Raw genomic sequence first — 57,671 nt, forward strand, 5'->3', positions numbered from 1 at the left:
CGCCGATACCCAACAGCGTGATGTTGGCCGCAGCGGCCAGAAAGGTGATCAGCGAGGCTTCACGGGTTTTGGCATCGGCCATCGCGCTGGCAAGACTGCTGCCGATGGTGCCCAAAAGGGCAAGCCCCGCCAGTGTGGTGATGAAAGTCGCGGGAAAGGCCATGAACACGGCGGCCAACGTCACCCCGAATACACCGATCAGGATGTAGAACACACCTGCGGCGACACCGGCGATCCAGCGCTTGGACGGCGCTTCGTGCGCCTCCCGGCCAGTGCAGATGGCGGCGGTAATGGCGGCGAGGTTAAAGGCGTGCGAGCCGAATGGCGCCATTAGCAACGAGCCCAGGCCGGTGAGGGTCACGATGGGATTGGCGCTGGTCTTGAACCCGTCATTGCGCAGCACCAGCATGCCGGGCATGTATTGGCCGGTCAGCGTAATCAGGAACAACGGCAGCGCCACGCTCAGCAGGGCGTTGACGGAAAAAACGGGCATGGTGAAGACCGGCTCGGCCAGTGTCAAAGTCAGTCCCGACAGATCGACGCGATCCTGAATCAACAGGAAGGCCAGCCCCAGCACGAGGATGCCCACCACGGCGTAACGGGCGGAGAACCGCTTAAGGACCACATAGGCCGCGATCAGCAGCCCGGCGAGCAGCGGGTCGATGCTCATGCCACCGAACGCCTTGATGCCGAACTGCAGCAGGATGCCCGCGAGTAACCCGGCCGCCACGCCCGGCGGGATCAGACGAATCACGCGCTCGAACCAGCCCGACAGTCCCAGTATCACAAAGGCGAGCGCCGATATCAGGTAGGCGCCGATGGCCTCGGCATACGACGTGGTTGCCAGCGCGGAGACCAGAAACGCGGCCGCCGGTGTGGACCAGGCGGTAATGATGGGCTCGCGGAACATCCAGCTCAGGATGAGCCCTGTCACGCCTACGCCAATGGAAATCGACCACACCCACGAAGCCGTCAGCGCCGGGCTGAGGCCCGCCACCTTGGCGGCCTGAAAGACAAGGATGAACGTGCCACCGTAATTGACGATGACCGAGATCAGACCGGCCACGACCGGATGAGCGAGATCGGTCCAATGAACCGACGAACGTGAAGAGACGGATGCCATGGCCTGACGGCGACTCCTGAAAGAGGGGTGAATGCGTTCTGAACCGTATTTATAGTTTTAAAATGGCTGGATGTTCCCCTCCATTTTCATGATGAGATACAGGCCAATTGTTCAAACACGCCCAACTTGAGTCCGTCAAAGCCTGGATAGGTGATCCGGCCCATGGCGCCCTGCCCCTGTACGCGCGTGTGCAAAGGGCCATTCGCCAGTTGATCCTCGACGGCGCGCTCGATACGGGCAAGCCACTGCCCGCGTCGCGCGCCCTTGCCAGTTCATTGGGGGTGTCCCGCGATACGGTCGAGTCGGCCTACAGCCAGTTGCATGCGGAGGGATTCATCGAGCGGCATGTTGGGCGTGGCAGCTTCGTGTCGGCGCGAGCGCAACGTCTGTCGGGGCGCGGCACGGCTCGTCATGCAGTCGCTCGGCAGAACACACTGCGCCTGAGCCAGCGCGGCAGTGCCATGTACCGGGACGGCGGCGTACGCGACTTCCTGACACCGCGCCCATTCGCGCCCGGCGTGCCGGAAACACGCAGCTTTGCGCTCCAGACCTGGGAACGACTGGAACGGCAAGTGTTGAAGGAATACGGAACACAGGCGCTGCTGCACAGCCCGCCACAGGGCATGGAACCGTTGCGGCGCGCCATCGCGGACTACGTCAATCTCGAACGCGGCGCCCGCGCCACACCGGAACGTGTGCTGGTGCTCACCAGTTCTCAGCAAGCCCTGACCCTGTGCGCCACCATGCTGCTGGACGTCGGCGAGCGGATTTTCATCGAAGATCCCGTGTACCACGGAGCACGCAAGGCATTTGATGCGGCCGGCCTGGAGTGCTTGCCCGTGCCGCTGGATGCCGACGGTATGCAGGTCGATCGTCTGCACAACGCGACGCAGACCGGTAGTGCCGTGTTTTTAACGCCGTCGCATCAATTCCCGACTGGGGCAACACTGGCGTTGGATAGGCGGCTGGCCGTCATTGCGTGGGCACACCAGCAACGGGCCTGGATCATCGAGGACGACTACGACAGCGAGTTCCACTACGCCGGCAAGCCCACCGCCTGTGTGCAGGGGCTCGATCCGCACGAGCGGACGATCTATATCGGCACCTTCACCAAATCGCTGTTCCCCGGACTGCGCATCGGCTACATGGTTTTGCCCTCGCCGCTTGTCGCGCCGATGACGGTGGCACGCACCCTGCTGGATGGACACAGCGCGCCAATTCCGCAACTGACGTTGGCACGTTTCATCGAAGGCGGTCATTTCGGTGCGCACGTGCGCACCATGCGGGCTGTCTACGCGGAGCGACGCGATGTGTTGGCACGACTGGTGCGCGAGCATCTGTCCGATTTCGTGGAACCACGCGTACCGGCCGGAGGGATGCAGATGCCATGCGTTTTCGTTCGCGACATTCCCGAGCGGGAAGCCGTTGATGCGGCGCGCCGGGCCGGCATCGATCTGCTTGGCCTGACTGCGCTGCATGCCTCAGGCAAGCCCAAGGCCGGTTTCCTCATGGGCTTCGCTGCCCACGCCCCCGGCGAGTTGGAAATCGCTGTCAAGAAACTTGCCAGTGTCCTCTCTGCCTTGACGTTGCGCAGATAAAGGAAAGCCAAGGCCCCGGTTGCCAGACCGTCCCCAAACCGGCGCGTGCCATGCCTGTCCCGCGACGCGGGCCGGCTCAACGGCCGGTTCACCGAACTGACGACATCGTGAGACAAAAAAACCCGGCGCTCGGCCGGGTTTCTCTGACGTCGACGCGCGACGCCGCAGGCGAAAATCGCTTACTTCTTGGCGTTGGCCACGCCTTCGGTGATTTCCTTGTGGGCGGCTTCGATGCCTTCCCAGCCTTCGATCTTGACCCACTTGCCCTTCTCGAGCGCCTTGTAGTTCTCGAAGAAGTGCTTGATCTGGTCCTTCAGGTAACCCGGCACGTCGTCGAGCGACTTCATATGCGCCGTCATCGGGCAAATCTTGTCGACCGGCACGACCACCAGCTTGGCGTCCACGCCCGACTCGTCGGTCATGTTGAGCATGCCCAGTGCGCGGCAGCGAACCACCGAGCCGGCCAGCAGCGGGAACGGCGTGACGACCAGCGCGTCGACGGGATCGCCGTCGCCAGCCAGCGTTTGCGGAATAAAGCCGTAGTTGGCCGGGTAGCGCATGCCCGTGCCGATGAAGCGGTCAACGACCAGCAGACCCAGATCCTTGTCGGCCTCGTACTTCACCGGGTCGCTCTGCGCCGGGATCTCGATGATGACGTTGAAATCGTTGGGGATGTCCTTGCCGGCAGGCACGTGGTTGAAGCTCATGATGGCATTCCTGTGTATGAAAAAGGGCATTGCCGCCGCACGGCGCGCACGCCCGCCAACCTGCCGGATGCCACGCCGCCCGACGGCAATCGGGCGCGGAACATTATAGCGGGTTTGCCTGATTTGCCTGTATAGCCGGCAGACGGGCAAGCCGCTGCGGGGTGAGGTCGTCCACTTGCGTGCAGCCCAGCAGTTGCATCGTTGTGCGCAACTCACCAAGCAGCAACGCAAGCACATCGGCAGCGCCCTCCGCGCCACGCGCCGCCACGCCGTACAGCGGCGCCCGGCCAAGCAACACGCCCCTGGCCCCCAGCGCGACCGCCTTGGCTACGTCTGCCCCGCGCCGCACACCACCGTCGACGAAGACGGCCATCCTGGGGCCGCCAACGTCAAGCGCCTCGACAATCGGCGGCAGCAATTCGAGCGGCGCCAGCGTGCTGCCCAACTGCCGCCCGCCGTGATTCGAGACGACGATGCCGTCGGCACCATGCGCCTGCGCCAGTCGCGCGTCTTCCACCGTCTGAATCCCCTTGACGAGCACTTCGCCCGGCCAGTGGCGCCGCACCCAGCCCAGATCGTCCCAACGCAGCGACAGATCCATCTGACGGCTCAGCATCGCCGCATGGCGCGCCAGATCGGCCCGTTCGCCCATGCTCTTCGCGATGTTGCGCAGTTGCGGCGCACCGTGGGCCAGCATTTGCCAGCTCCAGTGCGGATGCCGCATGCAGTCCGCCAGCAGTCGCGGGGTGAAGCGCAACGGCAGCTTGAAACCGTTGCGCGTGTCGTGATCGCGCTTACCATGTACCGGCGTGTCGACCGTCAGCAGCAATGTGCGAAATCCGGCCTCACGCGCACGGCGCATCATGCTCTCGGCAATACGCCGGTCCTGCTGCACATAAAGCTGGAGCCACAGCTCGCCGTCGGGCACCGCAGCACGCACGTCTTCCAGCAACGAGGTCGACGCCGTCGACAGCACGAACGGCAGCCCCGCATCCGCAGCCGCACGCGCGAGCAGTTCGTCCGCACGGGGCCAGAACAAACCGTTGAGCCCGGTCGGCCCAACCACCATCGGGGCGGCGGCTTCGCGTCCCCAGAAAGTCGCCGCACTCGACATCTGCGAGGTATCGGTCAGCACCCGCGGCGAAAAACCCCACTGCCCGAACGCATCGCGATTGCGCCGCAGCGCGTCGCCGTCTTCCGCCCCGCCTTCCAGATAATCGAACGCCAGCTTCGTCAAACGCCGCCGGGCTGCCCGGCGGTAATCCTCCACGCAGGAAAACGCGTGCATTGGCTCCCCCTGTCCTGATGTCCGCCCGTGAGGCACGCCACGGGGTTTTTTATCCTTTCCCCACAACCTGTCTTGGGGACAAATCGCTACTTGCTCACAAACAATTGCATTACAATCACAATCGTTACAATCCGAACATACCGGAACATTCCATGCCGCGCATACCCGCACGGTCATCCCGCCCTACAGAAGACGCGCCTGCCACCCCGTCAGCCCGATCCACCGGTGCGACGGATGCTGCGCGGTCTGCGCCGCGCTCGTCGCTCTTCGTCGGGTCGACCGAAAAAACGTTTCAGGTGCTGCACGCGTTCGACGGCCCGGCGCGCTACATGACGCTCGGCGACATCGCCAAGGCCGCAGGGCTCGATCGCAGTGCGACACAACGGCTCGTGCACACGTTGGAAGCCCTCGGCTACCTCTTTCGCGTGCCCGAGACGCGCACCTATGGCCTCACGACCAAGGTTCTGCAGTTCTCGTACAACTACATTCGCGCGAACGACCTTGTCGAGAAGGCCGCACCGTATCTGCTCGATATCTTCCGCCGCGTGGGCGAGACGACCAACCTGCAGGAACTCGACGGCCACGAGATCGTGTACGTCGCCCGCTTTCCGGGTCAGCATCTCGTGAACATCGGCATCGTCGTCGGCGCGCGTCTGCCTGCCATGTTCACCGCGTCCGGTATCGCCATCCTGTCGCGCCTGCCCGAAACGCGCGTGCGCGAGATTCTGGCCAACACGTCGCTCGAGCCGATGACGCCTTACACGGTGACGGACGAGAAAAAGCTGCTCGAACGTATTCAAACGGCGGCGCGGCGCGGTTACGCCATCATCGATAGCGAGACCGTGATGGGGGATATTTCGGTTGCCGCCCCCATCACCGACCACGACGGACACGCCGTCGCTGCCATCAACATCTCGGTGCCGACTTCGCGTTGGACACGTGAGCGTGTCGAAGCCGAACTCGCTTCGCACGTTCAGGTCGCCGCGACTTCGATCTCGAAATCGCGGCTGTCGACCTTCCGCCGCTAAGTCATCGCAAGCGGCGGGCAGGTCACAACGACTCAACCACGACTCAACGCCGTTCGAAAATCGCCAGTTGCTTGGCGAGTTCCTCACGCAGCTCGGCCGAAAGCGCCGGGGCGGGCGGCAACAACGGTGCGAGCATTGCCGGCGCGTTCACCCCGATCAGATCCATCACCGACTTCATCGGGCCCGGATTCGTCTCGGCGAACGCCAGATTCATCAACGGAATGAGCGAGCGGTGCAGCTCGAGCGCCTCGGCCGTCTTGCCTGCCGACGCGAGCGCGAAGATGCGCTGCCACGCGGTGGGCAGCAGCGACGCCGTCACCACAATGCCGCCCCGCGCCCCTGCCGCCACATGCAGCGGGAACAGCGTGTCTTCGCCGCTCAGCACCGCAAACGACTCGTCGACACCGGCGACCGTGCGCAGGAAATGCCACATGTCGGTGTTGCAGGCCTTCATGCCGATGATGTTCTCGTGCCGCGACAGCTCGTGCAGCACTTCCGGGGTGATCGCAATGCGCGTGCGGTACGGAATCTCGTAGATCAGGATCGGCACCGGCGACTCGTCGGCATAACGCAGGAAGTAATCGCGGATACCGGCTTGCGTCGGGTTGGTGTAGTACGGCGTGAGCACGAGCAGGCCGTCGGCGCCGGCGGCGGCGAAGTCACGTCCGGCTTCGATGGCATCGTGATAGCCGGGGTCGAGCACGCCCGCGATCACCGGCACGTCGCGGCCATGCGCCTTGACTTCTTGCGCCGTGAGTTCGGCCATGCGCACGCGCTCGGCGCGCGAGAGTGCACCGTATTCGCCAGTGCCGCCCAGCGGCACCACACCGTCGATACCCTGTCCCAGCAGGTAACGCATCAGCGCGCGGGCGGCGTCGGTGTGGATCGTGTCGTCGGCATTCACCGGCGTGGGAATCGCAGGCAGAATGCCCTTCAGTTGTGCAGAGTGAAGCATGAAATAAACGTCCGTGAATCGTAAGTTCGGAGGAATCGGATACCGCGTCAGGTCGCGAGACTGCGCCGGCGCAGACGCTCGGCGACCCAGATCAGTGCGGCGATGAAAAGGAACAGGCACGTGGAGACCGCGGCGATCACCGGCGATATCTGCATCGTCAGTTCGTCCCAGAACTGCTTGGGCAACGTCGTCGACAGACCGCCCGACGTGAACAGGGCAATCGTGAGTTCGTCGAACGACGTGGCGAACGCGAACAGGAACGACGACAGCAGGCCGGCGCCGAGAATCGGGAACGTTACGCGGCGCAGCGTGGCCCACGGGCGCGCTCCCAGGCTGTAAGCCGCCAGATCGAGACGCGTGTCGTAGTTGCGCAGCACGGCCATCATCGTGATGACGACGTACGGCACGGCCACCACAGTGTGGGCGATGGTCAGCCCCACATTCGAGCCCACCAGACCGATCTTGGCGAAGAAATAGAACACGCCGACGGCCAGGATCATGCGCGGCACCACGATGGGGGCCAGCACGAAGGCGAGCATCGCCGACTTGCCGCGCATGCCACCACGGACCAGCAAGAACGCGGCGGGCGTGCCGATCAGCATCGACAGCAGACCCGCGCCAATGCCGACCAGCATGGAGCGCGTGACAGCCTGCATCCACAGCGGCGAATCCCAGACCTGCTGATACCACTGCAGCGAGAAACCCTTCGGCGGCCAGGCAAGTGCCGAGGCCGAATCGAACGACACCGGAATCATCAGCAGTGCCGGTGCGGCAAGGAACACCACCAACAGGAAGACGATCGCGCGCAGCACGAGTCCGTCGCCCTGCTCTCCCTTGTGACGCGGCATCGCGCGCAGCAGCACATCGGTGGCGCTCCCCAGCGCGCCAAGCACCTTCTCGCCGAGCGTCCGGCTCCAGCCGCCGCGTCGCTTGCCCGCTTTGACATCGCCCGCGCCGCCAGCCATCGTCGACAGGCCGACCATGCGGTCGTAGACGAGGAACACGACGAGCACCACGGCGAGCAGCAGCACCGAAATCGCGCCGGCAAAGCCCCAGTTCAACGCCTGCATCACTTGATCGATGATGAGCTGCGTAATCATCGTTTCATGACGTCCGCCCAGCAGTGTCGGCGTAATGAAGAAGCCGATCGACGTGACGAACACCATCAGCGCGCCAGCCGCCACACCTGGTAGCGACAGCGGGAAATACACGCGCCAGAACACCGTACCGGGACGCGCGCCCAGCGTCGATGCCGCGCTCGGCAGACGGCGGTCGATGTTCTCCATGACGGAGAGCATCGTGAGCACCGCCAGCGGCATGAGTGCATGCACCATGCCCAGTATCACGGCGGGGAAGCTGTAGAGCAGCGCGAGCGGCGCGTCGATCAGGCCGAGATCGAGCAACGTGCGGTTGACGACCCCGTTGCGCCCGAGCAGCACCACCCACGCGAACGTGCGCACGAGAAAGCTCGTCCAGAACGAGACCAGCAGCCAGAAGAGCAGCCGCTGCTTGCGCGCCCCGGTGAGTGTCGAAAGCCGGTAGGCGATCGGATAGCCGGTGAGTACCGCGAAGAAGGTTGTGTAGAGCGAGACCTTGAGGGTGATGAGCAACACCTCGACATACACCGACGAGGCGAACAGCCGCTGATATTCGGCGAGCGTGAAGCCACTCTCGCCGCGAATGCTCAGCAGCAGTAACTGGCCGACCGGATAGATCAGCATGACCGTCAGCAGGATGACGATCGGCGCGGCCATGAGCATCGGGCGCAGGCGTGCGCGCCAACGTGCCCGGCGCGGCGCCGGCTGAACGGGACGGGACGACGAAGGACGAACCACGGCGGATGCACTCATGGCTTACCCCGCGATCGCAACGGCATCGTCGGCGTGCCACGCGAGACCCAGCGTCTGCCCGATCTCGAAACGGTTGCCCTGACGATGCGTCGGGAACGCCGCCACGAGCGATTTGCCCGAATCACCTTCCTTGCCCGTCTTGCCGCCGGTGACGTCCGATTGCAGATACAGCTTCGTCATGCCGCCCGTGACCATGATGTCGGTGAGCTTCGCCGAGATCGTTGCCATGCCGTCGGTGCGGCTCTGCGCGTCCCGGATGTGCAGATTCTGCGGACGCAGCATCAGCTTGACCGGACGGCCTCGCTCGACTTGCGGGTCGTAGACCATGGCGCCGGCGCCATTCTCCCCTTCCACGCCCGGCATCGCCACACGCACCTGATCGCCCGCGCGCTCGAGCACGGTGGCGTCGAGCAGGTTGGACTCACCGAGGAAGTCGGCAACGAACACGCTCTTCGGACGGAAATACAGATCGTCCGGCGTGCCCAGTTGCGCGATTTCCCCGGCGTTCATCAGGCAAATGCGATCGGACATCGTCATCGCTTCTTCCTGATCGTGCGTCACGTACACGATGGTGGTGCCGAGCTCGCGGTGAATGCGCTTGATCTCGAGCTGCATGTGATCGCGCAGCTTCTTGTCGAGTGCGCCCAGCGGTTCGTCCATCAGAATGATCGACGGCCGATAGACCATGCAGCGCGCCAGCGCAATGCGCTGCTGCTGGCCGCCCGAGAGTTCGCGCGGATAGCGCTCTGCCACGTGCGGCAGATGCACCATCTCCAGCGCGTTCATGACCATCTTGCGAGCCGTCTGCGCGTCGGTGCGGCGCATCTGCAACGGGAATGCGATGTTCTCCGCCACGGTCATGTGCGGGAACAGCGCGTAGTTCTGAAACACCATACCGATGTCGCGCTCGTACGGCGCGCCGTACGTGACATCGGTCCCGTTGATACGGATAGCGCCCGCATCGGGCTGCGACAGTCCGGCGATGAGCGAGAGCAACGTGGTCTTGCCCGAGCCGCTCGGGCCCAGCAAGGTCAAAAATTCGCCCTGGGCGACATCGAGGTCGGTCGGTGCAAGCGCGACAAAATCGCCGTAACGCTTGGACAGGCCCGAGACTTGGAGATTGGCAACGGTCATGAGATCAGCACCCTAAAATGCTTGAAACGAAACGGCAGGTGAGGATCAGGTCAGGATCCAACGGTTGAAACGTTCGAGCGCTACGCTCTGGTTCTGCTGCCAGAACTTGGCATTGATCTGCACGCCGCTCTTCATGTTCTCAGGGAACGTCGGGCAGTGCTTGGCCACTTCGGGCTTCACATAGTTGAACGCTTCAGGTTGCGTCATGCCGGCCGGGAAGAACTTCGTCAGTTCGGCCTGACGCTTCGGATCGCTGGCGAACTTGATGAACTCGCGGCACGCGCTCGCGTTCGGTGTGCCCTTGAGGATCGACCAGTTGTCGCAGCCCCAGATGTTCTGGTTCCACACGATCTGCACAGGCACGCCGTTGGCTTGGGCCGACTGCGCGCGCGAGGCCCACGTGGCGACCATGTCGACTTCGCCCGAACCGAGCATCTGTTCGACTTGTGCGCCCGTGGTCCACCACACGTCCACGTGTTTGGCGATCTTGTCCAGGCTCTTGAAGGCACGATCGAAATCGCACGGATACACCGAACCCGCCGCCACGCCATCCGCCAGCAACGCTTCTTCGATGGTGTCGAACGGGTACTTGCGGATCGAACGGCGGCCCGGGAAATCCTTCACGTTCCACAGATCGGCCCACGACGCCGGTGCCTTGCGGCCCTTGAACGCGTCGGTCCGATAGGCGAGTACCGTCGAGTAGATGTTGGTACCGACACCGAACGGCGACATGTACTGCTGAGGAATTTTCGCGATGACCGGGTCCGACTCGAGACCGTGACGCTCCAGATACTCTTTGCCGCCCGAGGTCAGCAGCAAGATCGCGGGCTGGCTGATCTTGGCCATGTCCCACGTATAGCTGCCGGCCTCCACCATGCTCTTGATCTGCGCGGTCGGCTCCGCATTCGCCTGCACGCCGACGACCTCGATACCGGTCGCCTTGGCAAACGGCTTGTAGAACACTGCGTCGTAGGCTTTGGTGTAGATGCCGCCGTCGTCGCGCACGACGATGCGTTTGGTCGCGGCGCGCGAGGGCGTCCACACAAACGGGAACGCCACGGCGGCCGCGCCGGCGAGCGCCGTCTTCATGGCCGTGCGACGGCCCGGTTGCGCGAGCGGCGCGGCGTTGTTGTCGATGATGTCGAGCGGGCTTGCGGAGGTCTTGCGTTTCATCATGGTCTCCGGTCTTGACTGGGAGGGGTGGGCGCGGCGACGGACGGCAACTTCGGCACAGCCGCCGCGCGCGCAGTTATGGCAAAACAAACAGCAACACTGAAAAATGATTCAGGGAACGAGGCGTCCCGGATTGAACAACTGGTTCGGATCGAGCGCCGCCTTCACGGTGCGCATGAGGGCGAGTTCAGCCGGCGCCTTGTAGCGCTGCATGAGCGGCAGCCCCGTCTGTCCCACGCCATGCTCGGCGCTGAACGTGCCAGACAGCCGCGCGGCAACGTCGTTCACGCACGCCCGCATCGTGTCGCCCATCGATGCACTGTCGGGCAACGCCGACCACGCTGCAAAAGAGAACATCGGGATGAAGTGCACGTTGCCGTCACCCATATGACCGACGATGGCGATGTCGAGGCCCGGCACCACGGCGTGCACGGCACGCGTGGCGGCGTCGATGAATTCGGGCACGCTCGAGACCGGCACGGCGCAATCCGTCGTGAGGCCGACAGCCGCCTTCTTGTTCGCTTCGCTCACGCTGTGACGCACTTCCCAGAGATCGGCGCGCTGGGTGTCGTTCGCTGCGATAACAGCGTCCTCGACCAGCCCTTGCTCGATGGCCTCGCCCAGCGTTTCCGTAAGTACGGTCTCGAGCCCTTCTGCATCGCGCGTGTCGCCGAGTTCGACGAGCACATGCCAGTCGTGCGCGCCCGCAAGCGGATTGCGGCGATTCGGCACATTCGCGAGCACCATGTCGAGCTGGTAACGATTCATGATTTCGAACGCCGACAGACGCGAACCGCACGCGTTCTGGAACATGCCGAGCACCTGCCGGGCGGCCGCCGGATCGCGCGGTGCAAACCAGGCCAGTGAATGACAGGTGGGCAGCGGATGCAGCTTGATGGCCGCTGCGGTGATGATGCCGAGCGTGCCTTCCGCACCGACGAACAGGTGCTTGAGATCGATCCCGGTATTGTCCTTGCGCAGCGCGCGCAGCCCCTCCCAGACCGTGCCGTCGGCCAGCACGACTTCGAGACCCAGCACGTTTTCACGCGTGTTGCCGTAGCGCAGCACGCTGGTGCCCCCGGCGTTGGTCGAGAGCGTGCCGCCAATCTGGCACGAACCCTCCGCGCCGAGACTGATCGGATACAGGCGGCCAACGTCGGCCGCCGCATCTTGCACGGTTTTCAGAATGCACCCGGCTTCGACGATCATCGAGCCGTTCGCGGCATCGATCTGACGAATGTGACGCATGCGCGCCAGATTCAGAATGACGGGCGACGGGCCCTGAGCCGGCGGCACCGCGCCGCCGCACAGGCTCGTGTTACCGCCCTGCGGGAGGATCGGCACACCGGCCGCAGCACACAGCTTGACCACTTCGCTCACCTGCGCGGTCGACGACGGCAGCACCACACACAGGGCTTCGCCCCGGTAGCGGCCGCGCCAGTCTTCCGTATAACCGGCGGTATCGGGCTCGTCACTGAGTACGGCATCCGCGCCAAGCACATCTTGCAACCGGTGGATCAGCGTCTCGCGCGTCACTGCATCGTTCATTTCCTGCCGACTCCTGAATGCTTCGGTTCGACTACCTCGCCGCGATGTCTGCGACAGCGCACAGCGAGTGGTAGCGCCACACCAGACGCACGTCTGGCGATTCATTTCGATCAAGGATAGGCGATAAAAAATTGCAATAAAATATCTTTAATTGCAATGCAATCATTTTAGGTGTTTATGCGGATGCACCCGATACGACAGTCAACGCCCTCGTGAGTTAAGTGATAATGACTGCCACCCCCCTTCACGAGGTGAAGTCGACATGCCCGACGCTACACACTTCATCGGCAATCAATGGGTCGCTTGCGCGAAGCGTCCCGGCATTTCTGCCACGCCCGCAGCCCTCGTCATTCCCGTTATCGATCCGTCCGACGGACAGCCCTTTGCCGAAATCGCCCGAGGCGATGCCGAAGACATCGACCGCGCCGTGCAGGCCGCACGCGCCGCCTTCGATGGCGACTGGGGCCGCACCGCCGCCGCCGAGCGCGGCCGCTTGTTGTACGCGCTGGCCAATACGCTCGCCCGTCATCACGAAGAACTGGCGCAACTCGAAGCGCGCGACACCGGCAAACCACTCAAGCAGGCGCGCGCCGACGCGGCGGCGATCGTGCGCTACTTCGAGTTCTATGCGGGCGCGGCCGACAAGTTGCATGGCGAGACCATCCCCTATCAGCAGGGCTTCACCGTGTTCACTTTGCGCGAACCGCACGGCGTGACCGGTCACATCATTCCGTGGAACTACCCGCTGCAAATCTTCGGACGCAGCGTGGCGGCCGCGCTGGCGACCGGCAACGCGTGCGTTGTCAAACCGGCCGAAGACGCCTGCCTGTCGCTGCTGCGCGTTGCCGAGTTGTCGCTGGAAGCGGGGCTGCCTCCCGGGGCGCTCAATATCGTCACGGGATACGGCGCGGAAGCCGGTGCGGCGCTGGCGCGGCATCCGGGCATCGATCACATCTCGTTTACCGGCTCGCCCGCGACAGGCACCCTGATCTCGCAGATGGCCGCCGAAAACCACACACCGGTCACGCTGGAACTTGGCGGCAAGTCGCCCCAGATCGTCTTTGCCGATGCGGATATGGAGGCCGTGCTGCCGGTCGTCGTCAATGCGATCGTGCAGAACGCCGGACAAACGTGTTCGGCCGGCAGCCGTGTGCTGATCGAGCGCGACGCCTACGAGACCGTGCTCGCGCATCTCGCCGAGGCGTTCGCGCGCCTGCGCGTGGGACCGTCGCACGACGATCTCGATCTCGGCCCGCTGATCAACGCCCGTCAGCAGCAACGCGTGTGGGACTTCCTTTCCGAAGCACAGCACGACGGCATTGCCGTGATGTCGCAGGGCGAAGTCGTCGGCAGTGCGCCGCAGGCCGGGTTCTATCAGGCGCCCACGCTCCTGCGCGACGTGCCCGCCACGCATCGTCTCGCCCGCGAGGAAGTGTTCGGTCCGGTGCTCGCGGCGATGCCGTTCACCGACGAGGCCGACGCCGTGCGTCTGGCCAACGGCACGCTCTACGGTCTCGCGGCCGGGGTGTGGACGCGCGACGGCGGACGTCAGATGCGCATGGCGCGCGCCATCCGCGCGGGGCAGGTCTTCATCAACAACTACGGTGCCGGCGGTGGGGTGGAGTTGCCCTTTGGCGGCATCCGCCACTCCGGTCACGGGCGCGAAAAAGGCTTCGAAGCGCTTTATGGGTTCACCACGCTCAAGACGGTCGCGATCAGGCACGGTTGAACAACGAAGACGCCGCAACACCCGCAGCCCCCAGGCTGACTGAGATTACAGCGAAACGCGGCCCGTCATCGGTCTCGCACTTCGCCACAACACGGCAACTCAGGAGACAAGACATGCGTTTGCAAGAGAAAGTGGCCATCGTGACGGGCGCCGGCTCCGGCTTCGGCGAAGGCATCGCCAAGACGTTTGCGCGTGAAGGCGCTGCGGTCATCGTGGGCGATCTGAATCGTGAAGCCGGCGAGCGTGTGGCCGGTGAAATCACCGAAGCGGGCGGGCGCGCTGCGTTCGTGTACGGCGACGTATCGCTCGAAGACGATCACGTCACCCTGCTCGACGAGGCCGTCACGCGCTTCGGTCATCTCGACATCGTGGTCAACAACGCGGGCACCACACATCGGAACAAGCCGCTGCTCGAAGTCACGGAGGCCGAGTTCGACCGCGTCTATGCCGTGAACGTCAAAGGCATCTTCTGGAGCGCACGCGCTGTCATCCCGTACTTTCTGCAACGCGGCGGCGGCGTGATGATCAACATCGCGTCGACGGCAGGCGTGCGCCCGCGCCCCGGACTCGTCTGGTACAACGGCAGCAAAGGTGCTGTCATCACAGCGAGCAAGGCCATGGCCGCCGAGTTCGGCCCGAACAACATTCGCGTGAACTGCGTCAATCCGGTCATCGGCGACACCGGGCTGACCGCCGAATTCATGGGCGTGCCCAATACCCCCGAGAACCGCGCCAAATTCCTCGCCGGGATTCCGCTCGGCCGTTTCTCCACACCGCAGGACGTTGCCAACGCCTGCCTCTATCTCGCCAGCGACGATGCTGCCTTCATCACAGGCGTCTGCCTGGAGGTCGACGGCGGACGTTGCATCTGAGCGACCCACTGTTTTTTGCACTCGGCAGTCCCCGTAGTTGTCGCACTCACACCATAACGACAGACAACACAACGTCAAACCGGAGGAGATTCCGTATGAACAGCGTTCCGACGCCCCCGACGTCCACGGCCAACACCCCGTTGGCAGACTTTGAAGCGGCCACTTATCGCAAGGTCGGCTGGCGGCTGATTCCGTTTTTGCTGCTGTGCTACGTGGTCGCGTACCTCGACCGCGTGAACGTAGGCTTTGCCAAGTTGCAGATGGTCGGCGACCTGAATTTCTCCGAAACGGTGTTCGGTCTCGGCGCGGGCATCTTCTTCATCGGCTATTTCATCTTCGAAGTGCCGAGCAACGTGATCCTGCACCGCGTGGGCGCGCGCGTGTGGATCGCGCGGATCATGATTTCGTGGGGCATCATCTCGGGCGCGACCATGTTCGTCACGACACCCACGATGTTCTACGTCATGCGATTCCTGCTCGGGGTGGCCGAGGCAGGCTTCTTCCCCGGCATCATTCTGTACATCACGTATTGGTACCCGGCCGCGCGGCGCGGCCGCATGACCGCGTTGTTCATGACGGCCGTGGCACTCTCCGGGCTGATCGGCGGCCCCCTCTCCGGCTGGATTCTCAAAGACATGAGCGGTGTCTCCGGCCTTGCTGGCTGGCAGTGGATGTTCCTGATCGAAGCGGTTCCCTCGGTCGTGATCGGCATTGCCGTGCTGTTCGTGCTCGACAACCGCATCCGCGATGCCAAATGGCTCGACGACGACGAGAAGTCGATGCTCGAGCGCAATATCGCCAGCGACGTGCAGACCAAGGAGGATTTGCCGCTGCGTCAGGTGTTCTCCAGCCCGCGCGTGTGGATGATGAGCCTCATCTACTTCTCGTTCGTGATCGGTCTGTACGGCGTGGGCTTCTGGCTGCCGACGATCGTCAAGACTACCGGCGTAACCGATCCGTTACAGATCGGCCTGCTCACGGCGATTCCGTACTTCTTCGCGGTAATCGCGATGGTCGTGGTCGGGCGTCGCTCCGATCTGCGAAGCGAGCGTCGCTGGCACATCGCGATCCCGGCATTCCTCGGCGCGATCGGTCTCTTCCTGTCGACGGTCTGGAGCCACAACACCCAGCTCGCCATGTTCGCGCTGACGCTGGCCACGATGGGCATCATGATCGTGCTGCCGCTGTTCTGGAGTCTGCCCACCGCGTTTCTCGGCGGCACCGCTGCCGCCGCAGGCATCGCGATGATCAACTCGCTGGGCAATCTGGCCGGCTTCGTGGGCCCGTACCTGATCGGGTTTCTCAAAGACGCCACCCAGAGCACCAACAGCGGCATGTTCCTGCTCACGGTATTCATGATTCTGGGCGGACTGCTCACGCTATGCGTGCCCGCGCGGCTCGTGAACAAGTAGCGGCTACGCAGATCGACTGACGAAACGTCGTCCGGGCACGCAAGACCAAGACGCCACGGGGTTGCTGGCCCGGCCCCCCCCTTGGGAGTAACATGCGTGAGGCCGTCCCCGCCGGGACGGCCTGATTTTTTGCCCCCCCGAAGATCCGCATGCCCGCCAACGACTCTCAGACGACGCCGGCCGGCGTCTCGCTCACGCCATCAGAGGTCAAGTCGATCCTCTCCGGCCTGCTGCTCACCATGTTTCTCGGCTCGCTCGACCAGACCATCGTCGCGCCGGCCCTGCCGACCATCGCCCGCGACCTCGGCAGCTTCGACGCCGTTTCATGGGTCGTCACCGCGTATCTGCTCTCGTCCACGGCCATTACGCCCATCGTCGGCAAACTCTCCGACCTGCTCGGACGGCGCGTCGTCATCGCCGCGAGCGTAGCGGTCTTCCTTGTGGGATCGGTGTTGTGCGCACTGGCGCCGAGCATGCTCGTGCTGATACTCGCGCGCGGTGTGCAGGGCTTGGGCGGCGGCGGCCTCATTGCGCTGTCCAACACCGTGATCGCGGATATCGTCTCGCCGCGTGAGCGCGGCCGGTATCAGGGGTATATCTCCGGCATGTTCGCTGTCTCCGGTGTGGCCGGCCCCGTCACCGGCGGTGTGTTCGCCCAGTACCTGAACTGGACGCTCATCTTCTGGATCAACCTCCCGCTCGGCGTGCTCGCCATCTACCTGAGCGACCGCGCCCTGCGCCATCTGCCGCGCCGCGAAGGCAAGCCGAGCATCGATTATCTCGGATCGCTGCTGCTTATCGCCGCCACCGTTTGTCTGCTGCTCGCGCTCACGTGGGGCGGCCACCGCTATGCCTGGCTCTCGAAGGAAATCGGCGGTCTGTTCGCTGCGGCCGTGCTCGTCGGTGCGGTCTTCCTGCGTCATCAACGCGCCGTGCGCGAACCGTTGCTGCCGCTCGCGTTGCTCGCCAACCCGGTGTTCCGAATGACGTCGACGATGGCGGTGCTGGTGATGATGGTCAACATCAGCATCGGGATCTACGTGCCGCTCTATCTCCAGTTGCAGCGTGGCGAATCGGCCAGCAGCTCCGGCCTGATGCTGATCCTGCCGCTGCTGGGTATCGTGGTCGGCGCGCTAGGCTCGGGGCATTACATGCGCACGACGGGACATTACAAACGTCCGCCGCAGATCGGTTTACCAGTGGCATTTCTCGGGCTCGCCGCGATGGCGATGGGGGTGCAATCGCTGCCGCTCTCGGCGATCGGGCTGTGCCTCGGACTCGTCGGGATTGGCTTCGGCTCGGCCATGCCCGTCATGACCGTGGCCACGCAAAATGCCGTCGCACCGCGCGACATCGGCATCGCAACGGCCGCGCATGCGTTCTTCCGGGCGCTGGGCGGCATGATCGGCGTGGCAATGTTCGGCGCACTCATCGTGGGCCTGCTGGTCTCTGGCGACCACGGCAGCGCGCCGCGCGAGCTTACCGATTTCCTGCGCCCCGGCGGCGCACCCGCCGGGATGGAGGATCGCCTGCGGCTCGCCTTCGGAGCGTTCTTTGCCGGTAGCGCGCTGATCGCGGCGCTCGCCATCGTCGCACTCAGCCGGCTGCCGGAATTGCCGTTGCGTCAAAGTTCGGGAAACGAGGCGACGGCCATCGAGTAACAGGGCAACGATGACCGCGCGCTCCCTGCGCGGTTCTGCAAAGCCCGGACACGCGCCGCAAAATGCTGCACCCGGCACTACGGCACAGTGTGGACTCCCATCATCACATCAGGAGTCCGTATTGTTCCCGTCTATCCCGCCCAGTACGACCGCGCCGCTTACCGCGACAACGGACACAACCACTGCCACGACCGCCGCGACGAGCACCGTGCCGGGAACTGCCACCGCAGGGTCGTCGCGCGCCGCCCTTCTCGCCGACTTCTGGCAGGCCGCTCAATTCGCCTTCAGTCCGCCGAGCTACGCATCAACAACGCACGACGGCGCCGACACGGCAACCGCGACCGGCTTGTCGTGGCCTGCGATGCGTGACGAGTTTTCCGGTCTCCTCCAGGATCCCGGCGCGACCTTCCTCACTTTCGAGAACCCCGAGGGATCGGATCCGGCAACGCGGTCGTATGCCTTGCTGCCGCTCACGGCCAAGCGACCTTTCGACGCAGCCTTCAGCGACGAGAGCCTTGCCGCCATGGAGGCAAGCCGCATGCGGCACATGGCCTTGCCGGCGATCCCTGCGTTGGAGCCGTCGCCATCCACATCGGGGATCGGGCGCAGATCCGACATCTCGATCTCGAATACCGTGCTGCGCAAGACGTTGCTCGCCTTGTCCGACACCAGCACGCTCACAACCGACTGGTTTGCCACGCTGGAATCGCTCGCGGTCGACGCAGCATTGGAGACGGGACCGTACCTGGATGCCCGCTACCTGCTCGAGGGGCTTGTCAGGCGGCTGGAGGTCGAACAGGCCATCGATACCTGGCCGGTGGCGTTCGAGCGCGTGGTATCGCTCATCACGCGCTTCGAATCCCGCACGGCAGACGCCGCAAAAGCGCTGCTGCTCACCCACGACAGCGGGTCGCGCGACGAAGCGCTGCTCCTCGCCGGCGCTTCGACGCACACGAGCATCGATCGCCTGATCGCTCATCGGCTTCACGCGATTGCGGATCTGCCCGCAGAGCGCCGCTCAGGCGCATGGAGCGACATGCTCGCCAGCCTCCTGCGCTCGACGGCAGGGGTCAACGCCGAACGGCTCGGGACACTGGCAACATTCATCAGCCTGTTGCCTGTCCCCGAGCAGCGAACGGCTGCCGGCGCGATCGTCACCGCGACCAACAAGCTGAGTACCCGAGACGGGTGGAGCGAACTCACGAAATCGCTCCTCAACGCCGTTGCCCCCGTCGACAAAACGGCGATCGCCAGAGCGATGGTGCATCCCGATCGGGGGCTGTACGGCGTTCCCATGATCGCGACCGTAGCGGTCATCGCCGACGAAACCGAGAAAATCCCAACGCAAGATGCCCGCGCCCTGCTCGCACACCTCATCGAAATCGCCGCGACGGAAGGCGAGTTCGATCATCTGGTGTTCTCGTGCGGCGAGTGCGTCGAGATGCTCCACGACCTGCATTCGACCTGCCTGCGCGCACACTTCGACGATCTCGCCGCCCAAGCCCGTACCAAGCTCGTGGAAGCGTTCGATAACTACAAAGCCGCCGTGCTGGACTGACTCACAGGGCCAACACCGGATAAGAACGGGGGAGGGTAAGCTTCGGAGCGCGTTCGGGCGCGCCTGTGACTGACACCGATGGCACGACACCGCGTTGCGCGGATGCCATCGGTGTCTCGCGGGGCTTACGCGGTTGCGCAGGCCCGATAGTGGCGGTTGGCCTGATCCATCTGGCCAAGACCTTCGAAGAGTTGAGCGAGCGCCAAATGCACGCGTTGCTGCAAATAGCGCTCGTCGGTGTGACGCAGCGCCCCTTCGAGGAACGTCTGCGCCTTGCCCCACAGACGCTGATGCTGACACAGCCTGCCCAGTGCGAAGAGCAGATCGGGATCGTTCGGATGGCGTTGCTGCCATGCCTCGGCCTTCTGGATGAGCGGCAGTGCGTCGCCACCGGCACATTCCGCATACCGGCGCAGCAAACGCGGGTCCCAGTGCTCGGCCAGTGCCGCTTCCACGATGTCGCGCGCCTCGCGCGGACGGTCGAGCGAAATCAGCAATTCGGCAGCCACGTCGGCAATTCGCGCCGACGTGCGGGTATCGGCCGGCAGTTCATGCCAGCACTTGAGCAGCGCGTCGGCGTCGTGCCGGTGATCGCGCAGAATGCCTTCGCTGGCCGTCTGCTTGAGCTTGGCCGCCAGCGCCGGATGCAGCGCCTCGCGCTTCTCCAGCATCTTGAGCAAGTTCAGCACTTCGGGCCAATGCTTCAAATGCTGATGCGCCCGTAACGCGACAAGCTGTGCCTGCATGCGACGTGCGCCCTGCGCGCGCATCTCCGTGAGCGCTTCGAGCGCGCCTTCCGCATCACGGGTATCGACGCGCAACTCTGCGGTTTGCAACAGGCGCGCCTCTTCCAGATTCGCCCCTTGCGCCTCGGCCAGCCATGCGTCGCGACGCGCAAATTCGCGCATGCGATGCGCCGCCCGCGCCCCGATGATCGCCGCCACACCGCGATTGTCGTCCTGCTCTGCGGCCTCTCGCGCCGCCTTCTCTGCGCGTGTATAGCGGCCCGCGAAGAGGTTCGCCACCGCATCGCGCAACGCGATGTTCGCGCGGCGGCTGCGTTGGCGATTGCGGTAAGCAGCCACACGCTCCGGCATCTTGTAGATGTTGCGCAAGATACGAATGATGACGTACAGCGCCACGAACAAAGCCAGCAGCGCCAGCACGAAAAGGTTCAGCGACACGTCCACACGGTATGGCGGCACCAGCATCACCACCTGCCCGTGATTGAACGTGGCCAGCACGGCAAAGCCGGCCGCCACCGCGAACAGGAGCGTCAACCAGATCAATCCTCGCATGCCCGGCTCCTTACGGCTTGTCCTTGACGTCCTTGACCTGACCGATGGCGGTCAGGCTGGCGTCAAGGGTCGGCAGTTCGATCGTGCGCGAGCCCGAGTCGACCTGATCGAGCAACGTTTTCACGGCAGCGATGCGGCGTGACTTCGCATCGAAGTACTTGTCGAGCGCGGCTTGCGCGACCTGCACGTCGCTATGCACGGCCGACGCGTTGCGCGCCAGCAGCGCCAGACGCGCATTGAGCAATCGCAACTTGAGATTGGCGCGCAGGAAAGCGCCCTGCTCCGGCGCGACCAGCATCACGTCCGGATCGTCCAGACGACGCACCTGCACCAGTTGCTTCACGCTGCCCAGCATCTCGGCGGACAGGCGGTGCCACGTTGCGGTCCAGCCCGTCTCGCTGGCGCCGCTCGGACCGCGCCCATCCTTCTTGGGTTCGACGCGTTGCTCTTCGGCCTGCAACGGCAGCGTGTCGATCATGGCGATGGCCTGATCGAGCTTGCCCGTCAATTGCGGCAAATCGGCGGCAGGCACGGCCTTCAGGTGGTCGATGTCCTTCTTCAACGCATCACGCACCCCTGCGAGTTGCGGCGCGCCTGTGCGTGCCAGACGGGCGTCTGCGCCCTCCAGCGCAATCAGCGCGCCACGCACGTTACCGGTGAGCTGCAACTGTTGATTGGCACTCGTGACGATCTGCTCGGTTTCCGCCAGCACCCATTCGTCGCGGTTGTGTGCGAGGTCCTGATAGAGCTGTTCGAGCGCGGCCTGCTGGCTGCGCGAATCGGCAACGCGACTCTCGAGCGACGTGAGCCGGTTTTGCAGATCGCGTTGGTTGTCGAGTGCCTGTGCGGTGCGTACCTGCGCCTGCATGAGTTGCGCGTCGCCCGTCTGCTGGCGGCGCGCCATTTCTTGCTGCACGCGGTCGAGCTTCTGATTGAGCGACCAGCCACCGATGCCGGCCCCCGCCGACACGAGCACGAAGAGCAGCCACGGCAACGCGGCCCCCGAGCCACGGCGCTTTTGCGGCGGCTCAGGCGGTTGCCACGCAGGCGGGACGCCCGCCGTGCCGTAAGTGGCACTGCCGGTCGCAGTGGAATTCGATGCCGCCGGGCCGGTCGACGCCGACGGGTTCTGGGAAGACTCTGGAACGCGATTATCTGTCGTCATGCTTGACTTGAATGGGATCCGCCCATGTTTTGAGTGCCGCCAGCAGGTTCTCGTCGCCGGGCGCGCATTGCGTAATCCTATCAAACCCCGCAGCACGCGCGGCATCTGCGATGCGTGCATGTGACGTAAAGCACGCTGCGGCGAGGATTTGTGCCAGCACTTGTGGGGCGCCAGGCGTATGAAGACCGTCGCGCGTACCGTAGCGCGCAGCGAGCAAAGTGGCCAGATGCCGCACGGCCTCGGAGCTGGTCAGCACCCAGGCGCAACGCGCGGGCGAGGCCAGCCGGGCTTCCAGTGCAGCCCAGGCGGCGGGGTCCGGCGCGGGTGCGCGACGCGTATAGGCGCTCACGATGTCGACCTGTGCGCCGTTCGCGCGCAACGTGCCGGCCAGCAATTCGCGGCCTCCGTCGCCCCGCACGAGCAGCACCCGGCGTCCGGCAAGCGCCGTCAGCTCGAGTTGCTCAAGCAAGGCTTCCGAGTCGAATCTCGCCGCCGGTCCCCCAGGCGGAACAATCACCTTGTGCCGCGGCGGCGCGATGCCCGCGTCGGCCAACGCCTGTGCGCTGCCCGGCCCCACCACCGCGACCGGCAACGCCGCTGGCCAGCGTTCGCCTGCATCGATACCGGCATCGGTTACCCCGGCGGCATTACCGCCAGCGCAAGACTGAAGATGCGCCAGCCGCGCCAGCGCATGCGCGACGGCGTTGGGCGAGACAAATACCACCAGCGCGTAAGACGATAGCGCGCCCAACGCGCTATCGAGTGCCATCAATGCGCTGGGGTCGACTTGCTCAGCAATGTCCAACAATGGGAACGCGAGCGTGTCGATGCCTTCGGCGCGCAGCGCTTGGGCGAGCGAATCCGCCTGCCCATCGGGGCGCGTCAGGATGGCGCAGGGCGCAGCCAGCGTCGCCGAACCGGCCGCAGCGCGGCCAGCGGCACTCGCCGGCGAGATACCGGCGGCGGGTGGCAGAACCGGCGCGCGCGGGTTCAAACGGGGGGGTCCTTCGGCTCGGACGGCGGCACCAATGCCAGCCCGCCCGCGTCGATCAACGCCTGCGCCACGCGTTGCCCCAGTGCTTCGGCCCCCGCCACATCCCCCTGGGCGACCCTGGCGGCCCCCTGCGAGCGAAGCACCGTGGCGCCATCGGTCGACGCAATGAAAGCGCGCAACGTCAATTCGCCTTGCGGGGTGAATTCGGCAAAAGCCCCCAACGGCACTTGGCACGAGCCACCCAGTGCCCGCGAGACTGCGCGCTCCGCGCTGACCGCCAGCGTGGTGCGGGCATCGTGCAACGGTGCGAGCCATTGCAGGATTTCGGGACGTCCGGCACGCACTTCGATCCCCAGCGCGCCCTGCCCGGCCGCCGGCAAGCTGGCCTCTGTCGGAATCGTGGCACGAATGCGCGCGCCAAGCCCCAGTCGCTTAAGGCCGGCCGCCGCGAGAATGATGGCCGCGAAATCGCCCCGGTCGAGTTTGCCCAGACGCGTATCCAGATTGCCGCGCAATGGCGCGACCTGCAGATGCGGATACCGGGTGCGCAGGCTCACTTCACGGCGCAGGCTCGACGTACCGACCACCGCCCCGGCAGGCAGCGCATCGAGGCTGTCGTAGTCGTTGCTCACGAAGGCGTCGCACGGATCTTCGCGCTCGAGCACTGCCGCCAGCGCGAAACCGTCGGGCAGTTGCATCGGCACGTCCTTGAGCGAATGGACGGCGAGATCGGCGCGTCCGTCGGCCAGCGCAAGCTCAAGTTCCTTGACGAACAGCCCCTTGCCGCCGACCTTCGCGAGCGATCGGTCGAGAATCTGGTCACCCCGAGTGGTCATTCCGAGAATACTCACGTGACACTGCGGATATAATTTGTGCAGCGCGTCACGCACGTGTTCGGCTTGCCACATGGCGAGCCGGCTCTCGCGCGAAGCGATCACCAGGGTTTCAGGAGCAGCGAAGTTCATTCAGCAACCGCGTGAAGACCAAAAGAAAAAATGGTAACACGCTTGACCGGCCCCAACGGCTGGTCTCGAGAGGAGCGACATGAAGAGCAGCGCAAAGGTAAAAGCCCCGCAAGAGGGCCTCGCCAAGCCGGTCGGCAAAACTTCCCCCGCAAAAGCAGCAGCCGCGGTCCCATCCATTTCCGAAACGGTGCCGGATGTGCCGGCCAAGTCCAAGACTCGCCGCTCGCGCGAAGACAAGGACGCGCCGCTACGCGAGGACATACGCTTCCTCGGCCGCCTGCTCGGCGACGTGTTGCGCGAACAGCAAGGCAGCGCCGCCTTCGATCTGGTCGAGACGATCCGCCAGAACGCCGTGCGCTTTCACCGCGAAGGTGACCGCAGCGCCGCCCGCGCACTCGACACACTGCTGGGCGGCCTGACCAACGAGCAAGCCATTGAGGTGGTGCGCGCGTTCAGCTATTTCTCGCATCTGGCCAATATTGCCGAAGACCGTCACCACAACCGGCGCCGCCGCGTACACGCCCTCGCGGGCAGCCGCGCACAGCCGGGCAGCCTGAGCGCCGCCCTGCAAAGCCTGAAAGACGCTGGCCGTGCCGATCCCGCTACGCTGCAGGCATTTTTCGCCAGCGCGCTCATCGTGCCGGTACTCACGGCCCACCCGACCGAAGTGCAGCGCAAGAGTATTCTCGATGCCGAGCGCGAAATCGCCCGCCTGCTGGCGCATCGCGACGACGCCCTTACCGAACGGGAGTCGGCGCGTAACACCGAATCGATGCGCGCCTACGTCACCACGCTGTGGCAGACCCGTATGCTGCGCGGCTCGCGACTGACAGTGGCCGACGAAATCGACAACGCGCTGTCGTATTACCGCAGCACGTTCCTCACCGAAATTCCCGCGTTGTACGACGATGTCAGCGCCGAGCTGCACGACGCCGTACCCAGCGTGCGCGCAGAAGGTCTCGGGCGCTTTCTGCAAATGGGCAGTTGGATCGGCGGCGATCGCGACGGCAATCCAAACGTCACGGCACAAACGCTGCAACTTGCGATCACGCGTCAGGCCACCGAAATCTTTGCCCACTACCTCGAAGAGGTGCACTTGCTGGGTGCGGAATTGTCCGTCTCGCAACTGCTCGCCGGGGCAAGCGACGCCTTGCTCACACTCGCCCGCCGCTCACCCGACGACTCGCCGCACCGCACCGACGAACCCTATCGGCGTGCCCTCATCGGCGTGTACGCCCGTCTGGCCGCCACAGCGCGCGAGTGGGTCGGCCACGTGCCGCACCGCGGTGCAGTCGGCGACGCCCGGCCGTATCTCGACGCCAGCGAATTCATCTCGGACCTGAACACGGTCGTCGCGTCGCTCATGGCGCATCATGGCGGCGCCCTGATCTCGCAGCGGCTCGGCCCGCTCGTGCGCGCCGCAGAGGTGTTCGGCTTCCACCTGGCGAGCATCGATCTGCGTCAGAGTTCGGATATTCACGAAGCGGTCATCGCCGAGTTGTTCGCCAAGGCGGGCGTCGAAGCGAATTACGCAAAGCTCGGCGAAGACGAAAAGCTCGCCCTGCTGCTGCGCGAATTGCGCGAGCCGCGTCCGCTCTTCTCGCCGTATCTCGACTACTCGCAGCGTACCCGCGACGAACTGGCCGTGTTTGCCGCCGCACGCGACATCCGCGCCCGTTTCGGTCCGCGTGCGGTACGCAACTACATCATTTCGCATACGGAAACCGTGAGCGATCTGGTGGAAGTCATGCTGCTGCAAAAGGAGACGGGGCTCTTTCAGGGCGCGCTCGGCAGCGATAGCGCGAAGGCCGTGGAGCCCAAAGTCGGCGCGATGGTCATTCCGCTCTTCGAGACGATCGCCGACCTGCGCAATGCGCCTGTCATCATGCGCGAGTTCTTCGACATCCCCGGCATGTCCGGTGTGGTGACGCAGCAAGGCGGCGAGCAGGAAGTCATGCTCGGCTATTCCGACAGCAACAAGGACGGCGGCTTCCTCACATCGAACTGGGAACTGTACAAGGCAGAACTCGCACTCGTGCGCCTGTTCGACGAGAAAGGCATCCGCCTGCGCCTGTTCCACGGCCGGGGCGGCACGGTAGGCCGTGGCGGCGGCCCGACCTATCAGGCCATCCTGTCGCAACCGCCCGGTACCGTGAAGGGACAGATTCGCCTCACGGAACAAGGCGAGATCATCGCAAGCAAGTTCGCCAACCCCGAGATCGGGCGGCGCAATCTCGAGACGATCGTGGCCGCCACGCTCGAAGCCACGCTGCTGCCGAGCCGCAACCAGCCGCCGCATCTGGCCGCGTACGAGAAGGTCATGCAGACGCTCTCCGACACGGCCTTCGCAGCCTATCGCGACCTTGTCTACGAGACGCCGGGCTTCACCGACTATTTCTTCTCGGCGACGCCGATTGCGGAAATCGCCGAGCTGAACATCGGTTCGCGCCCCGCATCGCGCAAGTTCTCCGACCCGAAAAACCGCCGCATCGAAGACCTTCGCGCCATTCCGTGGGGCTTCTCGTGGGGCCAGTGCCGCCTGCTCATCACCGGTTGGTATGGCTTTGGCAGCGCGGTCAGTGCTTATCTAGACGGCGACGCAAAGGCTGGCGACGCGGGCCGCGAGAAGCGGCTCGATACGCTGCGTCAGATGGTCAAGCGCTGGCCGTTCTTCGCGAACCTGCTCTCGAACATGGACATGGTGCTCGCCAAGACCGATCTGGGCGTGGCATCGCGTTATGCCGAACTGGTGGCGGACGAGAAGCTGCGCAAGCGCGTTTTCGACCGCATCGTGAGCGAGTGGCAGAGCACGTCGCAGGCACTCACCCTCATCACCGGTCATGAGGAACGCCTTGCAGACAACCCGTTGCTCGCCCGTTCGATCAAGAACCGCTTCCCTTACCTCGATCCGCTCAACCACTTGCAAGTCGAGTTGTTGCAACGGCATCGGGCGGGGGCATCGGACGAGCGCGCACGGCGTGGCATCCATCTGTCGATCAACGGCATCGCGGCCGGTCTGCGCAATACGGGCTGATGCCCGCGTAGCGTGACACTCTGCGTCAGCTCCGCAGAATGCGGGGCTGACGCAGAACGCCGGCGCACCGGAGACGTCCGGCCAGTTGACGACCTACGAGATCCTTGGGATTCTCCCCAACGACAGTCGACCGATAGGACGGTATATTTCATCGGATTCGACCCGATGGCTGCCGGGGGGCCCATCCATCATGCACTCCGATTCCAACGCACTACCCACGTACCCGCCGCGCACGGCACGCATCGGCGTCGCACGGCGTGCGGCAACGCTGATCGCCGCAACGGCGCTTGCGCTGCCGTCCATCGGCGCGCAGGCGGGCACGGCATCCACGATGCCGCCGCGCAATGCCGGCACCGATGTTTCTCCCGCGCATACGCTCACCGCCGCCGCACCGCATGGCGTGCGGGGTCTGGCCGTGCGTCTGGTTTCGCAAACGCTGACCGCCTCGCCCGGCACGCCGGACAAGCCACGCGCCGTCGTCGACCCGGTGCTCGACCCGCTGATGAACGGCATTCTGGAGCGTCTGGCCATCAGCGAAGCGGTGGCGCGCACCAAATACACCTCGGGCAAGCCGGTTCAGGACACGCCACGCGAACAGGCGTTGCTTGCCAGCGTGGGAGAGCGGGCCGCCCAGTTCGGCCTGACGTCCGCGCAGGCCCGAACTTTCTTCCGTCTGCAAATCGAGGCGGGCAAGCTGGTGCAAACCGCCCTGCTGGCCCGCTGGGCGCGTGAAGGCCGCGCCCCGGGCGAACCGGTCGATCTGGCCACGCGTCTGCGCCCCGCGCTCGACCGGCTTGGCACCTCGCTCATGCACGATCTCGGACGCCTGTGCGCGCTGCCCGACGATCCCTCGCGCATGGCCCGTATTCATCAGGCGCGCGAGCGCATCGCGAAGGCGGCGAAGCTCGAAGCGCTGCAACGCGCGGCGTTCGACGAAGCGACCTCGGGCCTTTGCCTGTCGGCACCGCCGCGTATCTGGACACTGTCGATGGCGAACTGACCGGGCGCCGAGGTGTGTCGGGGAGACGCCGCCAGGGGTTGTATAATCACGGTTTGCCGTGCTCTGCCGCGGTTCGCTTCAATCTGCCCCGATGGGCCTCGATTAGCCACGCTACGACAATGACCTCCCAACTCCACAAGAAAGGCGAAGCCTGGTCGGCCCGTTTTTCCGAACCCGTTTCCGAACTCGTCAAGCGCTATACGGCGTCGGTGTTCTTCGACAAGCGCCTCGCGCTGTTCGACATCGAAGGCTCGCTCGCCCATGCCGACATGCTCTCGGCACAAGGCATCATCAGCGCACAGGATCTGGCCGACATCCAGCGCGGCATGACGCAGATCCGCGGTGAGATCGAGCGCGGCGAGTTCGAGTGGCAACTGGATCTCGAAGACGTTCACCTGAACATCGAAGCGCGCCTGACCGCCCTCATCGGCGACGCGGGCAAGCGCCTGCACACCGGCCGCTCGCGTAACGATCAGGTCGCCACCGACATCCGCCTGTGGCTGCGCAGCGAAATCGACCGCATCGGCGATCACCTCGGCGATCTGCGCCGTGCGCTGCTGGATCTGGCGGAGCAGCACAGCGCTACGATCCTGCCGGGCTTTACCCATCTGCAAGTGGCACAGCCGGTGACGTTCGGCCATCACCTGATGGCTTACTTCGAAATGTTCAGCCGAGACGCCGAGCGCATGCTCGATGTGCGCCGTCGTGTGAACCGACTGCCGCTGGGCGCTGCCGCGCTGGCCGGCACGAGCTATCCGATCGATCGCGAACGTGTCGCCGCGACGCTCGGCTTCGAAGACGTCTGCGCGAACTCGCTCGACGCCGTGTCGGATCGCGACTTCGCCATCGAATTCACGGCAGCCGCTGCGCTAGTGATGACGCATGTGTCGCGCTTCTCGGAAGAACTGGTGCTGTGGATGAGCCCGCGCGTGGGCTTCATCGATCTGGCCGACCGTTTCTGCACCGGCAGCTCGATCATGCCGCAGAAGAAGAACCCGGACGTGCCCGAGCTGGCGCGTGGCAAGACCGGCCGCGTCAATGGCCACCTCATCGGCCTGCTCACGCTGATGAAGGGCCAGCCGCTCGCGTACAACAAAGACAATCAGGAAGACAAGGAGCCGCTGTTCGACACGGTCGACACCGTGATCGACACGCTGCGTATCTTCGCGGACATGGTGCCCGGCATCAAGGTGCGCGAAGCCAACATGCGTAACGCCGCGCTGCAAGGGTTCTCGACCGCCACCGATCTGGCCGACTACCTCGTCAAGAAGGGTCTGCCGTTCCGCGACGCCCACGAAATCGTGGCTCACGCCGTGAAGATCTGTTCGGACCGTGACATCGATCTGGCCGACCTGTCGCTCGCCGAGTTGCAGAAGTTCTCGCCGCTGGTCGGTGAAGACGTCTTCGACTACCTCACGCTCGAAGGCTCGGTCGCCAGCCGTAACCACATCGGCGGCACGGCCCCGGCACAGGTGCAACGCGCCATCGCGGCAGCGCGCGCGAAGCTCGCCAAGTAAGGTTGTCCGGCCGGGCCCCTTGAACCGGGCCCGGATCTATTCGGACTCAGCCGGCACCAACAAAAAAGTGCCACCCGATCGGGTGGCACTTTTTATCGGCATGGCGATGTCACACGCCTTCCATCAGAACAGCGGTAACGACAGGAACCCCTTGATGATGAGCGCGTTGAGGATGTCGATGAAGAACGCTCCCACCATCGGCACGATCAGGAACGCGATGTGCGACGGACCGAAGCGCTCGGTCACCGCCTGCATGTTGGCGATGGCCGTCGGCGTCGCGCCCAGCCCGAAGCCGCAATGGCCCGCAGCCAGCACCGCGGCATCGTAGTTGCGCCCCATCACGCGAAACGTGACGAAGATCGCATACGAAGCCATCGCCACCGCCTGCACGACGAGAATCACGATCATCGGTAACGCCAGCGTCGAGAGATCCCACAGGCGCAGGGTCATGAGCGCCATCGCCAGAAACAGCGACAGACTCACGTTGCCCATCACCGACAGCGAGCGCTCGAACACTTCATACCCCACGAGCGACAGCAGGTTGCGCACGACGACACCGGTAAACAGCACGCATACGAATGTCGGCAATTCGAACGCCGTCCCTGAGAGCCAGCGCGCAATGACCTCGCCGCCCAACAGACAGATCGCAATCATCGCCACCGTCTCGATCAGCGCCTGCGCGGTAATCAGGCGCACCGTATGCGGTTGCTCGAAGCCTTCCGGCGCCGCATCCTTCGCGACATCGAAACCCGGCACCTGATTGCCCAGGCGCCCCACCAGATAACGCGCTACCGGCCCGCCCAGCAAGCCTCCCAGCACCAGCCCGAACGTGGCGCAGGCCATCGCGATCTCAAGGGCCGATTGCACGCCGTAGCGCGAGGTCAGCGTCTGTCCCCATGCCGCGCCCGTGCCATGCCCGCCAGCCAATGTGATCGACCCGCCCAGCATACCGATGCCCGGCGCCAATCCCATCATCGTGGCAAGACCGACGCCAATCGCGTTCTGCATGATCAACATGCCCGCCACTACGGCGAGGAACAGCACCAGACGGCGCCCCCCCGCCTTGAGGCTCGCCAGATTGGCCGACAGACCGATCGTCGCAAAGAAAGCCAGCATCAGCGGCGTTTGCAGCGACGTATCGAACTTCAACTCGAAGTGCCCGATCTCACGCAACGCCAGCGTGCCCAGCGCCACCAGCAAGCCGGCAGCGACCGGCTCGGGAATGCTGTACGTACGGAGCGGTGCGATCCACTCGACCAGCTTGCGGCCCAGCAACAAGACCAACGTGGCACATACGAGCGTGCCGTAGTTACTGAACACCAGTTGTCCGGTTTCCATGAACCCTCCTGCTCGAAAAAAGTGCGTCGAGTGTAGCAATCGAAGCAGTCCGAATTGCCGGGAAACTGCTTAAATGCGAGAAATTGAAGTCAATGCACAAATCGAGCGATCGAGGTCGCGTTGCGCCAATATACCGGCATTTCAGTCGAGTTACGCACACGCCGCCGTGTTCCTCGAGTCAAGCGTACGCAAGTCATGAAATTCAGACGCCGCAAACAGGCGTATATGGCGCGCTGCCCTCCGGGCAATCGGCGCATAAAAAAGGCCCCGTGTTTTCACACGGGGCCACTTTTCACATCAGGCAGGACGACTTACTGACGCACGCAATCCACGAAATATTCGGGGCGTCCGTCCACTTCCTCGACGACCAGACCGTGAATATCGGTGTGGAAACCCGGGAAGCGCTCGTTGAAGTCGCGCGCGAAGCGCAGGTACTCGATGATCGCCGCGTTGAAACGTTCGCCCGGAATCAGCAGCGGAATACCCGGCGGATACGGCGTGAGCAGCACGCTCGTCACGCGGCCTTCCAGTTCATCGATAGGCACGCGGTCGATCTGGCGGTGCGCCAGTTTCGAGAATGCGTCGGTCGGCTTCATCGCCGGCTGCATGTCCGAGAGGTACATCTCGGTCGTCACGCGCGCCACGTCGTTCGCCTTGTACACACTGTGAATCTGATCGCACAGGTCACGCAGGCCGATGCGCTCGTAGCGCGGGAACTTCGCCACGAACTCGGGCAGCACACGCCACAGCGGACGGTTGTGATCGTAGTCGTCCTTGAACTGTTGCAGCTCGGTCACCATCGAGTTCCAGCGGCCCTTGGTGATGCCGATGGTGAACATGATGAAGAACGAATACAGCCCCGTCTTCTCGACGATGATGCCGTGCTCGGCCAGATACTTGGTGACGATGGCCGCCGGAATGCCGCTCTCGCCGAATTCGCCCTCCACATCCAGTCCCGGCGTGATGATCGTCGCCTTGATCGGGTCGAGCATGTTGAAGCCATCGGCCAGATCGCCGAAGCCGTGCCAGCGGTCGTTCGCGCGCAGCACCCAGTCTTCGCGCTGGATCGTGCCTTCGTCGCCCAGATTTTCCGGACCCCAGACCGAGAACCACCACGAATCGCCATACTCGCTGTCCACCTTGCGCATGGCGCGGCGGAAGTCGAGCGCCTCGACGATCGACTCCTCCACGAGCGCCGTGCCGCCCGGCGGCTCCATCATCGCGGCCGCCACGTCGCACGACGCAATGATGGCGTACTGCGGCGAGGTCGACGTGTGCATCAGATACGCCTCGTTGAAGCGGTACGTATCGAACGTGCGAGTTTCGGACTCCTGCACCACGATCTGCGAGGCCTGCGAGATACCGGCGAGCAGCTTGTGCGTGGAGTGCGTGGCGTAGATGGTCGCTTCCGACGAGCGCGGGCGGCCTTCGCCGATCGCGTGCATGTCGCGGTAGAAATCGTGGAACGCCGCGTGCGGCAGCCAGGCTTCATCGAAATGCAGCGTGTCGATGCTGTTGCCCAGCACTTCCTTGATCATCTCGACGTTGTAGATCACACCGTCATAGGTACTTTGGGTGATCGTCAGAATGCGCGGCTTGGCGTTCGGGTCACGTTCGAGCACTTCGCGGGCAAACGGGTTCGCCTCGATCTTCGCGCGGATGACTTCCGGCTCGAACTCCGACTTCGGAATCGGGCCGATGATACCCAGATGATTGCGCGTGGGCGTGAGGAACACCGGCACGGCGCCCGTCATCGTGATCGCGTGCAGGATCGACTTATGGCAGTTACGGTCGACCACGACGATATCGCCCGGCGCCACGGTGGCATGCCACACGATCTTGTTCGACGTCGACGTGCCGTTCGTCACGAAGAAGAGGTGATCGGCGTTGAAAATGCGCGCTGCGTTGCGCTCCGACGCGCCCACCGGGCCGTTGTGATCGAGCAGTTGGCCCAGTTCTTCCACCGCGTTGCACACGTCCGCGCGCAGCATGTTTTCACCGAAGAACTGGTGGAACATCTGGCCGACCGGGCTCTTCAGGAACGCCACACCGCCCGAGTGCCCAGGGCAATGCCACGAGTACGAACCGTCGGCCGCGTAATGCGTGAGCGAGCGGAAGAACGGCGGCGGCAGCGAGTCGAGATACGACTTGGCTTCACGAATGATGTGGCGCGCCACGAACTCCGGCGTGTCCTCGAACATGTGAATGAAGCCGTGCAGCTCGCGCAGAATGTCGTTCGGGATATGGCGCGACGTGCGCGTCTCGCCGTACAGGAAAATCGGAATGTCCGGGTTGCGACGGCGCACTTCCTGCACGAAGGCGCGCAGGTTGATGATGGCCAGCGCCAGTTCTCCCTCGCCCTCACCGCCCGCTTCGCTCGAGAACGTGCCGAACTCGTCGTCGTCGATGGACAGGATGAAGCTCGAAGCACGGCTCGCCTGTTGCGCAAACGAGGTCAGATCACCGTAGCTCGTGAGACCGTTGACTTCCATGCCCTCGGCTTCGATGGCCTCCGCCAAGGAACGAATCCCGGATCCGGAGATATTTTCGGAGCGGAAGTCCTCGTCGATGATGACGATCGGAAAACGGAATTTCATTGGCGTTCCTTCGACAAAAGAACGAGCCACGGTCCGACATGGCCGTGGCTCTTGGGCAGTGCAATATGGGAGATGCTCACCGGCGGCGAGTCGAGCGTAGCAGGCTAGGTTTTCGGCAGCGTGACACCACGCTGTCCCTGATACTTGCCGCCGCGGTCCTTGTACGAGGTCTCGCAGACTTCGTCGGATTCGAAGAACAGCACCTGAGCCACGCCCTCGTTGGCGTAGATCTTGGCAGGCAGCGGCGTCGTGTTCGAGAATTCGAGCGTCACGTAGCCCTCCCATTCGGGTTCGAACGGCGTCACGTTCACGATGATGCCGCAGCGGGCATACGTCGATTTGCCCAGACACACGGTCAGCACGTTGCGCGGAATGCGGAAGTACTCGACCGTGCGCGCGAGCGCAAACGAGTTCGGCGGAATGATGCAGACATCGCCGGAGAAGTCGACAAACGATTTCTCGTCGAAGTTCTTCGGATCGACAATCGTCGAATTGATGTTCGTGAAGATCTTGAATTCAGCCGCACAGCGGATATCGTAGCCGTAACTCGACGTGCCGTAGCTGACGATCTTTTGCCCGTCCTGGGAATACCGGACCTGCGACGGCTCGAAGGGCTCGATCATGCCGTGCTCTTCGGCCATACGCCGGATCCATTTGTCGGACTTGATGCTCATGTGTGGGCCTGAATGGGCGTAGTACGTGAAAAAGTGGGCGTATTTTACGCGATTGTTGCGGTGCGGTGATTTTTTCACTCGCACCGCACGGCGCGGGGCTCGCACACGCCCTGCGAGCGCCTTTACGTGTTCTGAACAACGATCGACGGGAACTTGCTCGTCATGTCCTTCTGCCTCGCCGCGATCTTCACCGCCACCTTACGGGCAATGGCCCGGTAATGATCGGCCACCGGGCCATCCGGGTCGCTCACCACGCTCGGCATGCCGGCATCGGCGTGCACGCGGATGCTCATCTCCAGCGGCAGCTTGCCCAGCAGGTCGACGTCGAAATCGTGGCTCATGCGCTCGCCGCCGCCCGCGCCGAAGATCGGCTCTTCATGACCGCATTTCGAGCAGATATGCAGGCTCATGTTCTCGATGAGGCCCAGGATCGGCACGCCGACCTTCTCGAACATCTTGAGGCCCTTGCGGGCGTCAAGCAGCGCGAGGTCTTGCGGCGTGGTGACGATGACCGCGCCGGTGACCGGCACCTTCTGCGCAAGTGTGAGCTGGATGTCGCCGGTGCCCGGCGGCATGTCGACGATCAGATAGTCGAGGTCGCGCCAGTTCGTCTGATTGAGCAGTTGCTCGAGCGCCTGCGTGACCATCGGGCCGCGCCAGACCATCGGATTGTCCGGCTCGATCAGAAAACCGATGGAACTTGCCTGCAGCCCGTGGCCGATCATCGGCTCGAGCGTCTTGCCGTCCTTCGATTCGGGTTTGCCGTGAATGCCCAGCAGCGTGGGCAGCGACGGGCCGTAGATGTCGGCATCGAGAATACCGACGTTGGCGCCTTCGGCCGCAAGTGCCAGCGCCAGATTCACTGCCGTAGTGCTCTTGCCCACGCCGCCCTTGCCCGAGGCCACGGCCACGATGTTCTTCACGTTGGGCAGGAGTTTCACGCCGCGTTGAACCGCATGTGACACGATTTTCTGGCTGATTTCGACGGCCACACGCTCGACACCGGGCAATTTGCCCACAGCCTCGGTGATGCGCGCGCGCATCGCTTCGAACTGACTCTTGGCGGGATAGCCGAACTCGATCTGAATGCCGACGTGGCCATGCTCGACCACAACCTGCTTCACATACTTCCCGGCGATCAGATCGAGCCTCGTGTCGGGGTCGACGATGCCACGCAGCACTTCATTGATTTGGGCGACTTCCATGGGTCTCTCGCTCTGTCGAGGCCCGCCGGGAAAGCCCTCGGCGGGCGCTAACAACTTGTAACATCCGTGGCGCGCGCTCTCGATTAGCATGCGAGGCGCGCGTGTTTTGGGGAACCAGCCGTCGCGGCAATCTGTCCTTGCCTGCGGTTGACACTCAGCGCTATTGTAAAAGACGCTGCGCCCATAGGCTCAAAACCCCTGCGAGGCGCGCGTGCTTCGGCGAAGTGCTCACGCGTTGTTTCATGACTGCAAGCTAATCGAGAAGGAGCCTTAAATGAATAAAAACACTCTGCGCGCTTCGGCGCTGGTTCTGGCTGCTGCCGCCATGCTGGCCGGGTGCCAGACCCAGCAGGGCACCAATACTGCCGTCGGCACCGGCGTCGGCGCGGCAGTCGGCGCAGGTCTGGGCAACCTCATCGGTGGCAATACCACCGGCACGCTGATCGGTGCCGCCGTGGGCGCGGCCGCCGGCGGCGCGACAGGGTACAACTGGGGCGCCATCAAGAATAAGCTGGGCGGCCATACGGCCGGCACCGGCACCACGATCTCCGAACAACCCGATGGTACGCTCAAGGTCGCCGTGCCGAGCGACGTGACGTTCGACACCGGCCGCGCCGACATCAAGCCGAACTTCCGCGCCGTGCTCGACGACGTTGCCGCCTCGCTCAATCAGAACCCTGGCATTACCGCCAACGTCGTGGGCCACACCGACAGCACGGGCGGCGACCGGATCAACGTTCCCCTCTCGCAGAACCGGGCAGCCAACGTCATCCAGTATCTGAACAGCCGCGGTGTCGCGATGAACCGTATGAGCGGCACGGGCGTGGCCTCGAGCCAGCCGGTCGCCTCGGATGCCACGGCCGAGGGCCGTGCGCAGAACCGCCGCGTAGAAATCCTGCTGCACGCACCGCGCGGCTGATTCCCCCCACGCCTCACGTTTGCCGTTCAAACACATGCCCGGTCCGCCGGGCATCTGTTTGACACGCTCGCAGCGCCCGCATGCTGCATCGCAACATCGAAAAATCGGCGCATCGATTGAACTAAACCCGCGTCACATCGCTCAGACCCTTCGGAAGTGCCCACCTGGGCGCTTCCATCTCCTCTTTGTTATTGACGTTACGTGTGCCTAGTTATGCCGGAACCTGGTTCCGGCTTTTTTTTGGCCGTTCGATCCTGCACTCGCCCCTCGGCACCGGCCAACGCGCGCCCCGCAGATCCCTCTCCCGGGACGCCCGATTGGGCGTCATCCCGCCCCGCCTGCTAGAATCGTCCTTTCCCCGACCCCTCAACAGACAATCGATCCTCATGTCCCGCCGCATTCTTGTCACCTCCGCCCTGCCGTACGCCAATGGCCAGATTCACATCGGTCACCTGGTGGAATACATCCAGACAGATATCTGGGTACGGTTCATGCGGATGCAGGGCAATGAGGTCTATTACGTGGGTGCGGACGACACGCACGGCACGCCGGTCATGCTGCGCGCCGAGAAGGAAGGTCTCACGCCCAAGCAACTGATCGAGCGCGTCTGGAAGGAACACAAGCGCGATTTCGACAGCTTCGGCATTTCGTTCGATAACTACTATTCGACGGATTCGGAAGAGAACCGTGAACTGTCGGAAAGCGTCTATCTCGCCCTCAAGGACCAGGGCCTGATCGAAGCGCGCGATATTGAACAGGCCTACGACCCGGTCAAGGAGATGTTCCTGCCGGATCGCTTCATCAAGGGCGAATGTCCGAAATGCGGCGCCAAGGACCAGTACGGCGATTCGTGCGAAGTCTGCGGCTCGACCTACGCGCCGACCGACCTGCTCAACCCGTATTCGGTGGTCTCGGGCGCCACGCCGGTGCGCAAGACGTCGACCCATTACTTCTTCAAGCTCTCGGACAAGCGCTGCGAGCAGTTCCTGCGCAAGTGGGTTGCCGGTCTCGCACAACCCGAAGCCGCCAACAAGATGAAGGAGTGGCTCGGTGAAGATGGCGAGTCCACGCTGGCCGACTGGGACATCTCGCGCGACGCCCCGTACTTCGGCTTCGAGATTCCGGGCGCCCCGGGCAAGTATTTCTACGTGTGGCTCGATGCGCCGGTGGGTTACTACGCCAGCTTCAAGAACCTGTGCGCACAGCGTGGCCTGAACTTCGAAGAGTGGGTCAAGCCGGGTTCGACGACCGAGCAGTATCACTTCATCGGCAAAGACATTCTGTATTTCCACACGCTGTTCTGGCCCGCGATGCTCGAGTTCTCGGGCCATCGCACGCCGACCAACGTGTTCGCCCACGGTTTCCTGACGGTGGATGGCCAGAAGATGTCGAAGTCGCGCGGCACGTTCATCACCGCACAGAGCTTCATCGACACGGGCCTCAATCCGGAATGGCTGCGTTATTACATCGGCGCCAAGTTGAGCAACACGATGGAAGACATCGACCTGAACCTCGATGACTTCATCGCCCGCGTGAACAGCGATCTGGTCGGCAAGTACGTGAATATCGCCAGCCGCGCGGCAGGCTTCCTCATCAAGCGTTTCGACGGCCGCGTGTCGCCGCACGCCATGCAAGCGCCGCTGCTGGGACAGTTGCGTGCTGTCGCCCCGCAGATCGCCGCGTATTACGAAGCCCGCGAATTCGGCAAGGCGCTGCGTCTGGTGATGGAACAGGCGGATGCCGTGAACGGCTATGTCGACACGGTCAAGCCGTGGGATCTGGCGAAAGACCCGGCGCAGGCCGCCGCGCTGCACGAGGCTTGCTCGGTGTGCCTCGAGGCATTCCGCCTGCTCACGCTGTACCTCAAGCCGGTGCTGCCCGTGACGGCCGAGGCCGTGGAGCACTTCCTGAACATCGCGCCGCAAACGTGGCACGACGTGAGCCGCCCGCTTACCGCCGACACCGCCATCGCTGCGTACAAGCATCTGATGACGCGCGTCGAAGGCAAGCAGGTCGAAGCGCTGCTCGCGGCCAACCGCGACTCGCTGCAAGCGGCCGCGCCGGCCACGGACGCTGCCGCGGCCAAGGGCAAGGACAAAGCCGCCAAGACGACGGAGAACGCCGACAAGCCGGACAAGAGCACCGACGACGGTGTCATCACCATCGACGACTTCGCAAAAATCGATCTGCGTATCGCACGCATCGTCGATTGCAAGGCGGTCGAAGGGTCGGACAAGCTCTTGCAACTCACGCTCGACGCCGGCGAAGCGCAAACGCGCAACGTCTTCTCCGGGATCAAGTCGGCGTATCCGCAGCCGGAAGTGCTGGTGGGCAAGCTCACGGTGATGGTCGCCAATCTCGCGCCGCGCAAGATGAAGTTCGGTCTGTCCGAAGGCATGGTGCTCGCCGCATCGGCCGCCGACGAGAAAGCCGAACCGGGGATTTACATCCTCGAACCGCACGACGGCGCGAAGCCGGGCATGCGCGTCAAGTAAGGCAGCCTCACCCACCCACGGAAAGGCGGGCCGCACTTCACAGCGACGCTTCCCAAGCAAAACACCCCGGTGCCGGACGCCATGTCCGCCACCGGCGGCAACTGGCTGTAGCCAGCGCAAAACTCGGGGTTGCCGTAGATGTTCTGAGCCATGAGATTTGTCCGAACGGATGCATCGATAGCGTGGCTGCCGCGCCGCGTCTCGAATCCTTCGAAAAATCGTCAGGCCGATGTCCCGGCGCGGGGCTAGCGCAAATGATCCACCGGCAATGCGGTGGTGAACTTCACGGTCTCCATCGAAAAGCTCGCGCTGATGTCTTGCAGATCGGCCACGCGGATGAGCTTTTTGTAGAAACGGTCATAAGCGGCAATGTCCGGCAGGTAGACCTTGAGCAGATAGTCGATCTCGCCGGCCATGCGATGAATTTCGACGATTTCAGGCAATTCCCGCGCGCCGGCGACGAAGCGAACCATCCAGTCCTCGCTGTGCGTCGCTGCCTTGATGAACACGAAGGCCGTCACACGCAGATCGAGCTGCTGAGGGTCGCACAGCGTCACCTGCCCGGTGATGACCCCGTTCTCGCGCAGACGTTGCACACGCCGCCAGCAGGGCGTGGGAGACAAATGGACAGCCTCGGCCAGTTCGCCCAGCGAGCGCGAGGCATCGGCTTGCAGATTTTCGAGAATTGCGAGATCGGTTTTGTCCACGACAGCCACCCGGGAGGAAAATTCTTCCAAATCCTACCCGATTCGACCGAACATTTGAAACCCTTTACCCCTGATCGGCAAGTAAACTTCACAAATATTCCGAAAATTGGGGGCAACATGAAAATCTTCACTCAGCACCCGGCCTCTGTGGGCGAGAACTACTTCCAACATATGGGATCGGCACTGTCGTTCGCACTGCCGTTGCTGGGCGCCTTTCTGGCCTGTCTCGTGCACGCGTTACTGCCGTTCCTGTTTGCCAAGACGGGCAGCAGAATCATCGTTCGCCTGCACGATCGCATGGTGACGCATCGTCACCGGCACGCCCCGCAAGCCGCTCAGGCAGATCAGGCGACATAACCGAAGATGACCGGCCTCTGCGCAAACTCAGGTGAGCGGATAAGCCCGCTCGCCCAGTAACCCGCCCGGCGAGCGTGCCGCATCGCCCCGTCGCAGCACCTTTCCCGCCGGATCAGGGACGCTCCGACGCCGGGTCCGGTGAGCGCGACGTGACCGTCACACGGCCGTCCGGACCAAAGTGGGCGTTGAACATCCCCGGCGTATTGACGCCATCTTCGAGCCAGCGCCAGCTCCACACCGTTTCCTTCTTCAAGCGGTATTCCGCCACCGTCGTTGGCTTACCCAACAGCCGCCGCACGTCATCCTGCGTCATCCCCGGCTGCACCTGCTGAAAATTCTCGGCGGCGAGCGCCTGAATAACGGCGCGCAGTTTCCCATCCGGCGCGATGTCGACCATGTAGGTTCGCAAGCCGCCCGGCGCGCGCGGATACTCCAGCCGCCGCGAGCCGTCGTCGTTTTCCCAGACGATTTCGGGCTTGCCCATCTGCTCACGCACCTGCGCTTCGGTTGTCACGCCGGGCGTCAGGTTGCGCAGCAGCATGTCGTCCGGCTTGATGGCGTTGAACGTGTCGCGCGCTTTCTCCCGCGCGTTGTCGATCTGCTGCTGATCGCAGCCGAACAGCCCCAGCAGACTCGCGAACAATCCCATGGCCACTCCCCAACGAAGCCCCCGGCGCAACCCTTGCGCCGGATGAACGGAACTACGCGACGTTAGCATCGGTAACACCTCCTCTTCACGCTTCACAATTGCCCGCTTCCCTGCTCGCTGCGCCATGCGTGCGTCAGTCAAAACGACGGTTGAACAGCACATCGAAGCCGGACAGCGAGCCGGTGCGCAGCACCAGTTGCCAGCGGCGCGAGACTTGCCACGTAATCTTCACGATACTCGCCGCGCTGGTGAGACTCTGCTCATATCCCAACGCGAAGTTGTCCGAGATCGCCTTGCCCACCTTCACCACCTGCTCGTCGTCCGCCAGCCCCGAGTCGCTGGTGCCGATGCTGAACTCGTCGATCCCCAGATCCTTGATGATGCGCTTGCCGCCGGTCGCCCCGAGCAGTGCCGTCGCCGCCCCGGCCATCGCCTGACGCTGGCCCAGACCCGCACCGTCCGGACCGTGGCCGAACATCAGCCACGAGAGCTTCTCCTCGTCCGATACGTTGGGCTCCGAGACAAGCGACACGCGCGGCTGGCGCACCGTGCCCGTGACCAGCACCCCGGCGGCAACCTCCTGATTGCGGCGCATGGCCTGAATGTAGATGTCGGGATTGTCCAGCGGACCGACGAAGTTGATCTGACCGCGCTCGATGGCGAGCTTGCGATCGAACGCTTCGTATGTGCCCTCGGCCACCGTGATCGTACCGGTGGCGCGCATCGGCGAGAGCGGGTCGCTCTGCAAGCGCATACTGCCGCGCAACAGCAGATCGGCACCCGCACCGACGAAGCGGAAGTCGCGTCCCAGATCCACCTCCACGTTGATGTGCGGCGAGAAGCGGCTCGCCGGTTTCGCGCTGATGCGGGCGGCCTCTTCCTTCGGGTCGAGCGGCTTGGCGCGCGTCTGCGCTCCGCCGCGGACAACGACGACATCGTCGCCCAGCTTCGGCGCGCTCGTCGGCGGCAAGGCGAAACGTGCCCGGTCGATGGTGAACTTGCCGGTCACCGCCATTGCCTCGCCGCTGCCCGCCGCCTTTGCCTCTCCACTCAGCGAAAGCTGCCGGTCGGGGGCAGCGAACAATTGCAGCTTGTCGGCGGTCAGTGCGATCGCAAGCGTCGGCTCGGGCGTGTCGAGACGGATGTTCCCCGTCGCCTTCGCCGTGCCCCCGCCGCCGCCCGTCACGACCACGTCGCGCAGCACGATTTCCGTCGGCGTCAGCACAATGCGCACGTGGCCGTTCTTGACGCTCACGCCGGTATCGAACATTTGCATCGACAGATCGTCGGCCGTCAGCTCGCCCGTGGGGCGTGGCTTGGCCACGGTGCCCGCCAGCGTCACTTGCAGGTTGGCACGTCCCTTGAACGCGAATTGCGCACCCGCCAGCGCCTCGAACTTCGAGAGGTCTGGAATGGCGATGGCGATGCGTCCGGTAAGCGGTGCATCGTCCGGTACATTCGGCATGCCGCCTTGCACATGCAAGCCAGTCTGTACGTCGGCGTCGACCGTTCCGACCAGCGACGAGACGGCCTTGAGCGTTGCATGTGCCGTCTGTCCCGACAGATCGATGCGTGTGCGCAGTTCCGAGATGCCCAGCGGCACACGAGCGCCGATGCCGCCCTTCTCGGCACTCAGGCCGGGAATGCCTGTCACGGTCACCTTCACGTTTTCGTTCACGCCGCCACGACGTAACGTCACATCGCCACTGCGACGCACGATCTCGACGAACCCATCGGCGCGCTGCCCCGCGCGCACATCCCACTTGCCATCGAGGATGAGGTCGCTCGCGACCGGCGACGGCTCCCCCGTGAACGACGCCACGACGCGCAGCACCTGTGCGATATCGAGCGCGTCGATGGTACCGGCTGTCTTCAGTTGCCCATCGCCATAGTCGAAGTTCGCAAGCGACAGCGCCCCTGCCCCCGTCACCAGCTTGGCCGCGCCAAGATGCACACGATCGGCACTCGCTTCGACCTGCCACGGCGTGGCCAGTTTGAGCTTGGGCACACCACGGTTTTCGAGTGTGTGAATCGTGCCTCGCCAGCCCGGTTTGCCTCCCGCGCCGGTCACCGCACCAGCGGCGTCGAGATCCATGTCCAGCGGCGCTTCGCGCAGCTTGCCCGCCGTCTTTAGATGCAGCGTATGCGCGCCACGGGTGCCTGCCAGCGCCACCGAGAGTTTGTCGAGCCGCGCGATGGCGCTCGTGAACCCCTGGCCGTCGAGCGTCACATTAAGACGATCGCCCGCCGCGCCCGGCAACCCGCCGCTCACGTCCACCTTGCCGGTGAGATGCTCGAGCTTCTGCGCACCGAAAACGAGCTTGTCGGCCGCGAGGGTAGCGACCACCGCCGGACGCTCGATCGTGCCCGACACCTGCCCGTCGAGTTGCAACCGGCCGGCGAGCCCGAAACCGAGCTTGTCGAGCGATGGTGCATCGATATTCACCGCCATCTTGTCGCCGGGCGCGCCGAAGCTGCCGCGCAGCACCACCTTGTTGCCGGCCACGAGCAAGTTGGCGTCGCTCGGCAGCAGACGCGTGCCCGCGAGCCTGACAGTGCCCGACCCACTCATCGGCAAGTCGGCGTAGACGCTGTCCTGCAACGCAAACTTCAGTGAGAGGCCGAACGCCGGACGCAGGGTGCCCTGCGCGTCGAATTGTCCTGTGACGCTTGCCGCCGGAGTCTTTGCGCCACGCTTTTGCGGACCGTAGAGGTCGTACCACGCAGCCGGGTCGAAACGCGTGAGCCGGATCTGCGCCCGATACGCGCCGGTGTCGCCATTTTCGAGCACCCCCGTTGCAGCGACCTTGCTGTTACCGGCATCGAGCGAGAGCGCGTGGATCGTGGTGCCCTTGGCGTCGAGACCGACATCGGCCAACACGTGCCGGGCGGCGTCGCGCCAGTCGAGAACGATGCGTTGCCCCGCGGCGTCGAGCTTGATATCGAGCGGCCCGGCGAGTCTCGTCGCCGGCAGCTTGCCGTACAACGCACGCAGGTCGAGATCGCGCATCGTGAGGGCAAAGCCGCCGACGGTGGCTTCGGCACCCGGTGTCGCCCCAGTGGCAACGCTCGCGCCGCTTGCCCCCGACGCCACGGGCGCAGTAGCGGCCGTCGCGGCAATCGTCTCGCGGCGCAACTCACCGCTACCGGTGAGCACCGCGCGCCCCGCAAGCTTCAACTCGATGTCTGTCAACGCCTGACGCGTTGCGTCGAGCAGCACCTGGGTGCGCAAACTCTCGACGGGTAGCCACCCCGCATCGATGGCCCCCGGCTTGGCATTGGTGACGGACACCGGCCCCAGCACACGGAACTCCCTGGCGCCGGGCTCGGGCCGCAAGTCAGCCTGCACCGCAAGATCCGCTTGCGGTGCACTGGCAGCGAAATCTCGCGGATTCAGGTGATCGAGCGAAATCTGTGCACGCGAGAGCGGCACCGGGCCGAACGGCGAGGCGGCGATATGCGCCGTCCCGTTCAACTTCTCACCGCTCGCATTCAGGTCGACGACGAGCGCGTCGAGCGAGCCGGACAGCGTGGCCTGCAACGCCACCGGAATCTCGCCCGCCTTGGCTTGCAAGCCGACATTGCCGCCGAGCACGAACGGATGCCGTCCGTTCAATTGCAGATTCGCCTGCGCCTCGCCGTAGGGGGTGCCGAGGTGCTCGACCTGAATCGTGTGTTGCGTACCGTCGCTGCGCGCCGAGACACGAATGTCGTCAAGCACCAGCGCGGGAGAATCCAGCGTGAGCTTGGCGACGCGAACATCGTTCAGCGTCAGGCCGAGCGGCAGCCGCAGGCTCGATGGCATCGTCGTTGGCGTGTTCGATGGCGGCGACGGCGCGAACGCCATCTCTACATCGCCCGCGTGCAGCTTGTCGACGGTGAAATGCAGCGGACGCCATTGCAGTTCCCAGCGGCTTTCGAGACGGCTCACGGTAATGCGCGTTGCGCCGTCGAGATAGCGCACGTCGCGCACGGTGAAGCCATGGGCAACGCTGCCGCTGTGCCATTCGCCCGAGAGTTTGCCGCCGAGCGTCGACACGGCCGTCTGCCACAGCCAGCGGCTGCCCCGCTCGCTCGAGACGGCCCAGAGCAGCGCGCCGATCGCCAGCACGACGATCAGCAGCAGCGTCAGGACGATGCCCGCCAGTGCGCGGCCCCATCGCCAACGGCGCGGAGGTGGAGGGGGTGGAGGGGGTGACACAGGCGCCGCGGGGGGAGGCGGCGGCGCAGGCGTGTCGCCGGGCGTCCTGTCGAGGGGCATCGTACTCATCAGAACGCCACCCCCAGCGAAATAGCCGGACGCAAGCGCCGGTCGCGCACGCCGTAGCCAAGGTCGAGATTCACGGGGCCGACGGGACTGCGCCAACGCACGCCGAAACCCACGCCGTGATATAGCGGCGTGGGATGGCGATAGTCATCGGTCGCCGTACCGACGTCCCAGAACACCGCCCCGCCCCAGTCGCGCGTCACCCAGCGCTGGTATTCGAGGCTCGCCGTACCGAGGTACTTCGTCGGGAATGTGGTGCCGTTCTGCTGACGGCCGATGCTCTGATACGTGTAGCCGCGAATCGACGACGTACCGCCCGCGAAGAACAGCAGCGGCGACGGGATGCGGTTGGTGTTGCCGTTCGTAAGCACGGCGCCAAGCTCCAGACGAGCGATCACGAGATCGCGTTGTCCGACGGGAAAGTACTGGCGGATACGGCCATAGAGACGCGCAAAACTCTGATCGGTCAGCAGCGGCTTCGCGGCCAGGCCGATCTGCGTGTTGATGATGTTGCCCTTGCGGGGAAAGATCAGGTCGTCCACGTCACGACGGTTCCAGGCAAACGCAGGTACGAGCGCCTTGTTGAGAAATCGCTGACCGCCGTCCGGACGTTCGTCGGCGCGGTAGAGGTCGAGCGTGTAGGCCCAGTCGTAGCGCTCGCGCGAGCGTGCGCGTTTCACGCCGATCTGGCTCGAGCGCTGATCGAGGCCGTTCAGATAGGTGCGCTCGAACGATCCGCGCAGGCTATTGGTGTACCCGGTGGTGTCGGGCGGCATGCCGATCTCGGCATAACCGCCCTGCCGGTATTGCTCCAGACGCGCCTGAGAGTCGAATGTCCACGCGCGGCCGAACAGGTTGTAGTAGGAATACCGGCCATTGACGCTCGCCCCCGTATCCGTCGTATAACCCACCCCGCTCTGCACACGGTGTTCCGGGAACTCGCGCACGTTCACCTCGATCGGCGCGTTCGCGGCCTTCTCGGGATCTTCCGTCACCGAAATGATGACGTTCGAGAAATACGGCGTCGCCTGAATCTGGCGTTGCAGTTCCTGCAAGCGATCGGCGTCGAACGGCTCGCCCTCGGACAGCGGGTTGACGTTGCGGATGATCTGCTCGGGATAGCGCCGGGTGCCGGAGATGATGAGCGGGCCCAGCGTGAACGGCGGGCCGCTCTCGTAGGTGGCCGCAAGCGACGCCGTGTCGCTGTCGGCATCGACCGTTGCGCGCGAGAACGACATCTTCGCCGCGTGATACCGCTTCTGTCCGAGTTGAAACAGCGTGTCGTTCTTCGCCTTGTCCCAGTCGGCCTGACGGAACGGGGCGTCCACCGGCAGCTCCCAGGCGCGACGCAATTGCTCGACGCGCTGCGGGTTCTGCTCGATCACCGGGCCTTCGAACTTCAGGTCGAGGTTCTTGATATACGTGCGCGGTCCCGAGTCGACCGTGACGTGAACGTCGTGGCGGCCGTTGATGGTGGCCACGTCCACATGCGTGACGGGGGAGAAATAGCCCTCCGTCGACGTGAGTTCCTGAATCTGCTCACCGACGGTCGCAATCAGGTGCTCGAACTGCGCCTCTCCAATGTCGTCGCGCTCGGCATAACGCACGAGGTCGAGATTGTCCCTGAGGAGCTTGGCCAGGCCGTTTGGTGCGTCGACACGAACACGATAATCGGCCTGTGCCACGCCGGGCACCAATAGGCCACAGGTCAATGTGGCAAGCGTCAGAAGCGCGGCAGGCAGGGTGCGCAAAGGGCGCACACCGAGGCGACGAGAAACGTCGAAACCGGGTTTGATCTGCGAGACGGTCAAAACCTTCCTTGAAATCTTAAATACCGCCGCGGGTTGTCCCGCGTGCGGTTCAGGGGGCTCAATCGGACAATGTTGGCAAGCATCGCACAACGACGTAACGTGCGATGCGTAGATGGGGCATATTTGACCATATCCCCACGGCGTATTCACCCGTGTCTCTCAAATCAGCCAAAAAGGGGAACCGGGACGCGTTTGCGGTAGAATCTGCGTCGATTGGCGCCATCGCGATGACGCCGCTTCTGCCTATTTTTCAAGCATTCGACCATGTACGAATCCGACATCACCCAATTCATCAAGCAACTGAAGTCCGAGAAGCCCGCGCTGGAAGCCGAGCAACGCCAAGGCCGCTCACTGCTGTGGGACAAGCAGCCGATCGACATGGAAGAGCGCCGCCGCGCCCAGCAGTCGCGTGTGGCCCAGCAGGCGTACGTCTACCAAAGCGAATAAGTTACCGCCTTCCGGCCGAGTTCCGCATTGAATCCGAGTTCGCCCGACGATCCGTCGCACACGCCAGAGCCGATCCCCGAGATCGCGCCGGTGTCTGCGCACGTCGATGCGGTGCCGGATGACGGGCACAGCGATGCGTCGATCGAAACGTCTGCCGCAGCAGGAGAGTCCGGCAGCGGTGGCAAATCGGACGAAGCAGACGAATCGAGCGAAGCGGACGCCCCCGCGGGGATGACGCCGTTGGAAGCATCGGAAGCGCAGGCGATCAAGCCTCATCCCGCTGTGGTTGCGACGACGGAATTGCCCGCACCGCAGAACGGGCAGGACACCACGCCCGACACGGTCGACGGCGTCGCGCGTGCGCGCCTGTATGGCGAGCCGCTCTTCGCACTGCCGAACGATCTCTACATCCCGCCGGACGCGCTCGAGATCTTCCTCGAAGCCTTCGAAGGCCCGCTCGACTTGTTGCTGTATCTGATCCGCAAGCAGAACTTCAACGTGCTCGACATTCCGATGGCGCAGGTCACGAAGCAGTACCTGCTCTACGTCGAACAGATCCGCCGGACCAATCTCGAACTCGCGTCCGAGTATCTGCTCATGGCGGCGATGCTCATCGAGATCAAGTCGCGCATGCTCTTGCCGGTCAAGAAGGCCGATACGGGCGAAGAGGCCGAAGATCCGCGCGCGGAACTCGTGCGCCGCCTGCTGGAGTACGAGCAGATGAAGCTCGCCGCCCAGAAACTCGACACCCTGCCGGTGCTTGGCCGCGATTTCCTGCGCTCGCAGGTATATATCGAGCAGAGCCTCCAGCCGCGCTTTCCCGATGTCGATGCCGAAGATCTGCGCGCGGCTTGGGCCGAAGTGCTGCGCCGCGCCAAGCTCGTGCAGCATCACAAGATCTCGCGCGAAGAGCTGTCCGTGCGCGAGCACATGAGTCAGATCCTGCGGCGTTTGCAGGGCGCCCGCTTCATGGAGTTCACCGAACTCTTCGATGTCACGCGCGGCGTGCCCGTCGTCGTGGTCAACTTCATCGCCATGCTCGAACTCTCGCGCGAATCGTTGCTGGAGATCACTCAGGCCGAGCCATTTGCGCCGATCTATGTCCGCCTGACCTATTCCCCCAACTGAGCGCCCGGTGAATCCTCGCGGCCGGGGAGTCCGTTGAACAGTGCGTTTTTTGCGCACGCGCATTGAGATTTCCTCTACAATCCCCCCGGACATTTTGGCGGCCACGCCCTTGCCAGATAAGGCGTGCGCCACTCCTGGACGTCATCAACGTACGCCACGCACGGAACCTCAATGAAAGTCATCCCCTCGATTCACGAACTGCGCGATCAACTGCGCGGCCAGAATCGCGTCGCCTTCGTGCCCACCATGGGCAACCTGCATGAAGGGCATCTGTCGCTCATGCGACTGGCGCGCCAGCACGGCGACCCGGTCGTCGCCAGCATCTTCGTGAATCGCCTGCAATTCGGGCCGAACGAAGACTTCGACAAGTACCCGCGCACGATGGCCGATGACATCGAGAAGCTCACGCGCGAGAACGTCTACGTGCTGTTCTCTCCCGACGAGAAGGAGATGTACCCCGAGCCGCAGGAATACCGTGTCGAGCCGCCGCACGATCTGGGCGACATTCTCGAGGGCGAGTTCCGCCCGGGCTTCTTCAAGGGCGTTTGCACGGTCGTCACCAAGCTGTTCTCGTGCGTACAGCCGCGCGTGGCCGTGTTCGGCAAGAAGGATTACCAGCAACTGATGATTGTGCGCAGCATGTGCCGTCAGTTCGCGCTGCCCATCGAAATCATCGCCGCTGAGACGGTGCGTGCCGACGACGGCCTCGCGCTCTCGTCGCGTAACCGCTATCTGTCGGACGCCGAGCGCGCCGAGGCACCCCAGCTCTATCGTTTGCTGGGTCAGATTCGCGACGACGCGAACAGCGGCAAGACGGACTACGCCGCGCTCGAAGCGGCGGCCATGCAGGCACTGACCGAGCGTGGCTGGAAGCCGGATTATGTGGCGATTCGCCAGCGCGCCAACCTGCGCGTGCCGGCACCGGGCGCCGCCCCCGCCGAGAGCCTTGTGGTGCTCGCGGCAGCCAAGCTCGGGGCCACGCGTCTGATCGACAATCTCGAAATCTGAGCGCCGGGCACGCGGCGCACGGCCGGACGACCGGTGCCGCGTGCTCCCGACGCAAGCCGCGCGTGCCGGTGGCACGCGCATCTTTCGTCGCGCCGCTTGCGCGACACCGCAACACTAGAGGCAAGCCATGTACCGCACCATGCTCAAGTCGAAGATCCACCGCGCCACCGTGACGCATTGCGAATTGCATTACGAAGGCTCGTGTGCGATCGACGAAAACCTGCTCGAAGCCTCGGGCCTTGTCGAAAATGAGCAAATCGACATCTTCAACGTCAACAACGGTGAGCGCTTCACCACGTATGCCATTCGCGGCGAGCGCGGCAGCGGCATGATCTCGCTCAACGGCGCAGCGGCACGCCGCGCACAGTTGGGCGACATCGTCATCATCGTGTCGTACGCGCAGGTCGAAGAGAAGGAAGTGCTGGCCGGCTTCAAGCCGAAGCTGGTGTTCGTCGACGACAAGAACGTGCAGAAGGGCGAACGCGATCACGTGCCGCTGCAAGCATGGGAAGAGACCCGCGCCTTCGAAGCCGCTCAGGCAACGAAATAAGGCGGCAAAGACCGACAGCGCTTCGGCGCTAACGACGAAGGGGCCCGAGGGCCCCTTTCGTCATTGATGCGCCGGTTGTAAGCGCCGGTTATGAGCGCTGGCGATCACCTCGCCACAAACGCGGTGATGCCCTCCCACTGCGGCAGATCGCGTTCGACGCGTCCCGGCGCCACGTCCCACAGCGTGAGGCCGTGCGCGGCGAGTTGCACATAGTTCTGCGTGTTGCGCAGCATCCCCAGCACCGGCAGGCCCGCCTCTTCGCAGTACCGCGAGAGCTGATCCGCCGCACGGGTGCGGGCGTCGACCCGCATGCCGACCACGCCGATACGCACATCCCCCTGCCTCACCGCCTTCTCCTCACCGAGCTTCTGCAGAAAATCGCGCGTGGCGAGAATATCGAAGATCGACGGCTGCAACGGCACCAGCACATGGTCGGCAAGTCTGAGGATCGATTCGAGGCGTTTGCCGTGCAGGCCGGCGGGGGTATCGAGCACCGCGTGGGTGGTGCCCTTGGGCGGACGGGCGACATCGTTGTGATCGACTTCCCAGGTGCCTATCGAACGCAGCGCCGGCGGGCGCAGGCCCAGCCAGGCTCGCGACGACTGCTGCCGGTCGGTGTCGCCGAGCATCACAGCGTGGCCCTGCGCGGCCAGATACCCGGCCAGATTCGTTGCCAGCGTGCTCTTGCCCACGCCACCCTTTGGATTCGCCACCACGATCACCGGCATTGCAGACTCCCCGAGGTCGATTTTCCGCCCATCTTACAACGGTTGGATGGCGGCTTCATGCTCGCGCTGCCCTGCCGGCCCTGCCCCTCGGCGTTAGCGCAGGCACGCCCACACGCGTGGGAGGTCCAGATGTGCGGCGAACGAATCCGCCAGCCTGTCGAGCGACGCTTCGCGCAATGCGTTGTAGTCCAGCGTCTCGAGATCGCGGGCACCGGCCCACGTGAGCAACCCCTGCAAAGCCTGCGGGGTATCGAACAACCCATGCAAATACGTCCCCATGACCTGATCGTCGGTCGAGCGGGCGCCATCGGCGCGTTCGGTGCCTTCGTCGTCCAGCCAGATGGCCGGGCGCTCGAGCGCCGCCCCGCGTGTCACGCCCATGTGAATCTCATAGCCGCTCACGGGTGCATCGCCTGTGCTCAAACGTCCCGCCACGACACGGAGCTGTTTTTGCGCCTCCATCGTGGTCTCGATCGCCAGCCAACCGAGGCCGCCGGTCGTCCCGGCGTCGCCCTCCAGCCCCTGCGGATCGTGAATCGCCGTGCCGAGCATCTGCAAGCCACCGCAGATACCGAGCACCTTGCCGCCATAGCGCAGATGCCGCGTGATGGCCGGCTCCCAGCCCTGCGCACGTAGCCATGCCAGATCGGCACGCACATGCTTGCTGCCGGGAAGGATCACGAGGTCGCTCGCCGGCCACGATTCGCCAGCGCCCACATAGCGGAAATCGACTTGCGGGTGCGCCCGCAGGGCGTCGAAATCGGTGTGATTGCTGATGCGAGGCAACGCAGGCACGGCAACGCGCAGACGCGTCTCGCCACTGGCCGCCTTATGGCGCTCGCCGGGCAGCATGTCTTCGCCGTCCAGATGCAGGCCGTGAAGATACGGCAGCACGCCCAACACCGGAATCCCCGTGCGCGCCTCGAGCCACTCGAGACCGCTGGTGAGCAACGACGGATCGCCGCGAAACCGATTGATGATGAAACCCTTGATGCGTGCGCGCTCGCTGTCCGACAGACACGCGAGCGTGCCGAGCAATTGTGCGAACACCCCTCCCCGGTCGATATCGGCGACGAGCAACACCGGGGCGTCGACCGCCTCGGCAAATCCCATGTTCGCAATATCGCGCGAGCGCAGATTCACTTCGGCCGGGCTGCCCGCGCCTTCGACAAGCACCGCGTCGTAGCCTGTGCGCAACCGGTCGTAAGCGGCCAGCACGGCCGCCATCGCGCGCGGTTTGTACTCGTGATAGGCGCGCGCGTCGAGATCGGCCATGACCTTGCCGCCGATGATGACCTGCGCACCACGGTCGCTGCTCGGCTTGAGCAACACCGGGTTGTAGTCTGTGTGCGGCGCCACACCGGCGGCCTGTGCCTGCAAGGCCTGTGCGCGCCCGATCTCGCCGCCGTCGGTGGTCACTGCGCTGTTGAGCGCCATGTTCTGCGGTTTGAACGGCGCCACGCGCACCCCCTCGCGATACAGCAGGCGGCACAACCCGGCGACCACCGTACTCTTGCCCGCATCCGAGGACGTTCCCTGAATCATCAGGGTGCCGCGGCGAGGGCGCGTGTACGCGTCGAAATTGACAGGGATTTCACTCATGGCGCGAATTATCGCATCGGGCGCTCGTACAATATCGCCCATGAGTGCTCTCGACCTGACTTTCGTGCTGGGTGGCGCGCGCTCCGGCAAAAGTGCGTTCGCCGAACGTCTTGCCGGACAAAGCGGCCTGCCAGTCAGCTACCTCGCCACCGCTGCGGTGAGCGATGAGCCCGAAATGCGCGCTCGCATTGCCCATCATCGCGCCAGCCGTCCTGCGCATTGGCAAACCGTGGAAGTCGGGCGGAACCTCGCAGGCGCGTTACGCGAAGCCGCCCGTGACGGCCATTGCGTGCTGGTCGATTGCCTGCCCCTGTGGCTGGCCGGCTGGCTATGCCCCCCCGACGATCATCCCGACGGCCCCGCCAGCGATGCACAATGGCATGACGTCGTCGATTCGCTGGCGCAGACGCTGGTGTCGCTGCACGGCAAGATCGTCATCGTCAGCAACGAAATCGGTCTCGGCGTGATCCCGATGGGCTCGCTGACGCGCCGTTATGTCGATGAACTCGGCCGTCTGAATCAGCGGGTCGCTGCGCTGGCGCCGCACGTGCGCTTTGTCGTCGCCGGCCTGCCGATGGCCGTCAAAGGATAATCGCCGATGCTCACCGGACTCGCTCCCGAATCGCTCTGGCTCGCTGCGCTGATCGGCGTGTTGCTCGACGCCTGGCTTGGCGAGCCGCGCCGATGGCATCCGCTGGTCGGATTCGGCTACATCGCGAACGGCGTCGAGGCGTGGCTCAACGATCCCGCAACGCGAGACAAGCCCATAAGCGCCATGACGCGCGGCACATGGGCATGGACGATCATGCTGGTGTTGCCGGTACTCGTCGCGTGGGCCCTGACGTTCCTGCCCGGCTGGAGCGGCATTCTCTGGCAGGCGCTTACGTTGTACGCGGCGCTCGGTGCACGCAGTCTGCGCGAGCACGTGATGCCCATCGCCGATGCCTTGCGCGACGGCGATCTGACGCAGGCACGCGCACTGACGGCTCGCATCGTCTCGCGCGATACCGAGGACGCGAGCGCGTCCGATCTCGCGCGTGCGGCGGTGGAGTCGACGCTGGAGAACGGCAACGATGCCATCTTCGGCGCGCTCTTCTGGTTCGCCATCGCGGGCGCGCCGGGCGTTGTGCTGTTCCGTCTGGCGAACACGCTCGACGCGATGTGGGGCTATCGCACCGACCAGTTCCTGTATTTTGGCCGCCCCGCTGCGCGCATCGACGATGTGCTCAACTGGATTCCCGCACGCCTCACGGCGGCGAGCTACGCCGTCTTCGGCGATGTGGCGCGCGCCATCGGCTGCTGGCGCACACAGGCCAGCACGTGGTCCAGCCCGAATGCCGGGCCGGTGATGGCCGCCGGGGCAGGCAGTCTCGGCGTTCAGTTGGGTGGGCCAGCGCGCTATCACGGCGAGTGGGAAACGCGTCCGGCGCTGGGTTGCGGCACGGAGCCCTCGGCACAACACATCAAGGCCGCGTGGCGGCTCATCTCGCGTTCGATGTGGATGTGGCTGATCGTCAGCGGTGCACTGGCGCTGTTCGCCGCGTCGCAGGCCGATGCCATGCCTGTTGACGTGCTCTGATCGCAATCGCAGGCCCCGCTTCCCCCAATGTCATCCTCTGCCGTCTCGTCATCGCCGCCAGTGCCCCGCCATGGCGGAAACCTCGGTGAAGCCATCCTGCGCTATCGACGTCCCCGCGAAGATTGGCTCGACCTGTCCACCGGCATCAATCCGAACGGCTACCCCGTGCCGATGCCCCCTGCGAGCGTCTGGCGCGACTTGCCCGACGCCTTCGACGATCTACGCGACGTCTCCGCGGCATACTACGGCGTGCCTGCACACACCGTCGTGCCATGCGCCGGTTCGCAGGCGGTCATTCGTTCGCTGCCCACGCTACTGCGTCCGGGACGCGTTGCCGTCGCCTCACTCACCTATAGCGAGTACGCCCCGGCCTTTGCCGATGCAGGCCATACGCTGGTGCCGTGGCTCGGTCCCGAAGCCGGCTTGCCTGACGTCGACTATCTCGTTTGGGTGAATCCGGACAATCCCACGGCGCGATGCGTCTCCCGCGAGACGCTGACGCAATGGCAAGGCTTGCTGGCGGAACGTGGCGGGATGCTAATCGTCGACGAGGCATTTGCAGACGTTTCGCCGCAGGAATCGATGACGCCTCATGTCGGCGAGGACAGTCTTGTGGTGCTGCGCTCCGTGGGCAAATTCTTCGGGCTTGCGGGCATTCGCGCAGGCTTTGCGTTGTGCCCGCAAGCGTTGGCAACACGTCTTGCCGAGCGTCTGGGGGCGTGGACCGTCAGCGGACCGGCGCGGTTCGCTGTCCAAACCGCCCTGCGCGACACGGCGTGGCAGGCGGCAACCCGCGAACGTTTGTTGCACGACGGCGAACGGCTTCTCGTATTGTTGCGCTCGCACGGCTGGCCGGCCGCCGGCACACCGCTTTTCGCGTGGACGCCGCACGCGCTCGCGCCGCAATGGCACGAACGGCTGGCGGCTCAGGGCATCTGGACGCGCCGCTTCGATACGCGCCCCATGACGCTGGCCGATGGGGAATCGGGCGCGTTACCCAGCCTGCGTCTGGGCCTGCCATCCACCGAATCTACGTGGCAACGGCTGCAATCCGCGCTAGCCGAATTACGTTCCGAGTGAAGTTTCCGGGAACTGCCGGAGCCCACAGCCATCCAATTTCCCCGTTATGCTTCCGATCGGGCATACAGCTCACGCTTACGTCATATTAAAAGTCGTGTGTTTGGCGCCCTTTTCGTTACAAATTGAAGCATTTCTGCAACAAATGCATACAGTCACCGCCAGAGGGCGCCGCTAGACTGAAGGTTCTTCCGCAAGGGCTTTCCCCAGATATCAAGGACGACCAAATGAAAAAACTGCCGCTGTTGCTTGCCACGCTCCTGACCGCCGCCGTCGTGACGGTGGGTTGTACGAAGAAGGAAGATCAAACGGCCGCGCCGGCCGCCGATACGTCGGCATCGGCACCGGCCAGCGATGCTGGCGCTGCCATGAGCGCTCCGGCCTCGGACGCAGGCGCTGCTGCCCCGGCTCCGGCCTCCAACTAGCACAGCAGACCGGTTGGCCAGACACTGTCGCGGGCTTCGTGCCATCGTACGGTGTCATCATGCCCACCCCGGTATTGCAGTCACGCTCCAGTAACGGCCTGACAAAGCGCTAAGGTATTAACGACCGCGCCCCCTGAACGTTTCGGCGTCAGGGGGCGCGGTCGTTTTTGTCTCGCTCGGCGGGTGAGTTGCGAGACGCTTCCGGCATTACTTCACCACCGTCACCCCGCCGTCGATCACACCGTAAGCTTGCACCTTGCCTGTCCCGCTGCCGGCGCTGGCGCCCGCACTGCCGCCGGGGGCGGCGCAAGCACCAAGCAACGTCACCAGGGCGAGCGCCAGCACGCTCATCTGTCCGATATTTCGTTTCACGCCTTCGCTCCTCGAAGCCCGCCACTGACTGGCCGGGCGTATTTCCTGTCGATGACCTGACGCATACCAAGTTATGACGTCACGCTCTTTTCGACAGCCCTCGCGTGACATCAGTTCGCTGCGGGCGCACATCCGGGAGGACGTCTCAGATGCCGGTATTCAAACCACGTCAGTCCGATGACGATGACATCCAGTGCTGTGATGAACAGCAACAACGGGGAGTGCGTAAAGCTGTATCGATACATTTGGTAGAGAATGAACAAACCAAAAACCGCGATGGCGGCCGGATAGTACCTACGCTTCTTCCGCCAGAGACCAATGATGAGCCAGAGTTTGATGGCGCCGTGGCTAAGCAAATAGAAGGCCGTGAAGTGTTGGCTGCTCACGGACAGGCCTTGCGCAGCATGGAGCAGATAATTGGCAACGAAGTCGCGAGGGTCTTCCGTCAATTCCAGCCGGGTGACGGACTGCGCCAGGTCAAGCAGGAGTTGTCTGGTAACGAAGTAGGCGAACACGCCTGCGGCGATTTCCGCCAGTGCAAACACACCTTTGAGCATAAGACTGATCTCAAAGGCGGCGTGTACGTTCGTCTCGTCAAACCGTTTCTTTATGCTGGCCATTTTCTGCAATGCATGACGTAAAGCACATTAAGCTCTCACCATTCGCATGATTGGCTGCCAAGCCAACCCCACCAGGGCAACGACGCAAAAAATCGCACCTGCATAGAAGGTAAACGATGCGCCGAGGCGATCCCACAACAGTCCGGCCAGCACGCTGGCGAGCAGCATCGCGACACCACTGACCAGATTGAAAAATCCATACGCGGTGCCGCGCAAGTCGGCGGGTGCGGTATCGGCAACCATCGTCGCCAACAAGCCCTGCGTGATACCCATGTGAATCCCCCAGAGGGCGACACCGGCCAGCACAACGCCCCAGTGACCGTTAATTGCCAACACCAGGTCGGCCGCGATCAGGACGATCAAACCAAGTGCCAACAGCGTCTTGTGGCTCATGCGGTCGGAGAGCTTGCCGAACGGGTAGGCCGACAGGGCATAGACCAGATTCATCGCCACCATCACGAGCGGCACCAGAGCAACCGGCACACCACTCTGCTGCGCACGCAGAACAAGAAACGCTTCGCTGAAGCGGGCCAGCGTGAATACCGCACCGATACCCACCACCCACCAGTATGGCCCTCCGAGGCGATCCAGGTTCTCCCGCCGGATCGGATTGGTGCGCGCTGTCGTTGAATGGCGTTGTGGCTCGCGCAGGCCGAAGAACAGCAGCGCGACCGCCATCAGGCCCGGAATCGCGGCCACCCAGAATACGGCTCGAAAGTCGTTGGCCCACAGCAGCATCAAACCGACCGCCATCGACGGCCCGAGGAAGGCCCCGACGGTGTCGATGGACTGGCGCAGGCCAAACGCTGCGCCGCGCAAATGCCGTGGCGCAATATCCGCAACCAGGGCATCGCGTGGTGCGTCGCGCACGCCTTTGCCAACCCGATCCAGCAAGCGAGCCGTCAGCACAATGCCGACCGTGGGTGCCACGGCAAAGAGCGGCTTGGTCAGCGCGCTCATCGCGTAGCCGAATACCGCCAAGCCCTTGCGCTTTCCCAGATAGTCGCTCAAGGCCCCCGAGAATATCTTGACGATCAGCGCTGTGGATTCCGCCATGCCTTCCACCAGACCGACCGCCAGCGCACTCGCGCCCAAGGTCGAGATCATGAACATCGGCAGCAGGCTATGGATCATCTCCGAGGAAATGTCCATCAGCATGCTGACAATACCGAGTACCCATATGCCTGCCGGTATTTGCCGCAAGGTACTTTTTGTGGGTGTTGTCATCGCTGCCCCCATCTGGTGCCGATCGGTCGCGCATGGCACATTGTCGATTGTCCGATTGCGCCATACCCTGTCCTGATGTCAGGACAGTCACATCGAAACGTCAGAATAGCGCTAACTATTCTATTTCTCGACACCTGCAGCGAAAGGTCACGAATTTCTCTCCGACACGATCGTGTACCCCTTGTCGCGGCACGGCAACGCGCCGAGAATGTTGGGTCGGTTGACAAGGCAGATGGCCGCAGTGCCGCTCCGCCCATCCCAATCCATGCCCTCCCACACC

Annotated in this window: 46 protein-coding genes (1 of these 46 cut by a window edge); 21 read left to right on the forward strand and 25 right to left on the reverse strand. The window is 64.1% G+C overall.

Translation table 11 applies throughout. The annotated features are described in order from the left end of the window. Positions 1–1,123: the 5' portion of a benzoate/H(+) symporter BenE family transporter gene (locus tag C266_RS07145; RefSeq protein ID WP_010805437.1), read on the reverse strand. It extends 101 nt beyond the left edge of the window; only the first 1,123 of its 1,224 coding nucleotides appear in the window; it begins with the start codon at positions 1,121–1,123; its stop codon lies off the left edge, out of view. 107 nt (positions 1,124–1,230) lie between these two features. Here C266_RS07145 and C266_RS07150 point away from each other — a divergent pair, with 107 nt between their 5' ends. Beyond that, positions 1,231–2,721 (forward strand): PLP-dependent aminotransferase family protein, encoded by a 1,491-nt coding sequence (locus C266_RS07150; RefSeq protein WP_010805438.1) that lies wholly within the window; start codon positions 1,231–1,233, stop codon positions 2,719–2,721. A 179-nt stretch (positions 2,722–2,900) separates the two neighbouring features. Here C266_RS07150 and ppa read toward each other — a convergent pair whose 3' ends face one another. Continuing rightward, the gene (ppa, locus tag C266_RS07155; protein ID WP_010805439.1) at positions 2,901–3,428 is read right to left on the reverse strand and encodes an inorganic diphosphatase; all 528 of its coding nucleotides are present in this window, start codon (positions 3,426–3,428) and stop codon (positions 2,901–2,903) included. 103 nt (positions 3,429–3,531) lie between these two features. Then, on the reverse strand, positions 3,532–4,716 hold the full coding sequence (locus C266_RS07160) for an alpha-hydroxy acid oxidase (RefSeq protein WP_010805440.1): 1,185 nt from the start codon (positions 4,714–4,716) through the stop codon (positions 3,532–3,534). 152 nt (positions 4,717–4,868) lie between these two features. On the opposite strand from C266_RS07160, the gene C266_RS07165 reads away from it, so the two are divergent. Then, positions 4,869–5,744, forward strand: a complete 876-nt coding sequence (locus C266_RS07165) for an IclR family transcriptional regulator (RefSeq protein WP_036661922.1) — start codon at positions 4,869–4,871, stop codon at positions 5,742–5,744. Positions 5,745–5,787: 43 nt separating this feature from the next. Here C266_RS07165 and C266_RS07170 read toward each other — a convergent pair whose 3' ends face one another. From C266_RS07170 to C266_RS07190, 5 genes are all read right to left on the reverse strand, one after another. Continuing rightward, positions 5,788–6,699: a dihydrodipicolinate synthase family protein gene (locus tag C266_RS07170; RefSeq protein ID WP_010805442.1), complete on the reverse strand. Its 912-nt coding sequence runs from the start codon at positions 6,697–6,699 to the stop codon at positions 5,788–5,790. 47 nt (positions 6,700–6,746) lie between these two features. After that, positions 6,747–8,453 (reverse strand): ABC transporter permease subunit, encoded by a 1,707-nt coding sequence (locus tag C266_RS07175; RefSeq protein WP_144265741.1) that lies wholly within the window; start codon positions 8,451–8,453, stop codon positions 6,747–6,749. A gap of 99 nt (positions 8,454–8,552) precedes the next feature. Continuing rightward, positions 8,553–9,683 carry an ABC transporter ATP-binding protein gene (locus C266_RS07180; protein ID WP_010805444.1) on the reverse strand — a complete coding sequence of 377 codons (1,131 nt, stop codon included), beginning with the start codon at positions 9,681–9,683 and terminating at the stop codon, positions 8,553–8,555. 45 nt (positions 9,684–9,728) lie between these two features. Continuing rightward, the gene (locus C266_RS07185) at positions 9,729–10,856 is read right to left on the reverse strand and encodes an ABC transporter substrate-binding protein (protein WP_010805445.1); all 1,128 of its coding nucleotides are present in this window, start codon (positions 10,854–10,856) and stop codon (positions 9,729–9,731) included. A 111-nt stretch (positions 10,857–10,967) separates the two neighbouring features. Beyond that, positions 10,968–12,404 (reverse strand): FAD-binding oxidoreductase, encoded by a 1,437-nt coding sequence (locus C266_RS07190; protein WP_010805446.1) that lies wholly within the window; start codon positions 12,402–12,404, stop codon positions 10,968–10,970. A gap of 262 nt (positions 12,405–12,666) precedes the next feature. Here C266_RS07190 and C266_RS07195 point away from each other — a divergent pair, with 262 nt between their 5' ends. From C266_RS07195 to C266_RS07215, 5 genes are all read left to right on the forward strand, one after another. Beyond that, on the forward strand, positions 12,667–14,133 hold the full coding sequence (locus C266_RS07195; RefSeq protein ID WP_010805447.1) for an aldehyde dehydrogenase family protein: 1,467 nt from the start codon (positions 12,667–12,669) through the stop codon (positions 14,131–14,133). A gap of 113 nt (positions 14,134–14,246) precedes the next feature. Beyond that, positions 14,247–15,005: an SDR family oxidoreductase gene (locus C266_RS07200; RefSeq protein WP_010805448.1), complete on the forward strand. Its 759-nt coding sequence runs from the start codon at positions 14,247–14,249 to the stop codon at positions 15,003–15,005. Positions 15,006–15,100: 95 nt separating this feature from the next. Beyond that, positions 15,101–16,417, forward strand: a complete 1,317-nt coding sequence (locus C266_RS07205; RefSeq protein WP_010805449.1) for an MFS transporter — start codon at positions 15,101–15,103, stop codon at positions 16,415–16,417. Positions 16,418–16,566: 149 nt separating this feature from the next. Continuing rightward, positions 16,567–18,078: an MDR family MFS transporter gene (locus C266_RS07210; RefSeq protein ID WP_010805450.1), complete on the forward strand. Its 1,512-nt coding sequence runs from the start codon at positions 16,567–16,569 to the stop codon at positions 18,076–18,078. Between the two features lie 121 nt (positions 18,079–18,199). Beyond that, positions 18,200–19,636, forward strand: coding sequence for a hypothetical protein (locus tag C266_RS07215; protein ID WP_010805451.1), 1,437 nt, complete (start codon positions 18,200–18,202; stop codon positions 19,634–19,636). A 125-nt stretch (positions 19,637–19,761) separates the two neighbouring features. Here the strand turns inward: C266_RS07215 and C266_RS07220 are convergent, their stop codons facing one another. The 4 genes from C266_RS07220 to hemC are packed head-to-tail and all read right to left on the reverse strand — an operon-like array spanning position 19,762 to position 24,058. Continuing rightward, positions 19,762–20,934 (reverse strand): heme biosynthesis protein HemY, encoded by a 1,173-nt coding sequence (locus C266_RS07220; RefSeq protein ID WP_010805452.1) that lies wholly within the window; start codon positions 20,932–20,934, stop codon positions 19,762–19,764. A 10-nt stretch (positions 20,935–20,944) separates the two neighbouring features. Then, entirely contained in the window at positions 20,945–22,099 is a 1,155-nt protein-coding gene (locus tag C266_RS26100) for a uroporphyrinogen-III C-methyltransferase (protein ID WP_010805453.1), read from the reverse strand. Further along, the gene (locus tag C266_RS26105) at positions 22,086–23,093 is read right to left on the reverse strand and encodes a uroporphyrinogen-III synthase (RefSeq protein ID WP_010805454.1); all 1,008 of its coding nucleotides are present in this window, start codon (positions 23,091–23,093) and stop codon (positions 22,086–22,088) included. The genes C266_RS26100 and C266_RS26105 overlap by 14 nt, the downstream gene beginning before the upstream one ends. Then, positions 23,090–24,058 carry a hydroxymethylbilane synthase gene (hemC, locus tag C266_RS07230; RefSeq protein WP_010805455.1) on the reverse strand — a complete coding sequence of 323 codons (969 nt, stop codon included), beginning with the start codon at positions 24,056–24,058 and terminating at the stop codon, positions 23,090–23,092. Before hemC ends, C266_RS26105 begins: the two co-directional genes overlap by 4 nt. Before the next feature lie 79 nt (positions 24,059–24,137). On the opposite strand from hemC, the gene ppc reads away from it, so the two are divergent. The 3 genes from ppc to argH all read left to right on the forward strand — a co-directional run bounded on the left by ppc (position 24,138) and on the right by argH (position 29,609). Then, positions 24,138–27,092: a phosphoenolpyruvate carboxylase gene (ppc, locus tag C266_RS07235; RefSeq protein WP_010805456.1), complete on the forward strand. Its 2,955-nt coding sequence runs from the start codon at positions 24,138–24,140 to the stop codon at positions 27,090–27,092. 190 nt (positions 27,093–27,282) lie between these two features. Further along, positions 27,283–28,092, forward strand: coding sequence for a gamma subclass chorismate mutase AroQ (gene aroQ, locus C266_RS26110; protein ID WP_010805457.1), 810 nt, complete (start codon positions 27,283–27,285; stop codon positions 28,090–28,092). Between the two features lie 119 nt (positions 28,093–28,211). Then, positions 28,212–29,609 carry an argininosuccinate lyase gene (gene argH / locus C266_RS07245; protein ID WP_010805458.1) on the forward strand — a complete coding sequence of 466 codons (1,398 nt, stop codon included), beginning with the start codon at positions 28,212–28,214 and terminating at the stop codon, positions 29,607–29,609. A gap of 123 nt (positions 29,610–29,732) precedes the next feature. Here the strand turns inward: argH and gltS are convergent, their stop codons facing one another. The 4 genes from gltS to apbC form a co-directional block, all read right to left on the reverse strand. Continuing rightward, complete coding sequence (gltS, locus tag C266_RS07250) at positions 29,733–30,947, reverse strand: sodium/glutamate symporter (RefSeq protein ID WP_010805459.1); 1,215 nt, start codon at positions 30,945–30,947, stop codon at positions 29,733–29,735. Positions 30,948–31,258: 311 nt separating this feature from the next. Continuing rightward, positions 31,259–33,544, reverse strand: a complete 2,286-nt coding sequence (locus C266_RS07255; RefSeq protein ID WP_010805460.1) for an arginine/lysine/ornithine decarboxylase — start codon at positions 33,542–33,544, stop codon at positions 31,259–31,261. Between the two features lie 104 nt (positions 33,545–33,648). Beyond that, positions 33,649–34,218: a dCTP deaminase gene (dcd, locus tag C266_RS07260; protein WP_010805461.1), complete on the reverse strand. Its 570-nt coding sequence runs from the start codon at positions 34,216–34,218 to the stop codon at positions 33,649–33,651. Positions 34,219–34,340: 122 nt separating this feature from the next. Beyond that, a complete protein-coding gene (apbC, locus tag C266_RS07265) occupies positions 34,341–35,423 on the reverse strand; it encodes an iron-sulfur cluster carrier protein ApbC (protein WP_010805462.1) in 1,083 nt (360 codons plus the stop codon). A 274-nt stretch (positions 35,424–35,697) separates the two neighbouring features. Here apbC and C266_RS07270 point away from each other — a divergent pair, with 274 nt between their 5' ends. After that, a complete protein-coding gene (locus tag C266_RS07270) occupies positions 35,698–36,342 on the forward strand; it encodes an OmpA family protein (protein ID WP_010805463.1) in 645 nt (214 codons plus the stop codon). 386 nt (positions 36,343–36,728) lie between these two features. Next, complete coding sequence (metG, locus tag C266_RS07275) at positions 36,729–38,837, forward strand: methionine--tRNA ligase (RefSeq protein ID WP_010805464.1); 2,109 nt, start codon at positions 36,729–36,731, stop codon at positions 38,835–38,837. A 245-nt stretch (positions 38,838–39,082) separates the two neighbouring features. Here the strand turns inward: metG and C266_RS07280 are convergent, their stop codons facing one another. Then, entirely contained in the window at positions 39,083–39,544 is a 462-nt protein-coding gene (locus tag C266_RS07280) for an Lrp/AsnC family transcriptional regulator (RefSeq protein ID WP_036662003.1), read from the reverse strand. Positions 39,545–39,661: 117 nt separating this feature from the next. On the opposite strand from C266_RS07280, the gene C266_RS07285 reads away from it, so the two are divergent. Further along, on the forward strand, positions 39,662–39,901 hold the full coding sequence (locus C266_RS07285; protein WP_010805466.1) for a DUF6356 family protein: 240 nt from the start codon (positions 39,662–39,664) through the stop codon (positions 39,899–39,901). 112 nt (positions 39,902–40,013) lie between these two features. Here C266_RS07285 and bamE read toward each other — a convergent pair whose 3' ends face one another. The 3 genes from bamE to C266_RS07300 form a co-directional block, all read right to left on the reverse strand. Beyond that, positions 40,014–40,550, reverse strand: a complete 537-nt coding sequence (bamE, locus tag C266_RS07290; protein ID WP_010805467.1) for an outer membrane protein assembly factor BamE — start codon at positions 40,548–40,550, stop codon at positions 40,014–40,016. Between the two features lie 133 nt (positions 40,551–40,683). After that, positions 40,684–44,820: a translocation/assembly module TamB domain-containing protein gene (locus C266_RS07295; RefSeq protein WP_010805468.1), complete on the reverse strand. Its 4,137-nt coding sequence runs from the start codon at positions 44,818–44,820 to the stop codon at positions 40,684–40,686. After that, positions 44,820–46,577 (reverse strand): autotransporter assembly complex family protein, encoded by a 1,758-nt coding sequence (locus tag C266_RS07300; protein ID WP_370855852.1) that lies wholly within the window; start codon positions 46,575–46,577, stop codon positions 44,820–44,822. Before C266_RS07300 ends, C266_RS07295 begins: the two co-directional genes overlap by 1 nt. 315 nt (positions 46,578–46,892) lie before the next feature. Here C266_RS07300 and C266_RS07305 point away from each other — a divergent pair, with 315 nt between their 5' ends. From C266_RS07305 to panD, 4 genes are all read left to right on the forward strand, one after another. Continuing rightward, positions 46,893–47,075 (forward strand): DUF3460 family protein, encoded by a 183-nt coding sequence (locus tag C266_RS07305; protein WP_010805470.1) that lies wholly within the window; start codon positions 46,893–46,895, stop codon positions 47,073–47,075. Positions 47,076–47,306: 231 nt separating this feature from the next. Then, positions 47,307–48,203, forward strand: coding sequence for a ScpA family protein (locus C266_RS07310; RefSeq protein WP_036662006.1), 897 nt, complete (start codon positions 47,307–47,309; stop codon positions 48,201–48,203). A gap of 171 nt (positions 48,204–48,374) precedes the next feature. Beyond that, the gene (gene panC, locus C266_RS07315) at positions 48,375–49,211 is read left to right on the forward strand and encodes a pantoate--beta-alanine ligase (protein ID WP_010805472.1); all 837 of its coding nucleotides are present in this window, start codon (positions 48,375–48,377) and stop codon (positions 49,209–49,211) included. Positions 49,212–49,338: 127 nt separating this feature from the next. Then, entirely contained in the window at positions 49,339–49,761 is a 423-nt protein-coding gene (gene panD, locus C266_RS07320; protein WP_010805473.1) for an aspartate 1-decarboxylase, read from the forward strand. A gap of 104 nt (positions 49,762–49,865) precedes the next feature. On the opposite strand, the gene C266_RS07325 is transcribed toward panD, so the two are convergent. Together C266_RS07325 and C266_RS07330 are read right to left on the reverse strand one after the other, a co-directional pair. Continuing rightward, positions 49,866–50,489: a ParA family protein gene (locus C266_RS07325; protein WP_010805474.1), complete on the reverse strand. Its 624-nt coding sequence runs from the start codon at positions 50,487–50,489 to the stop codon at positions 49,866–49,868. A gap of 93 nt (positions 50,490–50,582) precedes the next feature. Beyond that, positions 50,583–52,091, reverse strand: a complete 1,509-nt coding sequence (locus C266_RS07330) for a cobyric acid synthase (RefSeq protein WP_036662007.1) — start codon at positions 52,089–52,091, stop codon at positions 50,583–50,585. A gap of 40 nt (positions 52,092–52,131) precedes the next feature. Here C266_RS07330 and cobU point away from each other — a divergent pair, with 40 nt between their 5' ends. The 4 genes from cobU (at position 52,132) to C266_RS07350 (ending at position 55,172) form a co-directional block, all read left to right on the forward strand. Continuing rightward, positions 52,132–52,683 carry a bifunctional adenosylcobinamide kinase/adenosylcobinamide-phosphate guanylyltransferase gene (gene cobU, locus C266_RS07335; protein ID WP_010805476.1) on the forward strand — a complete coding sequence of 184 codons (552 nt, stop codon included), beginning with the start codon at positions 52,132–52,134 and terminating at the stop codon, positions 52,681–52,683. A 6-nt stretch (positions 52,684–52,689) separates the two neighbouring features. Next, the gene (gene cbiB, locus C266_RS07340; protein ID WP_010805477.1) at positions 52,690–53,670 is read left to right on the forward strand and encodes an adenosylcobinamide-phosphate synthase CbiB; all 981 of its coding nucleotides are present in this window, start codon (positions 52,690–52,692) and stop codon (positions 53,668–53,670) included. 27 nt (positions 53,671–53,697) lie between these two features. Next, complete coding sequence (gene cobD, locus C266_RS07345) at positions 53,698–54,750, forward strand: threonine-phosphate decarboxylase CobD (RefSeq protein ID WP_010805478.1); 1,053 nt, start codon at positions 53,698–53,700, stop codon at positions 54,748–54,750. A 224-nt stretch (positions 54,751–54,974) separates the two neighbouring features. Continuing rightward, positions 54,975–55,172, forward strand: a complete 198-nt coding sequence (locus tag C266_RS07350; protein ID WP_010805479.1) for a hypothetical protein — start codon at positions 54,975–54,977, stop codon at positions 55,170–55,172. Positions 55,173–55,379: 207 nt separating this feature from the next. Here the strand turns inward: C266_RS07350 and C266_RS27675 are convergent, their stop codons facing one another. The 3 genes from C266_RS27675 to C266_RS07360 form a co-directional block, all read right to left on the reverse strand. After that, positions 55,380–55,544 carry a hypothetical protein gene (locus C266_RS27675; protein ID WP_168162877.1) on the reverse strand — a complete coding sequence of 55 codons (165 nt, stop codon included), beginning with the start codon at positions 55,542–55,544 and terminating at the stop codon, positions 55,380–55,382. Between the two features lie 110 nt (positions 55,545–55,654). After that, positions 55,655–56,164, reverse strand: a complete 510-nt coding sequence (locus tag C266_RS07355; RefSeq protein ID WP_010805480.1) for a DUF2127 domain-containing protein — start codon at positions 56,162–56,164, stop codon at positions 55,655–55,657. Positions 56,165–56,191: 27 nt separating this feature from the next. Continuing rightward, positions 56,192–57,391: an MFS transporter gene (locus C266_RS07360; RefSeq protein ID WP_036661928.1), complete on the reverse strand. Its 1,200-nt coding sequence runs from the start codon at positions 57,389–57,391 to the stop codon at positions 56,192–56,194. Positions 57,392–57,671 lie beyond the last annotated feature (280 nt).

It is taken from the genome of Pandoraea sp. SD6-2, assembly GCF_000389825.1.
Taxonomy (GTDB): Bacteria; Pseudomonadota; Gammaproteobacteria; order Burkholderiales; family Burkholderiaceae; genus Pandoraea; species Pandoraea communis.

Bases quoted from the DNA above. Each gene is read 5' to 3' on its own strand.
- C266_RS07310 (WP_036662006.1), top strand. From the start codon at position 47,307: ATGACGCCGTTGGAAGCATCGGAAGCGCAGGCGATCAAGCCTCATCCC.
- argH (WP_010805458.1), top strand. From the start codon at position 28,212: ATGACCTCCCAACTCCACAAGAAAGGCGAAGCCTGGTCGGCCCGTTTT.
- C266_RS07325 (WP_010805474.1), bottom strand. From the start codon at position 50,489: ATGCCGGTGATCGTGGTGGCGAATCCAAAGGGTGGCGTGGGCAAGAGC.
- cobU (WP_010805476.1), top strand. From the start codon at position 52,132: ATGAGTGCTCTCGACCTGACTTTCGTGCTGGGTGGCGCGCGCTCCGGC.
- C266_RS07195 (WP_010805447.1), top strand. From the start codon at position 12,667: ATGCCCGACGCTACACACTTCATCGGCAATCAATGGGTCGCTTGCGCG.
- C266_RS07205 (WP_010805449.1), top strand. From the start codon at position 15,101: ATGAACAGCGTTCCGACGCCCCCGACGTCCACGGCCAACACCCCGTTG.
- ppc (WP_010805456.1), top strand. From the start codon at position 24,138: ATGAAGAGCAGCGCAAAGGTAAAAGCCCCGCAAGAGGGCCTCGCCAAG.
- C266_RS07360 (WP_036661928.1), bottom strand. From the start codon at position 57,391: ATGACAACACCCACAAAAAGTACCTTGCGGCAAATACCGGCAGGCATA.
- panC (WP_010805472.1), top strand. From the start codon at position 48,375: ATGAAAGTCATCCCCTCGATTCACGAACTGCGCGATCAACTGCGCGGC.
- C266_RS07200 (WP_010805448.1), top strand. From the start codon at position 14,247: ATGCGTTTGCAAGAGAAAGTGGCCATCGTGACGGGCGCCGGCTCCGGC.
- C266_RS07175 (WP_144265741.1), bottom strand. From the start codon at position 8,453: ATGGCCGCGCCGATCGTCATCCTGCTGACGGTCATGCTGATCTATCCG.
- C266_RS07295 (WP_010805468.1), bottom strand. From the start codon at position 44,820: ATGAGTACGATGCCCCTCGACAGGACGCCCGGCGACACGCCTGCGCCG.
- bamE (WP_010805467.1), bottom strand. From the start codon at position 40,550: ATGGGATTGTTCGCGAGTCTGCTGGGGCTGTTCGGCTGCGATCAGCAG.
- apbC (WP_010805462.1), bottom strand. From the start codon at position 35,423: ATGGAAGTCGCCCAAATCAATGAAGTGCTGCGTGGCATCGTCGACCCC.
- C266_RS07355 (WP_010805480.1), bottom strand. From the start codon at position 56,164: ATGGCCAGCATAAAGAAACGGTTTGACGAGACGAACGTACACGCCGCC.
- C266_RS07185 (WP_010805445.1), bottom strand. From the start codon at position 10,856: ATGAAACGCAAGACCTCCGCAAGCCCGCTCGACATCATCGACAACAAC.
- C266_RS07350 (WP_010805479.1), top strand. From the start codon at position 54,975: ATGAAAAAACTGCCGCTGTTGCTTGCCACGCTCCTGACCGCCGCCGTC.
- C266_RS07330 (WP_036662007.1), bottom strand. From the start codon at position 52,091: ATGAGTGAAATCCCTGTCAATTTCGACGCGTACACGCGCCCTCGCCGC.
- hemC (WP_010805455.1), bottom strand. From the start codon at position 24,058: ATGAACTTCGCTGCTCCTGAAACCCTGGTGATCGCTTCGCGCGAGAGC.
- C266_RS07160 (WP_010805440.1), bottom strand. From the start codon at position 4,716: ATGCACGCGTTTTCCTGCGTGGAGGATTACCGCCGGGCAGCCCGGCGG.
- cbiB (WP_010805477.1), top strand. From the start codon at position 52,690: ATGCTCACCGGACTCGCTCCCGAATCGCTCTGGCTCGCTGCGCTGATC.
- C266_RS07255 (WP_010805460.1), bottom strand. From the start codon at position 33,544: ATGAAATTCCGTTTTCCGATCGTCATCATCGACGAGGACTTCCGCTCC.
- metG (WP_010805464.1), top strand. From the start codon at position 36,729: ATGTCCCGCCGCATTCTTGTCACCTCCGCCCTGCCGTACGCCAATGGC.
- C266_RS07180 (WP_010805444.1), bottom strand. From the start codon at position 9,683: ATGACCGTTGCCAATCTCCAAGTCTCGGGCCTGTCCAAGCGTTACGGC.
- C266_RS07270 (WP_010805463.1), top strand. From the start codon at position 35,698: ATGAATAAAAACACTCTGCGCGCTTCGGCGCTGGTTCTGGCTGCTGCC.
- C266_RS07170 (WP_010805442.1), bottom strand. From the start codon at position 6,699: ATGCTTCACTCTGCACAACTGAAGGGCATTCTGCCTGCGATTCCCACG.
- C266_RS07190 (WP_010805446.1), bottom strand. From the start codon at position 12,404: ATGAACGATGCAGTGACGCGCGAGACGCTGATCCACCGGTTGCAAGAT.
- aroQ (WP_010805457.1), top strand. From the start codon at position 27,283: ATGCACTCCGATTCCAACGCACTACCCACGTACCCGCCGCGCACGGCA.
- gltS (WP_010805459.1), bottom strand. From the start codon at position 30,947: ATGGAAACCGGACAACTGGTGTTCAGTAACTACGGCACGCTCGTATGT.
- C266_RS07165 (WP_036661922.1), top strand. From the start codon at position 4,869: ATGCCGCGCATACCCGCACGGTCATCCCGCCCTACAGAAGACGCGCCT.
- C266_RS07285 (WP_010805466.1), top strand. From the start codon at position 39,662: ATGAAAATCTTCACTCAGCACCCGGCCTCTGTGGGCGAGAACTACTTC.
- panD (WP_010805473.1), top strand. From the start codon at position 49,339: ATGTACCGCACCATGCTCAAGTCGAAGATCCACCGCGCCACCGTGACG.
- ppa (WP_010805439.1), bottom strand. From the start codon at position 3,428: ATGAGCTTCAACCACGTGCCTGCCGGCAAGGACATCCCCAACGATTTC.
- C266_RS07305 (WP_010805470.1), top strand. From the start codon at position 46,893: ATGTACGAATCCGACATCACCCAATTCATCAAGCAACTGAAGTCCGAG.
- C266_RS07210 (WP_010805450.1), top strand. From the start codon at position 16,567: ATGCCCGCCAACGACTCTCAGACGACGCCGGCCGGCGTCTCGCTCACG.
- C266_RS26100 (WP_010805453.1), bottom strand. From the start codon at position 22,099: ATGACGACAGATAATCGCGTTCCAGAGTCTTCCCAGAACCCGTCGGCG.
- cobD (WP_010805478.1), top strand. From the start codon at position 53,698: ATGTCATCCTCTGCCGTCTCGTCATCGCCGCCAGTGCCCCGCCATGGC.
- C266_RS07220 (WP_010805452.1), bottom strand. From the start codon at position 20,934: ATGCGAGGATTGATCTGGTTGACGCTCCTGTTCGCGGTGGCGGCCGGC.
- dcd (WP_010805461.1), bottom strand. From the start codon at position 34,218: ATGAGCATCAAGTCCGACAAATGGATCCGGCGTATGGCCGAAGAGCAC.